Source organism: Stutzerimonas kunmingensis (assembly GCF_014764705.1).
GTDB lineage: Bacteria > Pseudomonadota > Gammaproteobacteria > Pseudomonadales > Pseudomonadaceae > Stutzerimonas.
Window position 1 is genome coordinate 1 of sequence record NZ_JACXXG010000034.1, and the last position, 40,983, is coordinate 40,983.

The 40,983-nt window shown below is 61.3% G+C and carries 32 protein-coding genes and 3 pseudogenes; 11 read left to right on the forward strand and 24 right to left on the reverse strand.

The features are described 5' to 3' along the window. Positions 1-127: 127 nt before the first annotated feature. Together IEG05_RS19250 and IEG05_RS19255 are read right to left on the reverse strand one after the other, a co-directional pair. Positions 128-829: pseudogene (locus tag IEG05_RS19250) on the reverse strand (ISL3 family transposase); the annotation flags it as partial. A 12-nt stretch (positions 830-841) separates the two neighbouring features. Further along, a complete protein-coding gene (locus tag IEG05_RS19255) occupies positions 842-1,876 on the reverse strand; it encodes a permease (RefSeq protein ID WP_000098298.1) in 1,035 nt (344 codons plus the stop codon). 111 nt (positions 1,877-1,987) lie between these two features. On the opposite strand from IEG05_RS19255, the gene IEG05_RS19260 reads away from it, so the two are divergent. Further along, positions 1,988-2,302, forward strand: coding sequence for an ArsR/SmtB family transcription factor (locus tag IEG05_RS19260; RefSeq protein ID WP_000349485.1), 315 nt, complete (start codon positions 1,988-1,990; stop codon positions 2,300-2,302). 222 nt (positions 2,303-2,524) lie between these two features. Here IEG05_RS19260 and IEG05_RS19265 read toward each other — a convergent pair whose 3' ends face one another. From IEG05_RS19265 to qhpR, 5 genes are all read right to left on the reverse strand, one after another. Further along, positions 2,525-3,889, reverse strand: a complete 1,365-nt coding sequence (locus tag IEG05_RS19265; protein WP_224742909.1) for a DUF1329 domain-containing protein — start codon at positions 3,887-3,889, stop codon at positions 2,525-2,527. A gap of 66 nt (positions 3,890-3,955) precedes the next feature. Continuing rightward, positions 3,956-4,339 (reverse strand): hypothetical protein, encoded by a 384-nt coding sequence (locus tag IEG05_RS19270; RefSeq protein ID WP_042909957.1) that lies wholly within the window; start codon positions 4,337-4,339, stop codon positions 3,956-3,958. After that, positions 4,336-4,728, reverse strand: coding sequence for a c-type cytochrome (locus tag IEG05_RS19275; protein WP_042909958.1), 393 nt, complete (start codon positions 4,726-4,728; stop codon positions 4,336-4,338). The genes IEG05_RS19270 and IEG05_RS19275 overlap by 4 nt, the downstream gene beginning before the upstream one ends. Further along, entirely contained in the window at positions 4,725-6,182 is a 1,458-nt protein-coding gene (locus IEG05_RS19280) for a flavin monoamine oxidase family protein (protein WP_042909960.1), read from the reverse strand. Before IEG05_RS19280 ends, IEG05_RS19275 begins: the two co-directional genes overlap by 4 nt. A gap of 188 nt (positions 6,183-6,370) precedes the next feature. Continuing rightward, a complete protein-coding gene (gene qhpR, locus IEG05_RS19285) occupies positions 6,371-7,381 on the reverse strand; it encodes an AraC-like transcriptional regulator QhpR (protein WP_041110805.1) in 1,011 nt (336 codons plus the stop codon). Positions 7,382-7,873: 492 nt separating this feature from the next. On the opposite strand from qhpR, the gene IEG05_RS19290 reads away from it, so the two are divergent. Together IEG05_RS19290 and IEG05_RS19295 are read left to right on the forward strand one after the other, a co-directional pair. Then, positions 7,874-8,689, forward strand: a complete 816-nt coding sequence (locus tag IEG05_RS19290) for an acid phosphatase (RefSeq protein ID WP_242411592.1) — start codon at positions 7,874-7,876, stop codon at positions 8,687-8,689. Positions 8,690-8,736: 47 nt separating this feature from the next. Next, positions 8,737-9,267, forward strand: coding sequence for a hypothetical protein (locus tag IEG05_RS19295; protein WP_191122550.1), 531 nt, complete (start codon positions 8,737-8,739; stop codon positions 9,265-9,267). Between the two features lie 250 nt (positions 9,268-9,517). Here IEG05_RS19295 and IEG05_RS19300 read toward each other — a convergent pair whose 3' ends face one another. The 8 genes and pseudogenes from IEG05_RS19300 to IEG05_RS19335 all read right to left on the reverse strand — a co-directional run bounded on the left by IEG05_RS19300 (position 9,518) and on the right by IEG05_RS19335 (position 20,812). Beyond that, positions 9,518-9,892 (reverse strand): cupin domain-containing protein, encoded by a 375-nt coding sequence (locus IEG05_RS19300; protein ID WP_126052917.1) that lies wholly within the window; start codon positions 9,890-9,892, stop codon positions 9,518-9,520. A 17-nt stretch (positions 9,893-9,909) separates the two neighbouring features. Then, the gene (locus IEG05_RS19305; RefSeq protein ID WP_191122551.1) at positions 9,910-10,398 is read right to left on the reverse strand and encodes a hypothetical protein; all 489 of its coding nucleotides are present in this window, start codon (positions 10,396-10,398) and stop codon (positions 9,910-9,912) included. Between the two features lie 26 nt (positions 10,399-10,424). Next, positions 10,425-12,863, reverse strand: coding sequence for an efflux RND transporter permease subunit (locus IEG05_RS19310; protein ID WP_191122552.1), 2,439 nt, complete (start codon positions 12,861-12,863; stop codon positions 10,425-10,427). A 36-nt stretch (positions 12,864-12,899) separates the two neighbouring features. Further along, entirely contained in the window at positions 12,900-13,958 is a 1,059-nt protein-coding gene (locus IEG05_RS19315; RefSeq protein WP_191122553.1) for a WD40/YVTN/BNR-like repeat-containing protein, read from the reverse strand. 79 nt (positions 13,959-14,037) lie between these two features. Further along, entirely contained in the window at positions 14,038-15,399 is a 1,362-nt protein-coding gene (locus IEG05_RS19320; RefSeq protein ID WP_191122554.1) for a DUF1329 domain-containing protein, read from the reverse strand. 32 nt (positions 15,400-15,431) lie between these two features. Beyond that, positions 15,432-16,952 (reverse strand): annotated as a pseudogene (locus IEG05_RS19325) (DUF1302 domain-containing protein); the annotation flags it as partial. 774 nt (positions 16,953-17,726) lie between these two features. Then, the gene (locus IEG05_RS19330) at positions 17,727-20,315 is read right to left on the reverse strand and encodes a phage tail tape measure protein (protein WP_191122555.1); all 2,589 of its coding nucleotides are present in this window, start codon (positions 20,313-20,315) and stop codon (positions 17,727-17,729) included. Between the two features lie 230 nt (positions 20,316-20,545). Next, positions 20,546-20,812 (reverse strand): phage tail assembly protein, encoded by a 267-nt coding sequence (locus IEG05_RS19335; RefSeq protein ID WP_191122556.1) that lies wholly within the window; start codon positions 20,810-20,812, stop codon positions 20,546-20,548. Between the two features lie 137 nt (positions 20,813-20,949). Between IEG05_RS19335 and IEG05_RS23645 the strand changes: the two genes are divergently transcribed. From IEG05_RS23645 to IEG05_RS19355, 4 genes are all read left to right on the forward strand, one after another. Then, the gene (locus IEG05_RS23645) at positions 20,950-21,306 is read left to right on the forward strand and encodes a phage protein Gp27 family protein (protein WP_191122557.1); all 357 of its coding nucleotides are present in this window, start codon (positions 20,950-20,952) and stop codon (positions 21,304-21,306) included. A 125-nt stretch (positions 21,307-21,431) separates the two neighbouring features. Further along, complete coding sequence (locus IEG05_RS19345; RefSeq protein WP_191122558.1) at positions 21,432-22,553, forward strand: Re/Si-specific NAD(P)(+) transhydrogenase subunit alpha; 1,122 nt, start codon at positions 21,432-21,434, stop codon at positions 22,551-22,553. Positions 22,554-22,565: 12 nt separating this feature from the next. Further along, a complete protein-coding gene (locus IEG05_RS19350) occupies positions 22,566-22,904 on the forward strand; it encodes an NAD(P) transhydrogenase subunit alpha part 2 (protein WP_041110606.1) in 339 nt (112 codons plus the stop codon). Continuing rightward, the gene (locus tag IEG05_RS19355) at positions 22,901-24,355 is read left to right on the forward strand and encodes an NAD(P)(+) transhydrogenase (Re/Si-specific) subunit beta (protein WP_041110604.1); all 1,455 of its coding nucleotides are present in this window, start codon (positions 22,901-22,903) and stop codon (positions 24,353-24,355) included. The genes IEG05_RS19350 and IEG05_RS19355 overlap by 4 nt, the downstream gene beginning before the upstream one ends. A gap of 313 nt (positions 24,356-24,668) precedes the next feature. On the opposite strand, the gene peaD is transcribed toward IEG05_RS19355, so the two are convergent. From peaD to peaA, 4 genes are all read right to left on the reverse strand, one after another. Next, on the reverse strand, positions 24,669-25,790 hold the full coding sequence (gene peaD / locus IEG05_RS19360; protein ID WP_191122559.1) for a quinohemoprotein amine dehydrogenase subunit beta: 1,122 nt from the start codon (positions 25,788-25,790) through the stop codon (positions 24,669-24,671). A 28-nt stretch (positions 25,791-25,818) separates the two neighbouring features. After that, positions 25,819-26,142 carry a quinohemoprotein amine dehydrogenase subunit gamma gene (gene qhpC, locus IEG05_RS19365; RefSeq protein WP_041110600.1) on the reverse strand — a complete coding sequence of 108 codons (324 nt, stop codon included), beginning with the start codon at positions 26,140-26,142 and terminating at the stop codon, positions 25,819-25,821. 1 nt (position 26,143) lies between these two features. Beyond that, positions 26,144-27,574: a quinohemoprotein amine dehydrogenase maturation protein gene (peaB, locus tag IEG05_RS19370; protein ID WP_041110598.1), complete on the reverse strand. Its 1,431-nt coding sequence runs from the start codon at positions 27,572-27,574 to the stop codon at positions 26,144-26,146. 72 nt (positions 27,575-27,646) lie between these two features. After that, positions 27,647-29,218 (reverse strand): quinohemoprotein amine dehydrogenase subunit alpha, encoded by a 1,572-nt coding sequence (gene peaA / locus IEG05_RS19375; protein ID WP_191122560.1) that lies wholly within the window; start codon positions 29,216-29,218, stop codon positions 27,647-27,649. 380 nt (positions 29,219-29,598) lie between these two features. On the opposite strand from peaA, the gene IEG05_RS19380 reads away from it, so the two are divergent. Both IEG05_RS19380 and IEG05_RS19385 read left to right on the forward strand, forming a co-directional pair. Next, complete coding sequence (locus IEG05_RS19380) at positions 29,599-31,092, forward strand: aldehyde dehydrogenase family protein (RefSeq protein WP_041110592.1); 1,494 nt, start codon at positions 29,599-29,601, stop codon at positions 31,090-31,092. A gap of 64 nt (positions 31,093-31,156) precedes the next feature. Further along, positions 31,157-32,497, forward strand: coding sequence for an alginate export family protein (locus IEG05_RS19385; RefSeq protein ID WP_052813574.1), 1,341 nt, complete (start codon positions 31,157-31,159; stop codon positions 32,495-32,497). 35 nt (positions 32,498-32,532) lie between these two features. Here the strand turns inward: IEG05_RS19385 and qhpG are convergent, their stop codons facing one another. From qhpG to IEG05_RS19405, 4 genes are read right to left on the reverse strand one after another with little or no spacing between them, the layout of a single operon-like run. Next, positions 32,533-33,837, reverse strand: a complete 1,305-nt coding sequence (gene qhpG / locus IEG05_RS19390; protein WP_041110591.1) for a flavin-dependent monooxygenase QhpG — start codon at positions 33,835-33,837, stop codon at positions 32,533-32,535. Then, complete coding sequence (qhpE, locus tag IEG05_RS19395; RefSeq protein ID WP_041110589.1) at positions 33,834-34,511, reverse strand: subtilisin-like serine protease QhpE; 678 nt, start codon at positions 34,509-34,511, stop codon at positions 33,834-33,836. The genes qhpG and qhpE overlap by 4 nt, the downstream gene beginning before the upstream one ends. Beyond that, complete coding sequence (locus tag IEG05_RS19400) at positions 34,508-36,235, reverse strand: ABC transporter ATP-binding protein (protein ID WP_041110587.1); 1,728 nt, start codon at positions 36,233-36,235, stop codon at positions 34,508-34,510. The genes qhpE and IEG05_RS19400 overlap by 4 nt, the downstream gene beginning before the upstream one ends. Before the next feature lie 10 nt (positions 36,236-36,245). Continuing rightward, positions 36,246-38,156, reverse strand: a complete 1,911-nt coding sequence (locus IEG05_RS19405) for a sigma-54-dependent Fis family transcriptional regulator (protein ID WP_191122561.1) — start codon at positions 38,154-38,156, stop codon at positions 36,246-36,248. Between the two features lie 522 nt (positions 38,157-38,678). Here IEG05_RS19405 and IEG05_RS19410 point away from each other — a divergent pair. Both IEG05_RS19410 and IEG05_RS23575 read left to right on the forward strand, forming a co-directional pair. Continuing rightward, positions 38,679-39,857, forward strand: coding sequence for an acyl-CoA dehydrogenase (locus IEG05_RS19410; RefSeq protein WP_041110584.1), 1,179 nt, complete (start codon positions 38,679-38,681; stop codon positions 39,855-39,857). 183 nt (positions 39,858-40,040) lie between these two features. Then, positions 40,041-40,259, forward strand: coding sequence for a hypothetical protein (locus tag IEG05_RS23575; RefSeq protein ID WP_041110583.1), 219 nt, complete (start codon positions 40,041-40,043; stop codon positions 40,257-40,259). Between the two features lie 248 nt (positions 40,260-40,507). Here the strand turns inward: IEG05_RS23575 and IEG05_RS19420 are convergent. Beyond that, positions 40,508-40,855, reverse strand: a pseudogene (locus IEG05_RS19420) (transposase); the annotation flags it as partial. Positions 40,856-40,983: the final 128 nt, after the last annotated feature.

The window sequence follows — 40,983 nt, forward strand, 5'->3', positions numbered from 1 at the left end:
CTGACCGAGATCAGCCAGGAAGCCGACATGCGCAACTGCTTCATCGAGGCGGATGCCTGGGAAGAAGGCACCGAGCGCAGGTGGTAGGGCTTACGTTGGTTTTTGGTTCCATTGCTCCCCAAACCCCGGCATCGTTGGCCATGCGCACCACATGGAACTTATCGACCACGATACGGGCCTGGGGCAGCACAGCCTTGACCGCTGCCCGGTAGGGGTTCCACATGTCCATGCTGACGATCTCGACCTTCTGCCGGTCTTTCAGCTTCATCAGGTAGTTGGTCACCACGTCCTGGCGGCGGGTGGCCAGCAGGTCGAGCAGGGTTCGCTCCTCAATGTTGGTCAGAATGCAGCGGTAGCGCTTGTTCAGGTATAGCTCGTCAATGCCCAGGATGCGGGGCGTCTCGAAGCGGTGCCAGCGCCCCAGGAACTCGGCGCGGGCGTTGAAGATGTCGCGCACCGTCTTCTCGTCCAGGCCGGTCTGTGCCGCCACAAAGGTGTAGGGGTGGTTGAAGGATTCCTTCTCCACGTACTCATGCAGCCGCAGTGTCATACGGAATCCGTCCACCATCTCCGGTAGCTGGGGCCTGAATGTTGTCTTGCAGGCCCGGCAGGTGTATCGGCGGCGGACCACCCAGAGAGTGACCCGCTTGCCGTGGATGGGCAGATCACGATAGGGAACGTCACGCTTGCCGAACCGCACGAACTCACCCTGCACGCCGCACCCCTCGCAGGCTACTGGTGTAGGTGCTTCAAGCCGAAAATGTATGTCTTCATTCTGCTCATCAGAATCCACCAACTGGTACCCAGGAAGGCTTAACGAATTAATCATCTCCCGCCTTGATCAGAAAAACAGGTAGGTGGCGTAACCGGCAATCATCGCCATAGCAAAAATGACTGCTAAAAACGCCGCTAAAAGCTTCAGCGTGAACAAAGAGCGCAACAGAATGAGCTCAGTCAGGCTGGCTCCGGCACTGCCGATGATCAACGCTAGCACCGTCCCGGCACCCACGCCTTTGGCCATCAGAGCCGCTGCCAGAGGTATGACGGCTTCAGCGCGAATATACAACGGCACGCCGATGACAGCGGCAACTGGAATGGCAAAGGGATTATCTGGGCCTGCATACTGCTCCAATAAGTCAGTGGGCATGAAACCATAGATCACGCTGCCAATCGCAATACCGATGAGCAGGTAAGGCAACACATCGATAAAGTCCGACCAAGCTTCCCGCCACACACCACTGTACTTCCCTTCTTTCTTAACCGTGACAGTGGGTTGACTGTCACAGCATTCGCTAGACGTAGAGACTGTTGTCTTCCTATCAGCCCCGCAAGAAGCCGTCTTCGGAGTGGTGTCGCAGCTGTTGGTGCCGCAACTCGATGCGGTCGATGTAGCACTGCACGGGCTTGCTGATGAACTACATCCACTGCTCTCTTGTGTCGCCGTCCGGCGCACATAACGCTCGAAGCCAAGCGTGTGAAGCAGCCATCCGGCACCTACCGCGACCACCAAAGCGGCGAGCACATAGATAGCAGTAAGTGTCCATCCAAACGTGGCAACCAGCAGGCCGACGACGATAGGATTCAGCAACGGAGATGAGAAAAGAAACACCATCATCGGCCCAAAACCGGCCCGTGCCCGAATCAACCCTTTCAACATGGGGATAGTCGAGCAACTACAGAAGGGCGTTATAGCTCCTAAACCAGCAGCAAGAAAATAGCCTCGCTTCCCACTGGAAGTCAGTAACGCTTCCACCTTGGATGGTGGGATGTGACGTTGAAGAACTCCGACCAGCAAGCTAATGCCAATGAATAAAACCGATAGCTCGATAGCGAGAAAGGCGAACATGCCTAGAGCGTCTTGGAGTTGAGATGACATTCAATATTACTCCTATATTTCTAGTATTGTCGAAATGATGTACGCAGCCTACTTGCGTTTATCCGACCTGTCAACTATAATTCTAGAAACATCGAATTATTGGGGCGTGCTATGGATCACGAAAAGGTTGCAGCCAGCTTAGCTGAGCTAGGGAATAGTCACCGACTGTCCGTGTTCCGCTTTCTGGTCAAAGCTGGCCATGATGGGGCTTCGGTCGGAGATATCCAGAAGGGGCTGGGTATTCCTGCTTCGACGCTATCACATCACCTTGCGCGCATGGCCAAGGTAGGGCTGATCCGGCAGGAGAAACATAGCCGCACGATTGTCTGTATACCCGAGTATGGGCACCTAGAGAATTTGATCGGTTTCTTACAAGAGGAATGTTGTGCAGGTGTCCGGATTGCGCATGAACCAGAACCGCTTTGACGCTTGCCCAGCTCTCGCTGTCCTCCCTAGTCAGCATCGCTATGAAGACTCAGGCGAAGGTGGAAACAGAAAATTGGCAGTAGAGTAGGCTGAAGAGGATCAATCAGATAATCCGCTGAGAAAGATTTTCTTCTTTACATCTTTGGCATTTTATCAACCAGAAATTCCGGATACCCTTTTATTGTTGTGCATAGCTCTACCTTTACGCGGAGTTATTGCTGCTTAACGTTCGCCGCTGCGGCGCAGTTCGTTGGAGTTGAACAGTTTGTCGCTGACCCGGCCTTCAAGGCCCGCGGTCAGGTCGAGCACCTCGCCCTCCTGGGTGAAACCATCAGCGATGTAGCGCCGTGCGACGAGGTCGTAGCTCACGTACTCGAAGCCGGTGCAGGACTGGGTCTGCGGGTTGGCCCAGAGGCTCCCTTCCTGCACGCGCCAGAGATTGCCCTTGGCGTCGTACATGTCCACGTGCAACAGCGCCCAGCTGTCTTCGTCGACGAAGAACACGCGCTTCGCAAATGAGTGACGCTTATCGGCCTTCACTGTGGCTTCCACCACCCAGACCCGGTGCTGCTCATAACGTTGAGCATCGCGATTGAGGTAGTCCTGGCCCATCAGGTTCTCGTACTTGTTGCTCTTGTCGATCAACTTGTAGGAGTTGTAAGGCACCATCATTTCCTTCTTGCCGATCAGCTTGAAGTCATAACGGTCCATCGCCCCGGTAAACATGTTGATCTGGTCGACGAAGTACAGGCTGTCGGTGCCGGCAATCGGGTTGTCGTAAGCGAAGGACGGGGCACGGCGTACGCGGCGTTGGCCGGGGAAGTAGATCCAGGAGTCCTGCGGCTTGTCGAGGTAGCCGTGGACCAGATACATCTCGCCTGCCCGCGATGGCGGTGTCAGCACGTCGTAAAGCATCTTGGCTTCGTAGTCGCCGGCATCGACCGGGCTTTTCACCGCCGCATCGTTGTAGGGGTAATACTCGCTGGCCCACTGCTTGAGCTCGGACAGTTCACCGCTCTTCTCGCGAAGCAGCATTGACACCTGGGCGCGACGTCCCTTGGCCATGTAGCGCAGCTTGTAGTTCCACATCACCTCGATGCCACTCTGCGGCACTGGGAACGGAATCGCAGCGCCGGCCGCTTGCTCCAGGTTCCAGCCGTCGCTGCCGATCTTGCTCTGCGCAGCGAACGCTTTGGTGCGTTGGGCAATCTCCGTCGGGAAGGAACAGCTACGGTGCGTCGGGTAGACGTCCAGGCGGTAGCCCGGATAGGCCTTGATCAGCTCCACCTGACCGGGGGGCAACTGTGCCTGATACTGCGCGAGGTTCTTGCCATTGATGGAGTACAGCGGCTTGTCGGCGCCGTAAGGGTCGCCGTGGCCAGGTTTCCAGCCCGCCGGCGCCTGGGTGAGTCCGCCGTTCCAGGCCGGAATGCTGCCGCTGGCATTACCGGCTTTTTCTGCTCCGAACGGTGTCAGATCGTTGCCTAACCTGGCCAGATCCGCCGAGGTTGCCGCCTGGGCGCCGCCAGTACTGAACAGTGCCAACAAGGCGCTGCACAGCAGGGATTTCTTGAATTTCATACTCATGATCACTCTCCCATTGTAATTATTGTGCAGGAGCGCCCGGCGCCTGACGCCGGGGCGAAACGTGGATCAGACGCAGACTGGCTTTGCGGTAACCTGGCTGGCGCACCAGCCGAAGCCCAGGGCTGAACCCAGGTAGACCGCTGCCAGCCCCCAGCCAAGAGGATTCATCGAGCCCGCCATCACCGCGTGAACGATGATGCCGGCGCACACGAGATCGGAGCCGATCAGCAACAGCGCGTCGCGCCGTGGCAGGTCTTCGAGACTGCGGATAAACCAGAAGCCCAGACCGACAGCCAGATACGTAGCGCCGAGGAGTCGGCCAAGGAGCATGCCGTCAGCCCCCAGTGGCAGGCCCACCCAGCGGAAAATCAGGCTTGGGTCGACCAGCAGCAGCGTAGCGACAGCTACGGTCAGCAGGCACTTGGGTTTGGTGTAGATCGTGATGCTCATGAGTGGGGTCCTTGTTGACTGAGGAAACAAGTAAGGGCCTGACGATCCTCTGCCTGGCGCAGGCCACCGAAGGCCATGACGGTGCCGGGCAGGAACGTCATGGGGCCACTGAGGAAGGCGTCGAGTTTTTCCGTATTCCAAATGAAGCCGGCCTGCTCCAGCGTCGGCGTATAGGTGAAACCCGGGGCTGAACCTGCCCTGCGACCGAACACATCACCGAGACTTGGCCCGACCTTGTGTTCGGCGAGTGAATGGCAGGTTGTGCAACGGGTTTCGAAGAGCTTCTGGCCGGCAGCCGGATCGCACGCTTCAGCGGCCTGCGCGGGCAGATTGATCAACCCCTGCAGCCCGAGTGCGGCGAACAGCTGAAAGGCATAGCGGCCATTCATCCCAGCAACTCCTTGGTTCTCTGGGCCGCCTTGCCGCCGGCAGCGATGGCTCCGTCGATGCAGCCTCGCCAGCCCTCGCCGTGGTCTCCCTGGCCGAAGAAGATGCGGCCACTGTCCTTCTGGAAGTGCGCGTAATACTTCTCGAACCACTCCGGTTTGTAGCTGGCGTAGGTGCCGAGGCTGTAAGGGTCGAGGGTCCATTCGTAGCCATGGGTACTCTCGACCTGGATGCCTGGGAAGAGCGGTTCCAGAATCGACTGGACGGCTTTGATGTCAAAGATATCGATTTTGCCTGGATCGTTGCCGAAGGCGACGAAGAGTGTGTAGTCGTCGCTCACGTAGTGCGCCATCACCAGGTTGACCGGGTAGTTGGAGTCGGCCATGGCGGTGACCTTCGCCAGCTTGGTAAATCCGCCCCTGGCCTTGATGTAGAACTTGATCCCTTTGCCGCTGTGCTTCTGCTTTCCTGCCTCGATCAACACCGGGTCCAGCGCAGGGGAGAACTCCAGGTTGGGCAGTACGTTCATAGGCAGCGCGATGATGACACTGGCAGCGACGATCTTTTCGCCTTTTTGGGTGGTCACCACCGTGTGGTCACCCTTGTCTTCGATTTTTTTGACCGGAGTCGACAGGCGCACTTGCGGCTTGCCGTCTTCGATCATCTTGTTGATCAGGCCGACGGTGCCGTCCTTTAGCTTGTAACGCACGACAGCGTCGTTGAAACCCTGCAGGTTCCAGCCAGAAAGCGCCCAGTAACGCAGCATGTCGACGTAGGACGTCTGGTCCAGTGGGGCATGCGCTGTCGCGCCGACGAAGCTGTCGATCGCCACCCGCTGCACCGGGTTGAGCTTGAGCTCATCCAGTCGTTGCTGGCCAGTTCGCTTGTCACGGCGAATGATTTCGTTCCAAGTGTATTGAGCGTCGTAGGGACGATCCCAGACCTGACGCGCCTCGACGTAGAAGGCATCCAGTGCTTCGTACAGCGGCAGCAATTGCTCGCCGCTCAACGTGTGGGTCGTGTCGCCGACCTTGACCACATACTCTTCTTTGTCCAGCGCGACGCCACTGACCGGAGTTTCCAGCACCTCCAGGCCGTAACGCTCTTTCTCGGCCCAGACGAAGGGCTGCGCCTGGTGAATCCAGGTGCCACCCATTTCGACTTTGTGACCGTCAAACTCGGAGGTAAAGGTGCGCCCGCCCAGGCGGTTACGCGCTTCCAGCAACAGTGTCTTGTAGCCGTTCTTGCGACTGTCGCGAGCCGCCGTGACACCGGCGAAACCGCCGCCGATCACCACCACGTCATAGTCACAACCCGCTGTCTTGCAGTTATCGCCGGATGCCGCCGTGGCACGGGTCATAACACCTGCCCCCGCGACAGCCACCGCGCCCACTCCGGCGCCGTGCAAAAACTTGCGACGGCTGACGCCCTGGGCGCCGTTCTCATGCTCTGCCATGCCCTCACCTCTTTTTTTGTTATGAGTGGCGGGCATGCTGTGCAGCTAAAAAGCCCCCGGCCGAACCAGACGACGCTAGCCGGGACAGGTCCTGCCCACCTCAGGGACAGAAGCTAACAGTGGAGATGCGCAGGGGCTTGCCAGCGTGCGTCAGAGCCGTTGACATCTGACGTCAACTGCAAAAAAAATTACGCGAGGTTGGCCTTGGCTTGCAGGCGATATTGCTGAGGAGAGACTTGAGTCCAGCGACGAAAAGCTCGGCTGAATGAACTGCATTCGGCGTAACCAAGCAGCAAGGCGACTTCAGTCAGGCTGTAATGGTTCTGCGCCACATAGGCTTCGGCCAGTGACCGGCGCACGTCTTCGACCAGCAGCCTGAATTCCACCTGGTGCTCAGCCAGACGCCGTTGCAGTGTGCGCGGTCCCAGGCCCATGCTCTGCGCCACCATTTCCAGGCTGGCCCCGCCGCTGCTCAGGCTGCTGGCGATATGACGCCCCAGTTCGGCGAGCAGATCGCCAACGGGTGCCCTGATCTGCCGCTGCTGTTCGAGGAAGGGTTCCAGTGCCTGGAACAGGCGTGGATCGGCGGTGCGTACCGGCATCTCCAACAATTCAATCGGGAAATAAAGGCGGTTGTCCGACTGCTTGAAATGCAGCGGGCACGCAAGCACGTCTCGATGTAACGACCAATCGGTCGGCCTTTCATGCTCGAAATCGGCCCGCTGCGGCGTCAATCGCGGATTCTCGGTGATCTCCCGCAGAAGGCTGAGGAAGAAGCCAATGGTGAATTCGGAGTCCTGGCGGCGCCGCGTGATGGTCGGATCGGTGCACTGGTAAGACAGGATGACCTGCCCCCCGTCGATTTCGAAATCCACCCGAATAGCATGAGCAAACACCACGGCGAAATGACTCATGCACCGCAGCGCCAGGAGCATGGTCGGCGCACTGCGTATCGTTTGACCATAGGCGCCAAGGGCGGTGCTGACAGTCTGGATGCCGATGCGCAGGCCGATCGACGCATCCACTCTGCGCCCGAGGATCTCCCAGAGCTCGACATAATTCGCGGCGGGAATCTCCACATCGGGGGTATGCAAAATGCGCTCGTCCAGGCCGGCCTCGGCCAGGAACGGGGCGAACAGTTGTGCATTCACGCGAAAGAAGCTCTCGGCGAAGATGGTCTGGGCACTGGGTCTGGACATGCTGGACAACGCCGAATGAAGCCCTGTTCCGGGCAGGTAGTTCTTATAGGACTCACGGTCCCTGTCTCGATGACATGGCCGAACCTGAAGTCATCCTAAAGGCCATGAAACATTTTGCAAAGACTCTTCGGCCGGGCAATTACCACGGATTCTTAGTCTCATCATCCCCCCCGCCGAAGGGGGGGACGTGCTTTTCAGCTCCGATAAATTCAAGACACAACAGTACGTCCCATCACTCAACGCTTTCGAGCGGGTGAACCGATGAAAACAATAATAATGCTGTGTGTCATTGCCTCACTGATAGCGATGGTGGCTGTCGTCACCACACGATTTGACGACGTCTCGCTGGAGTCGCTGCACCAGGCCCGGAATGAATGCCAGACGGTGAATCCCTACGCCTGCCTCAGACCATCGGTGAATTTTGCCTCGCTGCATTGATCGTGCTCCGAGCGCCGAATTCCAGGTTGTCGCCCCCGATAAATGAGGTACTCCGTGAATCACCGATCCTTTTGGCTGGGAACCAGTCTCGCACTCTGTGTCGCTGCTGCGCATGCCGATGCACCTGCCCAACCGGCTGCCGTCCCTGAGTTTCGTCCCGGTCTGTTGACCGGTTATCTGTCGCCTAAATCCTTACCCGACAGTCGCGCATTGCTTCCTGCCCCTCCTGAACAGAATTCTGCAGACATGGCGCGTGATGAGGCGATTTCTCACGCTACCCTCGCCTTACGGGATACGCCGCGATGGGCTCTGGCAACCGCCGATAATGATTTGCGATTTCCGCGGGCCGCCGAGACGTTTAGCTGTGCATTGAATGCCCCGGTCAGCAGCGAAGACACGCCCTACTTGTATCAACTCTTGCGTCGCTCGCTGACGGATGCCGGACTGGCGACCTATGCAGCCAAGAATTTTTACGTCCGCACACGGCCTTTGGTGGTGAATCAGGCACCCATCTGTGCCCCGGACGCGGAACCCTTGAAAAAAGACGGCTCCTATCCCTCCGGACACAGCGCCGTCGGCTGGGCATGGGCACTGATCCTGTCCGAGATGGCACCTGAGCGTACCGATGCCCTTCTGGCACGGGGTATTGCCTATGGACAAAGCCGGGTGATTTGCAATGTGCACTGGCAGAGCGATGTCGACGCCGGACGACTTATCGGCGCCGCCGCAGTCGCTCGTCTGCACGCAGACCCTCTATTCCTCGCCGACCTGGATATCGCCAAGCGGGAACTCGCTGCGGTACGTGCGAAAGGTCTGAAACCGTTACGTGACTGCCAGACAGAGACACAGACACTCGCCACTCACCCTTAGTGGCGCCCCTCCACACAACAGGAAACTTTCCTATGAGCAACGCAACAATGGCCATCGTCGGTGACGAAGCAAACGTTACACCCGCCGAACTGGGCTGGACATTCATCCGCTGGGGCCTTGGCCTGTTCATCACCGGATTTGCAGTCGGTTTCATTCCGATCCTGCACTACATGGTCGGCGCTCAACAGGGAGATGTCGGCCCGGTGTTCCTCAAGAACGTCACGCTGTGGTGGGGCTGCCCCGCCGTCCTGGCCGAGATGACGCTCAAAACCGGTAGCCTCGGCATGATCGCTATCGGGTTGTGCTATCTGGCGGCGATCCGCCAAGGCGCGGTGCACAGCGTTTGCGGCCTTGAACGCATTGCGGCCAAACTTTGCGCCTACGGACTGATCGCCGAACTGGTGACTGCCGGCGTGGGTTTTTACGTCGGCAACAAGATCTGGCCAAACTTCTATTTCGAACCCGTGCAGGTCGGAAAGAACCTGTGGCTCGCTGCGCAGGGACTCAGCATCCTCGTCTTTTTCGTCGGCATTTGTTATGCGATCGCTGGCGTGCGCAGAGCGGCGGCGCAACGGTGATGACACATTATCTGCGCAAGTGGTTCTGGCAAAACGGACGTTGGCAGGTCATTGCTTGGGTCTGCGGCATCACAGCCACGGCATACTGGGTCTATTCAGGCATGCCGATGATTTGCCACTGAGTGCGAGTCAACCAAGCCAGAACCAAAAAGCCCGGCAGCGTATCGCATGCCGGGCTTCTTTTTTGCTGCATGTAGAGTTACGCGATAAAGCAGGAAATACGTCAGCTCATCAAAGCATCCATGTGCACCTAAATATCCGTAGTGGCAGAAAAAAAGCTCTTGCGCGCTTTTTCTGATTTCACATCCCAGATCACCGTTGCTCCCTTGCGAATAAACCAGCTACGTCCATCGCCACCCTCATAGGTGACGCTATTGCCTGATTCATCGGTTATCTCGATTTCACCCTCAATTAACGTTGCCAGCTCGCTAAAGGGATACGTGAAACGGAAACGGCCCTTCGTGACTTCAAACAGACCTGTAGTGAGTGGAGCCTCTCCCCCGCCAAGATCCAAGCGGGCATACAGTTTTATTTCCGTTTCAGACAATGTCGTTGCGCCCAGGCTCTCAGGTGAGCCGATGTAAACGAGTTCATCATCTTTGTTTGCGGATGAATAGGTGATCATGGTTGCTCCTTCTCTGGCTAAACTTCAATTGTCGGCAAGGGGTAGCGCAACTCTCCGATCATGTCATCCAGAGAGCCGCGCGGATGGCACGTGCTTTCCATGGTCAGCCATTTGAGGATGGCTGACTCGTGACGAACCATTGACTGGGCGATGTCGCGATCCTCTTCCGGGCAAATGCGCGCGATCTCTTCAAAGCGCGACAGGAAGTTCTCAACAACAGGTTTAATGCCGCCGGCAAATTCCTGGAGGTTAGCGGCTGACTGATAGGCGCTGACAATGGCTCCAGCATCACTCAGGTCGATGTTCTCGCTCAGAGGTACGCCGTACTTGAACAAGAAGGGCCGCAAGCGCGCTTTTGTTTCGGTTTCAAGTTGCAGCAAAGTGCCAAAGTGGTATTGATCGCGTTCGCTTTTCGCCACCTCGATCAGCGCGAGTGCAAGGGCTTCACCAAATATCTCGCTCTCATGCAGTTCGCGAATCCACGCAGGATATTCCACAGCCGTCATACAGTTACTCCACTGTTTGTCTTGTTTTAATGTGCGCGTCGGAGCAGGAAATGTGACAAGGCAGGAATCAACACCAACGCCCCGATCATGTTCCAGATGAACATGAACGTGAGCAGGATGCCCATGTCGGCCTGGAACTTGATCGGCGACCAGGCCCAGGTAATCACACCCGCGGCCAGCGTGATGCCCACCAGCGCCACCACTTTGCCGGTGAACGCGACGGAGTTTTTGTAGGCTTCGGTCAAGGACAGGCCGGCACGTTGTTGAGCCAGTTGAACGCTGAGCAGGTACAGCGCGTAGTCAACACCGATCCCGACACCCAAGGCGATGACCGGCAAGGTCGCGACCTTGACGCCCATACCCAGCCACACCATCAGCGCCTCGCAGAGAATCGACGTCAGCATCAACGGCACCACAGCCACCACCACCGCGCGCCAGCTGCGGAAGGTGATGAAGCACAGCACGATCACCGCGCCGTACACGTAAAACAGCATGGTGTGGTTGGCCTCGCGCACGACGATGTTGGTCGCGGCTTCGATCCCGGCGCTGCCTGCGGCGAGCATGAACTGGCGATCGTCGTTGCTGTGTTCGCGGGCGAACTGGTCAGCGACTTTCACCACGTGATCGAGGGTTTCCGCCTTGTGGTCCGAGAGGTAGGCAATCACCGGCATCATCGAGCAGTCGCTGTTGAACAGTTCCGGGTTGTTCACCGAGGCTTGCTGCGCGCCGTAGTTCAGCACGTTCTGATTACGGGCGACGGTCAGCATTTTCGGGTTGCCTTCATAGGAACCCGCCGTGATCTGCCGCACCGCGTTGACCAGCGATACGGTGGTCTGCACGCCCGGTTGTTGTTGCAACAGCCAGCCGAGGCGATCGGCTTCCACCAGGGTTTCGTACTTCAGGCAGCCTTCGCTGGCGGTTTTGACCATGACTGCAAACTGGTCGCTGGACAGCGAGTAGTTGGCGGTGATGTAGGCGTTGTCGCGGTTGTAGCGCGAATCGGCGCGCAGCTCCGGTGCGCCCGGATCGAGGTCACCGATCTTCAGGTGCGTGCTGACCATGAAGCCAGCGACCGCTAACAGCCCGCCCACCACCACCGCCACCGTCGCCCATTTGCGCTCGGTAAAGCGGTCAAGCAGTCTCCACAGACTGCCCAGCCCCTTGCCTTTGAGCTCCTTGTTTTCCTGACGCAAACTGCGCGCCGCCGCCTTCGGGCTCACGCCCCAGTACGACAGCAGCACCGGCAACAACACCAGGTTGGTGAAGATCAATACCGCCACACCAATGCTCGCGGTGACGGCCAGGTCCTGAATCACCGGGATGTCGATCAGCATCAGCACTGCAAAGCCCACGGCGTCGGCCAGCAACGCGGTCAGGCCGGCGAGGAACAGGCGACGGAAGGTGTAGCGCGCGGCGACCAGTTGATGGGTGCCGCGTCCGACGTCCTGCATGATCCCGTTCATCTTCTGCGCGCCGTGGGACACGCCGATGGCAAACACCAGGAACGGCACCAGAATCGAAAACGGGTCGAGCGCGTAGCCGAACAAGGTGATCAACCCGAGTTGCCAAACCACGGCCACCACCGAGCACAGAATCACCAGCGCGGTGCTGCGTACGCAACGGGTGAAGGCAAAGATGATCGCGGTGGCGATCAGCGCGGCGGCGCCGAAATACAGCATGATCAGCAGCAGGCCATCGATCAGGTCGCCCACCAGTTTGGCGAAGCCAATGACACGGATTTTGATCGGGCCTTTGCCCTCCTCGCCCGCCTTGTGTTTCGCGCTGGAGCCTTCAAATTCAAATTTGTCGCGCAGCTGCTCTTCGAGCATCCGCGAAAACTGGTGATAGTCGATGTCAGCGCCGGTGACCGGATCCTTATCCAGTAACGGCACGACAATCATGCTCGACTTGAAGTTATTGCCAACCAGGCTGCCGATGATTCCGGAACGGGCAATGTTCAAGCGCAGTTGCTCAACGCCGTTCTCTGAACCGTCGTAGGAGTCCGGCATCACCGGGCCGCCACGGAAGCCCTCCTCCGTGACTTCGGTCCAGCGCACGGCCGGTGTCCACAACGATTTCATCCACGCCCGGTCCACACCTGGTGTCAGGAACAAGGCGTCGTTGACCTGCTTCAGCACCTCCAGGTATTTCGGGTCGTAGATGTTGCCTTCAGTGTTTTCCACCACCACCCGAACGGTGTTACCGAGGCCGCGTAAGGACTGACGATTTTCTAGGTAGTTTTTGATGTATGGCTGACTCTGCGGAATCATCTTTTCGAAGCTGGCATTGAGCGTCAGCCGCGTGACGGCGAAGTAGCTCAGCAGCACCGTCACGATCAGGCAGGTCAGTACCACCAGCAGACGGTTGTTGAAAATCAGGCGTTCAAGGAAGTTGCCCGAGCGTGCATCGAAGCCCTTGAGCTCGCGGATCACCGGCATCGTATCGAGGTTGTAGTTATTACCCATGACGTGGCTCGTCTCTTTTTATTCTGTGAAGTGCGCTCATTCGAAAGGCAACTGGCGCAAGCCCTGCGCGCCCGCGACGACCACGGAGCCTGACCCGGTGGCTTGCGCTGCCGCAGCTGGGCCCAAGCGTTCTTGTGGCTTTTGCGTAAAGGTCACGCCGTCGTCAGAGCTGATCAGCACGTGGCCGGCCTGGCTGACCAGGATGATTCGACCGTCTGCCGTGACCGTGCTCGCGGTGATGCTCGAGGACAATCCGAGTTCCACTTTTTCCCAGTTCGATCCGTGATCGACACTGCGGTAAACATTGCCGCGCAGGCCATAAACCAGCACTGCACCCGGCGTGCCGGTGACCCCGAAGTAACTGCCGCTATAGGGGGTGGGAACGCCGACGAATCGTTGGCTCGTCGGGTCCAGTTTCAGCACCAGGCCTTGCTCACCGACGATGAACAGGTCGCTGCCGATGGCGCGCATCCCATAGAAGTTAAGTGCGCCCGGGTTGTCGGTGCGGTCCATCAACGGAACCCAGGTCCGCCCGCCATCGTCGGTGCGGAAAATCAGGTTGAACGCGCCGACGACGTAGCCGGTTTTCTCATTGGCGAACCACACATCCAGAAAGGGTTTATCCGCCCCTTCATCGATCATGCGTTGAGCATCAGCCAATAACGCGTCATCCGGTGCCGCTTGCTGCTGATAGTGTTCAAGCATGATCTGCCCGACCTGACGGCCATCGAGCTGGCGCGTCCAGGTTTCCCCCTTGTTATCGCTGTGCAACACAACACCGTCGTGCCCGACCGCCCAGCCCTGTGTCGGGCTCGGGAACTGCACGGCCACTAAGTCTGAGCTCACTGGAACTTCTCCCTGCTTCCAACGGGTGCCGTTGTCATCGGAGTAAAAAATATGACCGCGCTGGCCTACGGCAACCAGACGCTGACCCGCACTGGCCAACCCGGTGAACATTCCGTTAACAGCTTTTTCACTCTGAATCGCCGGACTTGACAGCGGATCGACAAACTCCGCGGCGACCACCGCTCGGGTAAAGGGCACGGCCACTGCCACGCCCAGCGCAGCCAGCGTTATCCATCTAAATGCATTCATGAGGTTTACTCGGCAAAAAAAGCCGCCGAACAGTGAAAGGCACACTGTCGGCGACCAAAAAAACACCTGCGTTTATGGCTTAGCGAATACCCGTGCCAGCCAATGACTCAGGTGCCCACAGCGCTTTCGAAAGCGGGTCGATGTACTTGACGCCGCCATACGGGCCGTAGATGCCGGTGATGTTGTAGCTCCCGGAAACGAAGTCATAAATCATGTGGTTGTCGGAGTTCGGCGCCTGCACGTCGTAGCTGTAAGCCAGGTGCGCAAAGGAGCCGCGGTACAACTTGCCGCTGGCGTCGTATTCATCCGAGGCCACGGCGATCCAGCTGTCTTCGTCGAGGTAGAAGGTGCGTTTGCTGTAGATGTGGCGTTTGCCCGGTTTCAGCGTGGCTTCGACCACCCACACGCGGTGCAGCTCCCAGCGCGTCAGGTCCGGATTGACGAAGTGCGGCGTGGTGATGTCCGCCGCTTCCTTGTGATAGTTCAACTTGTAGGTGTTGTAAGGAATGATCATTTCCTTCTTGCCCACCAGCTTGAAGTCGTAACGGTCCATCGCACCGTTGAACACCCAGGCGTCGTCATAGGTCGAGGCGCCGGCCGAACCAGGGTTCGGCGTGTCGTAGGCGATGTCCGGCGCGAGTTTTACCCGACGTTGGCCCGGCAGGTATTGCCATCCACGACGCTCCATTTTCAGCGGGTTGACCGCGTCCTGAACCAGGATGGCTTCGCCTGCGCGGCGGGCCGGGGCCTGGTAATAGAGCTTGGTCTTGAAGAACAGGTCGGTCTCTTTCGCCGGCTCCGTGCGCTTCGGATCGTAGAGCGGGTATTCGAGGTAAGCGTTACCGGACGTCGCCAGAATCGCCGTCCCGGAACCGTCGACGTTCCAGGAGTCGTATTTGAAATTGGTGGCGTAACCCTGATAACGCAACAGGTGGTTCCACATGGCCTCATAGCCATCTTTCGGAATCGGGAACGGCACGCCCGGCAGCGCGTTTTCCAGGGCGACACCGCCCTCGAGGGTTTTGGTGCCGACGGCGTTTTTCGCGGTGTTATCCAGCAGGCGCTGCGGCAATGCCACGCTGCGATGGGTCGGTAACACGTCGACCCGGAACGTTGGGTAACGCTTAAGCAACTCTTGCGTGGTCGCGGTCAGTTTGCCGGCGAATTGACCGACGTTTTTGCCGTCGATCACCGCACGGGGTTTGTCAGCCTCGTAAGGGTCCGGACGGAAGGAGCTGCCCGGCTGGAAACTGGCCGGCGGCGTGGTGATACCACCGGTGTAGGCCGGAATGGTGTTGTCGGCGTTGCCGGCCTTTTCCGCGCCGACCGCAGTCAGGCTGGTGCCCAGTTTTGCCGCTTCATCGGGGGAAACGGCTGCGTGTACCGCGCCTGCGATGGCCACGGTCAAGGCAGTAAACAAAAGCGTGTTGACGAACTTCATGGGGTGTCTCCTGTTGCTGGGCAACGGTTCGATCAGATAGTCGTTTTGAAGGTCAAAGTGACCATGCCGCGATCCTTGAGCTGGGACGGGGTTCCGCCGAAGGCGGTGGTTTGACCGGGTACGCAGTTGTACTGGCCATTGGCACCCGGTGCCGCACCGTCTCCCTGACGGCCAGCGTTGCCTGGCGAACTGCAGGTGTCGAATGGACCGAAGTTGTCCACGTATTTCAGGTCGAAGCGGTACTGGTTGTGGACGTCCATGCCGACACCCACCGAATAACTGCCGGCGTCTTCGTTACCGCCCAACTGGACGGCAGAGTTGCCATTGAGGCCGACGTTGTAAGTCATCGGCATGAACATATCGATGCCGGGGAATACCTGATACCAGGTCGGGGTAAAGTTGACGCCGACGATGTAGTTGTCCTTCGTGACCTTGTCGGTGCCGTGGTACCAGTCCTCGCCCTTGAACAGTTGTTTGTTCTCGGTCACGTCCAGCCAACGGCTGTAAGCGAGCTCGACCAGCAGCGAAGAACTGTCCCAGACCGGCGTGTCGCCAAAGGTGGTCAGACCGTTGAGCACCGCGTGCACGGTGTTGCCGCGGGCGACGCCGTTTTCGCCATTGAAACTGCCAATGAAGCCGGGGACGTTGGCGGCGGCCGCAGCCGGGCTGACACTGCCCGGCACACTGGCCAGGGGCATGTTCTCGCGGTAGTTCAAGTCGAAACCGACACTCACCCCGGCGATGCTTTTCGACAGGCTCAGACCATAGATATCGATGTCATCGACGTAGAACTGGTTGTAGCTGCCGACGTTGCCGGAGATCAGTTGCGCAGGGCCGACAGCCGTGGGCTGCAAGGCCAGGTTTGGCAGGATGTCGGAGGTTTTGCGGTAGTAGACACCCAGCGTGCCTTGCAGCCACTCCGGGCTCCACTTGGCCATCAGGCCAAAGTCACCATGGTTGTCCGGGGTGAAGGTGTGGCCGTTGTTAAGCCGCAAAAACTGATTGGTACCCAGCGGGCCAGGCGTACCAAAGCGAGGGTTTTGTGCAGCAATCAACGACAGGTTGTGCCCACCATTTTGAATGCCATCGTTGAACCCCAGGTAAGTGCCCGATTCCGGCAGTCGCGCGGCATCCCAATCCAGGAAGTATTGCGCCGCGAGGGTCAGTTCCGGGTTGACCGTAAAGCTGGCGGACAACTGGTTGCGCGGAATGAACAGCTCTTTGGCTTCGGTTCCGGGTACTGCCAACGCCTTGGATATGTCGAGGCCGGACTGGCCGTAACTGTTGCCGTGAGCAAAGGCCAGCAGACTCTCGCCCCAGTAAAGGGTGTGCTTGCCGGCCTTACCGCTGAGCAGCGATTCCTCGCCGACTTCCGTACTGCCGAACACAAAGGCGTCGAGAATTTCCGAAGACGGCCCGTTGTAATAGCGATCGGCGTAACCACTCTGGTGACGGGAATCCGGCCGGCCGTTGTTGAGCTGGTTGGTCGAGGCGTTATCGCTGCCGATATCGTCGTAAGCGTGGTCATACCAGGAGTTGGCGCTGACACGGAAACCGACTTTCTTAAGTTCAGGCCGCTGACGGTCAGCACTTTTTACCCTAAAAACTCGTAACCGTTAAGGATTCCGAGTGGCCGATGGTCGGCTACTACCTACGGCCATGCCCTTAATATTCAATGAGTTACGACGCGCCTGATGACCGACAGTCGGCTTAAAAAACTCGTAACCGTTAAGGATTTTCTGCAATTTAAAACCGCTGACGGTCAGCGGTGAAGACGGTCTTCAGTTGTGCTGCGCCGCAGGACTGGAAAACTCGTGACCGTCACGGTTTTTTTAGGATGCTCCTAGCCCTGCAAGTCTTGATTTTACTGGGCTGTAGCTTCTTGGCCTATTCCCGCTTTTCCGTAACCGTCACGAGTTTTCCTGCACCAACGGCTGAAGACAGTCTTCATTTTTCCGGTCACAGTGACCAGTTCGCCACTCCGCACGGGTGCGGAGTTTCCGACCCAGTGAAGACGTTCATCTCACGAACGGCTCGCGGTTTTTCTGGTGACCGTCACCAGTTAAAAAACTCGTGCAGCCCAGTAAACTCAGCGCTTCCAGCTAATTTGACTGGTGACGGTCACCAGTTTTCCGCGAGCCGTTCGCGGGTTTCCCGCCATCGCAACCGCCCCGCACGGTGCGGAATTTTCTAGTCACCGTGACCGGAACCCCAAACGGTTTGGCCCCAAACCACCTCGCAAGCCGAGCAAAATCAGGCCCCAGAAAGCAGAAAACCCCAAGCGACTTGGGGTTTTCTGTGAGTGCAGCATGCGGTGCTGGTATAGCTCAGTACGCTCGACGCTTTCGGTCGCGATCCACTCGATCAAGCAGGCGAACAAACTCGTCGTAGCTGATTTGCCCCATCTGCCTGGCTTGGCCTTCAAGGTTGCCCGCAGCGCCGTTGATGGTGAAGTTCTGGGTCAGGTGGACGGTTACCGTGCCTGCGCTGCCTGCATGGCCTCCAGCGGCGAGCGCAGGGCCTTGGGTTGCAGCCGCAAGCTGAGGTGTCGCCATGGTCACAGCCGTGGCGGCGGCCATGCCCAGGGCGGCCTTGCGTACCAGCCCCGTATGACCGGCGATGCCGATGGCGGCGCCCTCTGATACGTTGGCGCCGTAGCCCATAAATACGCGGCTTGGGCTGTTGATGCCCAACGTGGACTTGAACCATCCAGATACATTGGAGCCCAGGCCCACCACGGAATCCTTGGCGGCGCTGGCCATGCTTTGTATGCCGTTAACGAGGCCGGTAACCAGCATGCTGCCGAAGTCGGTGAACTTGGCTGGTAGCTCAACGCCAAAGTAGTTCATCACCCCGGAGAAGGCTCTGTAGAACAGACCCAGCGGGGAAAAGTTGACGATCAGTGCCGCCACGCTTCCAAGCCCGCCACTGAAGGCCTTGGGTATCTCGCCGATGCCTTCCAGCACCCAGCGCAAGGGTGTCAGCAGCGCAGACAGTGCCGCCCCCACCTTTTCTCCGAACGAAACCCCGGCCACCATAGTGCCGAAGAATGCGCCTCCTCCCATTTCCACGGGGGTAAGCAGCTCGCCGAACCATTGGATGATCGGACGCACAAGCGCGCCGATGCTTGCCAGCAGCGGCGCGACGGGGGCAAAGGCTGCGGTGAAGGCTTTCTTGATGGGGCTCAAGCCCGTCGTCAATCCTAAGAAAAAACCTTTCGCAAACGCTCGGATCGGCTCCCAGTATTTATAAATCAGGAGGCCAGCGACTGCGACTCCAGCGACTCCCGCAATAAGCCAGCCAATGGGGGTGGCGGCGATCACCCCGCCCAGCGTACCCATCACGCCGGTAAGGCCCGGCAGCATGGCAGTGAGATTGCCGACACCTGTAATCAGCGGGGCGAGGCGTGTACCGATCAGCGCCTGGTTGAGAAGGGTTGTCTTGCCGGACACGATGGACATGGCCATGCCCGCAGCATTGAGGCCGGAAGCCCCCAGACTGACGCCGTAAGCGAGCCCGATAAAGCTGAGCTTGAGCGCGGCGGCACCAGCGATCAGCTTTACGGCGCCACTGACCAGGCTGGCGTTCTCCTTGGCCCAGCCGGCGAACTGGGTAAGCAATGGCCGGATTGTGCCGATCAGGCTATTAAGGCCCGGCAGCACGGCGGAGCCTATGTTGATGCCGATCTCCGATAGGCCGTTTTTGAGCAGTTGGAGGCTTGCGGCTGTGGTGGCTGCGCGGGCTTGGAATTCTTTCTCCATGGAGCCGCTGTAGCTGCTGGCATCCTTCACCAGCTTGAGCGATTCAGCATAGGTTTTGGTTGAGCCGGCCAGCACCGCTACATCGTCCGCATACTCCAGGCCGAACAGGTCTACCAGCATGCCCATGCGGTCGGCTTCAGGCACTTTGGCGACTGCGTCAAGAAAGCCAGTTAGCGCACCTTGGGCGTCCCGGCCAATGGCTTCCTTAAGGCTGGATGCATTCATGCCCATTGCGGCTAGCGCTTCCTGGAAGGCGCCGCCTTGCTTGTCAGCGGTTTGCAGCTTGATCAGCATTCCATTGATGGCTGTGCCTGCGACCTCGGGCGATTTGCCCAGGCTGATGAACGTGTTGCTGAGCGCTGCTGCTTGGGTTTCGGTAAGCCCGAAGGACTTGGCTACACCGCCAATGCGCCCCAGTGCATTTACGATGTCACTGGCTTTTGCTGGCGAGCTGTTGGATAGCTCATTGATGGCGTCGCCCAGGCGACCGATTTGACTGATGGGGATGCGGTATACGTTGGCCAGTTTGGCCATCGAGTCACCGGCATCCGCAGCAGACATATCGAACGCAGTGGCCATTTTTGCCACGGTGGTGGTGAACTGCTTGAGGTCGGTCTCGGCCACCCCCAGTTGCCCACCGCTGGCAGTGATTGCGGCCAGTTCGTTACCGGTCAGGGGAAGAGTACGGGTCAGTTCTAGGATGTCGCGGCTGAGGTTGTTGAAGCCATCCGGGGTCTTGAAGTCTACGACTTTCTTGACGTCCGCCATGGCGGATTCAAAGTCGATAGCCAGCTTGACCGGAAGCACTGCGGAGGCGCCAATGGCGACCGTTTCGAGCACGCCGGAGCGCAGATCGGCGCGCTGGCTGCGCAACTGGTCGCGGCGGGCCAGCCCTCTCTGAAGCCGCTCTTGTTTTAGCCGCACCTGGTCAATGCTTTGGCCTAGGCGAATATATTCATTGTTCAGCGCGGCCATGGCTTCTGGCGCGAGTGTTCCCATGCTGCGCTTGATAGAAGCGCCCAGTGCATCTTGCTTGATTCGCAGCTTTTGGGACGCACTCTCAAGTCCCAAGATGGTTTTACGGGTACTCCCAAAGACGCCCATGCCTGTGGCTGAGGCGGCAATGCGAAGGCCGGCGATGATTGTGCTTGCCATGATGATTCCCTGTACGAAGCCTGCTGGTTGTCGCTGGCTTTAGGTCAGGGAGATACATGCGGGGGGACTGCCGTCGAGCGACGGCAGTTACGGGGCTCGTTGGGGGCGCCTATTCTTCGGTTCGCGCTTTCTGAACCCGATAGGCGAATTCCGTCCAACGCATGTATTCCTCTTCCTCCAGCTGTTCTATCTCGGACGGCTGCATGCGCAGCCAGTAAAGCAGGGCTTCATCAAAGACCGGCAGACTCGCCCTTTCCGTCCACCATGTCCCGAAAGGATTCGACCAGGAATTTCGCGTCAGCGATGTCGAACTGATCCAGGTCTTCAACTACCAGCCCCGTCATGCTGGCCAGCATGAAGTTCTCCTGGTCGAACTCGTCTTTACTGAATTGAGATGCTTTGCGAACGTCACCTCGGGTAAGGCGGCGAATTTCGATATGCTCCAGGCGAGCACCTGCGGCGGTAGTAAACGGGTATTTCAGCGTGTATTTGTTCATGGCTCTCTCCGTGGTTGATGTGTGCTTCAAGCACGGAGCTAGTGTCGGGCGCGGCGTCGTTTTCCTTTATTAAACAGGTTTAAAGAAGTATTTAGCCTGCTTTGCAGATGATGGGTCGACTAGCCTAGGAGACAGCCATGAAACCCGAGCAGACTTGCCGAGCCAGAGGCGCCAGCCTCGCAGCGGATGCGCTTCCGCCAGAACTGAAAGCGCAGCTACACAGCCGCCTGATGACCTCCGGGTTTGCTGGGTACGTTGAGCATTCAGAATGGTTGGCAGGTCAGGGCTGGAAAATATCGAAGTCAGCTCTACACAGGTACGGTAAGAGGAACCGGGCTGCAATCACCGAGGAGATAAAGCAGGAGGCAGACGCTCAAGTTATTCACCAGGAGATCCGTCTGCGTTGCTTGGAGCTGGCTAGTAAATATTCTTCCCGAAGCGAGCTGTTGCCCAACGCGGAAGAGCTACTAGAATGGGTTCGCGACTGCGTTTGATCTAGTTGCAGATGTTGCAACGGGATTCCAAACGATATCCCAGTTCGTGCCGGTCGATTCCGGTAAATCCCACATTTATCGCACGTTTCCCTGTGTACTTATCTGGTTCTAGCTCATCAAACGACATGCATATAGGTGTTCCCCTCGAAACCCGGCCCGGCGAGACGCGCGTCGCGGCCACGCCGGAGACGGTCAAGAAGCTGGTCGGCCAGGGCCATCAGGTCACGATGCAGCGCGGCGCCGGGCTTGCGGCCAGCATCCCCGATGCCGCCTACGAGGCTGCCGGCGCGAAACTGGGCGAAGCAGCTGATGCACTGGGCGCCGACATTGTGCTGAAGGTCGACGCGGCGGATGCGGGCGAGCTGGCGCAGCTACGGCCCGGCGCTGTGCTGATCGGCATGCTCAACCCCTTCGATGCCGACAACAATGCGCGCATGGCCGAGCGCGGGATCACCGCCTTCGCCCTCGAAGCGGCGCCGCGTACCTCGCGCGCGCAGAGCCTGGATGTGCTCTCGTCGCAGGCCAACATCGCCGGCTACAAGGCGGTGTTGCTGGCCGCGCACTTCTACCCGCGCTTCATGCCGATGCTGATGACCGCCGCCGGCACGGTAAAGGCTGCCCGCGTGCTGGTGCTCGGCGCAGGCGTGGCCGGGCTGCAGGCGATCGCCACCGCCAGGCGCCTGGGAGCCGTAATCGAAGCCTCGGATGTGCGCCCCGCAGTAAAGGAGCAGATCGAGTCGCTCGGCGCCAAGTTCGTTGACGTACCGCTGGAGACCGATGAGGAGCGTGAATGCGCCGAGGGCGTCGGCGGCTATGCGCGGCCGATGCCGGCCTCCTGGATGGCGCGCCAGGCGCAGGCGGTGCATGAACGCGCCAAGCAGGCCGACATCATCATCACCACTGCGCTGATTCCCGGGCGCAAGGCGCCGGTGCTGTTGCGCGAGGAAACCGTGCAGCAGATGAAGCCGGGCTCGGTGGTGATCGATCTGGCGGCGGCCCAGGGCGGCAACTGTCCGTTGACGGTGGCCGATCAGGTGGTGGTGCGCCATGGCGTGACCCTGGTCGGCTACAGCAACCTGGCCGCGCAGGTTCCGGCGGATGCCTCGGCGCTGTATGCGCGCAACCTGCTGGATTTCCTCAAGCTGGTCATCGACAAGGACGGCCAGTTTCATCTCAACCTCGAAGACGACATCGTCGCCGCCTGCCTGATGTGTGCAGACGGCCGCGTTGTGCGCAACAACGGCTAAGGGAGCCCGGTAATGGACCTGATTTCAGATGGCATCTACAACCTGATCATCTTCGTGCTGGCGATCTATGTCGGCTACCACGTGGTCTGGAACGTCACCCCTGCACTGCACACCCCGCTGATGGCGGTCACCAATGCGATTTCGGCGATCGTCACCGTCGGCGCCATGCTCGCCGCCGCGCTGACCGTGACGCCGATGGGCAAGCTGATGGGCACCCTCGCCGTGGCGCTGGCGGCGGTCAACGTGTTCGGCGGTTTCCTGGTCACCCGGCGCATGCTGGAAATGTTCAAGAAGAAGGAAAAGGCGCGCGCACCCGCTCCCGTCGGCGCCCGCGCGGAGGTCACGCCATGAGCATGAACGCCATCACCCTGCTCTATCTCATCGCCTCGGTGAGCTTCATCCAGGCGCTCAAGGGCCTGTCGCACCCCACCACCTCGCGCCGCGGCAACCTGTTCGGCATGCTCGGCATGGGCATCGCCGTGGTCACCACGGTGTTTCTGGTGTTCAAGCTCGGCGCGCAGATGGCCGAAGGCTCCAACGCGGCCGGCGGTATCGGGTTCATCCTGCTCGGCCTGCTGGTCGGTGGCAGCATCGGCACGCTGATGGCCAAGCGCGTGGAGATGACCAAGATGCCGGAGCTGGTCGCCTTCATGCACAGCATGATCGGCCTGGCGGCGGTGTTCATCGCCATCGCCGCGGTGCTCGAGCCGCAGTCGCTGGGAATCGTCCAGGCCATGGGCCAGCCGATTCCGACCGGCAACCGCCTGGAGCTGTTCCTTGGCGCGGCCATCGGCGCGATCACCTTCTCCGGTTCGGTGATCGCCTTCGGCAAGCTTTCGGGCAAGTACAAATTCCGCCTGTTTCAGGGTGCGCCGGTGAGCTTCCCCAACCAGCACAAGATCAATCTGGCCGTGGGTCTGGCGATCCTGTTGCTCGGGCTCGTCTACACCTTCACCGGCAGTTTCGCGGCCTTCATGCTGCTGCTGGTGCTGGCGTTCGTGATCGGTGTGCTGATCATCATCCCCATCGGTGGCGCCGACATGCCGGTGGTGGTGTCGATGCTCAACAGCTACTCGGGCTGGGCGGCGGCCGGTATCGGCTTTTCCCTGAACAACTCGATGCTGATCATCGCCGGTTCGCTAGTCGGCTCCTCCGGCGCAATCCTCTCCTACATCATGTGCAAGGCGATGAACCGCTCGTTCTTCAATGTCATCCTCGGCGGCTTCGGCGGCGCGAGCGATACGTCCGCACCGACCGGCAGCCAGGAGGCGCGGTCGGTGAAGTCCGGTTCGTCGGATGATGCGGCGTTCCTGCTTTCCAACGCCGACACCGTGATCATCGTCCCCGGCTACGGCCTCGCCGTGGCCCGCGCGCAGCATGCACTGATGGAGCTGGCCGAGAAGCTGACGCACATGGGCGTGACGGTGAAGTACGCGATCCACCCCGTCGCCGGCCGCATGCCCGGGCACATGAACGTGCTGCTGGCCGAAGCCGAGGTGCCTTACGAGCAGGTGTTCGAAATGGACGACATCAACTCCGAGTTCGCCCAGGCCGACGTGGTGCTGATTCTCGGCGCCAACGACGTGGTCAACCCGGCGGCGAAGAACGACCCGAAGTCGCCGATTGCCGGCATGCCGATCCTCGAGGCCTACAAGGCGAAAACCGTGATCGTCAACAAGCGCTCAATGGCCAGCGGCTATGCCGGCCTCGACAACGAGCTGTTCTACATGGACAAGACCATGATGGTCTTTGGTGATGCCAAGAAGGTCGTCGAGGATATGGCCAAGGCAATCGAGCATTGACCAGCTGTGCACCGAAAGCCCGTGAGCAGGCGGTTCGAATGGTGCTGGAGTAGCAAAGGAGCGCGGCCCGGAGCAGCAGTTCGCTCTGCTGGCCGGGCCACCTCCTGCCCTTCCGGACACGCCCAAGGCCCCTCACACAAGAGCAGAGCTCTGAACCCTGTGTGAGGCGCCTTAGCGGCGACAACGGTGTGGGATAACAGCCTGGCGAAACACCGAGCCGCATATTCGCCAGGCACTGCATGGCCTGAGGCGAATACGCACTACTCATCGAAACAGCAACCGGTCGCGCACCGCGCAATGCGCGGGGCTTTGATCAGCGTGTGAATATCTGCGTGGTGGCAATCGCCATGTCGCCGCCCGGCAGCTTGATCGTGCCGACCTGTTCCAGGCTGTCCGCGTCGAATACGGCCACATCGTTATAGGTGCCGCCCAGGTAGATCTTGCTGCCTGCCTTGTTGAAGGCAATGCAGTAGTAGGAGTGCTCCAGGGTGGCCGCCTTGAGCAACTTCTTCTCGCGGATATCGTACTTGGCCAGGCGATTGAGCACGCCGAACATCAGGTTGGGGTCCGTGGGCGAGCGCATGCCGGTGAAATAGATTTCGGTCAGCTCGCCGAAATCCATCGTTTCGCTTTTGCCGGTGACCAGATCCACGCTGAAGTAGCCATAGACATACTCGGCGCTGGCCATGTCCTGGCTTTCATCCTTGAACTTCGCAGCGGTGTAGAGCAGCGAGAAGTCGCGGCGATAAGTCTGCTGATTCCAGGCGTAGAGCACATCCGGCGGGCTGTAGAGCGGCCGCTGCCAGTTGCGGCTCGCCACCGCCACTTCATATTCGCCGGTGTTCACGTCCAACTTGTATATGTCAGCGCCCGCCATGTAGAGGCTGCCATCGTCGCCGGCCTGCATGATGGAAATCTGCCGCGGCACCTCGAAGGTGCGCAGCGGCTTGGCGTCCAGCCCGGCGTCGGTAGCGTAGACCTGCAAGCGCGGAGGCTGCACCACGTAGTGGTCGTTCATCAGCAGGGTCGGGTTGGCGACGCTGTAGATTTCCTTGCCGTCCGGACTGAGCGCGATGGAAAACAGCGCGCGCGCCTTCTCCCCCGAATGTTGCGCCAGACGGGCGTGGAACACCGTGCGGCAGCTGTCCAGATCGATACCGTAGAGGTCGCCATAACGGTTGCTGAGCACATAGGCAGTCTTGCGATCCGGGCCGATCTGGGTCGTACCGGGACCGTAGGCGTCCGGTATTACGCAGGTCTTGTAGACGCTGTCGCTCGCCAGATCGAGCACATGCAGGTTGTTCGGATAGTTGGTGGCGATCATGTACTCGTGGCCGGGCTTGAGCGCAGGCCCGATATCGCCAGTGGCCACTGCCGGGTTGGCCAGCAGCGCGCCGGCCAGAGCGGCAGTGCCGCCAAGGATGGATAGTTTCATCAGGATTCCCCTTTCTTGTTCTAGGCGCTCATTTGTCTTTCGGGAACACGGTGCCGAGGTTGCGCCAGTCTTCCTGCGAGTTCTGCGCCTGGCTGTTCCAGTCCGGGTAGGTGCTCATCATGTCGGGCACCTGGGCCGGCCACCAGCAGGGGTCGGCGCAGCCATAGAGGTCCGATTCCATGGGCTGGCACAGCGAGGCGACCCCGCCGAAGGCATCGATTTCCCAGCCCGGGTCCGTGGTGGCGGTGCATCCTGCGATAGCGCTCATCGCGACGACTTCCTCGACGCGATCCTCGGCAGCAGCCTGGTCGAGCAGTTGGGCTTTGTTGTTCAACGGCTTGAGATGCTTCATATCAGTGCGCCTTCCGCGGAGAGATGTAGCTGCTGATGAAAGCCGGATTGACGGCCATGATGCGGCTGTAGACTTCGATGCCGAAGTCCACCCAGTCGCGCATCAGCTCGCAGTAGTGGTAGGTCGGGTGAGCCGGATCGCCATAGCGGGCGTAGCTTTCGTGGTAGCAGCCGCCCGAGCACAGGTTGCGGATATGGCAGCTGTCGCAGCCGGTGTCGGTACGATCGAGGCGTTGCGAGAGAAAGTCGTTCAGCTCGGCCTGCTTCACGCCGCTCTGCACGTTGCCGAAGGTGGGCAGGCTCGAGCCGGTGAAACGGTGGCAGAGGTTCAGCTCACCCTTGTGGTCCACCGCCAGCATCTTCAGGCCGGCGCCGCAGGGCAGCGCTTTCTTGTGCCCTTCATGGATGTCGGTGATCAGCTGGTGCAGGTTGGAGAAACCGATGTTGCGATGCGCGAGCGCCGCCTCCAGGTAGCGCCGGCCGAGCGCCTTCATGTTGGCGAAAACCTCGATCAGCTCCTCGCTACTGAGGTTGAAACCACTGATGTCTCCCGAGGTGACGGGCGCGAAGCCCACTTCGGCGAAGCCGAGCTCGTTGAACAGGTGGTTCCAGATGGTCTCGACATCGGTCACGCCGCGGGTCAGGGTGACGCGCGCGCCGACCGGCCGGCTGCGATAGCGCGACAGCAGCATGTCCGCCTTACGGCGGACGACGTCGTAGGTGCCCTGCCCGCCCACGGTGATGCGGTTGCGGTCATGCACCGTCTTCGGCCCGTCGATGCTGACCGAGAGGCCGAAACGGTGAGCGTCGAGATAATCGACGATCTCCTCGGTAAGCAGCGTGGCATTGGTGGTCATGACGAACTCCACCTGCTTGCCCGCCGCACTGAAACGCCGCTCGCAGTAATCCACCATGTGTTCGATCAGCGGCCGGTTGGACAGCGGCTCGCCACCGAAGAACACCACGGTGAAGCGCGTCTCGTCGGGTGACTCGCGCAGCAGCATCTCGACGGACGCCTCGGCGGTGTCGGTGGACATCTTCTTGCCCGCCGAAGGCTTGTCCAGGTCTTCCTTGTAGCAATAGGTGCAGCTGAGGTTGCAGCCGGTATTGACGTTGAGTACCACGGTGTTGATCGCGGTGCGCTCGACCCGCCGGACGCCGATCTCCGGCGTCAGCGCGGAACCGTCACTGACGACTTCGAGGGCCATCAGCTCGCGCAGGGTCTCGTTGATTTCCTCGCCGCTGAAGCGACCCTGCAAGCGCTGTGGCAGTTCGTCGGAAGTACAGCCTCGCTCGCGCAGCGTATCGATGATGCCGCCGGTCAACTCGTCGGTGGCGAACAGCGAGCTGCTGGGTATGTGGAACAGCAGTCGCTCGGCGTCGACACGCACCTCATGCAGGTTGCGTTCGACCAGATTCAAGATGGCGCCCATGGTGATCTCCCGGAATTCTTCCCAATCACGTTTCGAAACCGCACGGCCACTGGCCGTCCGGGCCGCCTCACATCAAGGCAGCGGTGGGTTGTTCCAGCGTTGTACCGTGACGATCAGTTGCCCCTCGCCCTTGAGCGTCTGGTCGCCCTGCTCCATTTCAGCGATCACCTTGAGATTGCCGGCGTTGTTGGTGGACATCCGGCGGGCAGGGTTGGGGCCGGCGTCGCCGGGCACGAACACGCCATCGTCCTGCATCACGCCTGCGTACTTGACGTCTTCGTCCTCGGCGGCACGCTCGTCGAAGGGCGCCACCGACCATTTCGCGGGCAGAAAGCCGATGCGATAGGGCTTGCCATCGGCGCCCAGGCCCCAGGCCTCGGCCTCGAAGCGGCCTTGCACCTTGGGCGTCGAAGCACCGTTGTCGCCCACCCGGGCCACGGAGAACGCCGGCACCACCTTGATCTCGCTGATGCTGTCGTAGACGGCCAGTTGCGCGCCGTTCAGCTTGCCGAGCCGCACGTCGCGTAGCCCTGCCACGGCATCCGGCGCCGCCCTGACTCTGAGACGGGTCTGTTGCGGGTCCTGCGCCAGCACTTCGAGCACCTCGATGCCGGCCCCCAGATCCGGCGCACCGCTCAGGCCGCTGCCGACCAGGGTCAGTTCGGCCTCGCTGCCGGCCTTGATGTGCCCCGGTTGCACCGAGAGCAGCTGGGCGTTGCCCTGTTGCGCCGCAACGAAATCGAGCCCGCGCTCGTCGTGCTCGGCTTCGAACATGCGGCCACTCATCTGGCCATCACGCGCGCTCAATACCTGGCGCATCGGGGTATCGCCGACCTGCACCTGTGCGCGCCATTCATAGCCGTTGTAGAGGACCGCCGAGCCGCTGCCCTTGAACGGGCTGCCATCGGCATACTGGCCATCGATGCTCAGCTGGAAAGTATCGCCAGGCTCGACACTGACGCTCATCACACCGCGCACATCGCCCTTGGCCAGCATGTTGCCGCTGAAGCTCCACTGCCCCGCCAGTGTCTCGGCAGCGGGCCGTTGCTTCTGCCAGGCGCTCCAGTCGGCACTGGCCAACGGGAAGCGCTCGCTCAGCTGCGGCACCACCTCTTCTAGGGCGATGTTCAACCAGTCGCGGTCGCGCGACAGGGCCTGGTATTCCAGCGACGGCCACTGGCCGAGGTGGAAATGCACTAGGTGCTCCCACTCCTTGGCCGGGCGCCGCTGCAGCGCGACCCGAGCGCCGGAGTGACACCGTGCGCACATCTGGTTCAACGGTTCGTCGAACTGCTCCATGGTGTTCAGGCGGCGTTCCATGGCGTAGCGCACCCCTTCGGTCTCGCTCGGCGCGAGGCCCTGCTTGTCGGCCAGGTACTTGACCAGGGTGCGACGCTCGTCATCGCTGATCTCGAGCCCATGCATGATCTGCATGCGCGCAATGCTCATCAGCCAGCCTTCGGGCGTCTTGCGCTGCTGGCTGATGCGGCTCAGCGCACCCTCTCCCTGTGGCGTGTGGCATTGCGCGCACTTGGCGGCAAGGATCGTTTCAGCCTCCTCCGCGGCCTGAGCTTGCGCAAACAGCGTGGTGGCGGCGACCAGCGTCAAGGTCCCTGCGTGGTGCCGGAGTCGAGTCGTCTTCAAGATCAAACCTCCTGGATATTGTTCTTCTGGCGTGCACCTTGGTGCGACTGTCACGGCAAATACACAATGCGTGCCAGCAGTGACAAAGGCTGTTCAGACAAGGACTTAGAGCAAGTAATCGACCGTTTCGCTGTTTCGGAGGCGAGCCTCGGCGTTTTATTTCGCGACAAACTGTTCCAGCTTGAGACAGTTTGTCGCATGCCGCCTCGTGTCTGTCATCAGGGCGTCTCAGCCCGTCTCAAAGTGCAACAGGCCGAACCGCCAAGACCGTTTCCCCCAAAAATAAAATGCTTTTGAATCAATGACCTGTATCAGGTCTATGGATTGGCATGGCAGTTGCGAAAAGGGTCAACACCCTTCAAGAACAAGAGGTTTCACCCATGCATGCCGACCTGCCGATCCTCCCGCAAACCCGCAGCTTCCTGACCCGCCAGCAGAAGATGCTGATCGGCGGCCAGTGGCTGGACGCTGCCAGCGGCCAAACCATGAGCTTCCGAAACCCCGCTACCGGTGAGGTACTGGGCGAGGTGCCCTCCGCTTCGGCCGAGGATGTCGACCGTGCCGTGCGTGCTGCCCGCCAGGCCTTCGACGACTCGACCTGGAGCCGGATGCGTCCGCGCGAGCGGCAGAACCTGTTGTGGCGCCTCGCCGATCTGATGGAGCGCGATGCGCAGCAGCTGGCGGAACTGGAATGCCTGAACAACGGCAAGAGCGCCGCCGTCGCGCAGGTCATGGATGTGCAGTTGGCCATCGATTCGCTGCGCTACATGGCCGGCTGGGCCACCAAGATCGAGGGAGCCAGCGTCGACGTCTCGCTGCCGCTGATGCCTAACGACCAGTTCCACGGCTACATCCGCCGCGAGCCGATCGGCGTGGTCGGTGCCATCGTCGCCTGGAATTTCCCGCTGCTGCTGGCCTGCTGGAAGCTCGGCCCCGCCCTTGCCACCGGTTGCGCACTGGTTCTCAAGCCGGCCGACGAGACGCCGCTGACGGCACTCAAGCTCGCCGAACTGGTCATGGAAGCCGGCTACCCCGACGGCGTGTTCAACGTAGTCACCGGCACCGGACTGAACGCAGGTGCGGCGCTGACTCGCCACCCCGGCGTGAACAAGCTGACCTTCACCGGCTCCACCGAGGTCGGCAAGCAGATCGGCAAGGCGGCCATGGACAACATGACCCGGGTGACGCTGGAGCTTGGCGGCAAGTCGCCGACCATCGTCATGGGCGACGCGGATCTGCAGCAGGCCGCCGCCGGTGCCGCCAGCGCGATCTTCTTCAACCAGGGCCAGGTCTGCTGCGCCGGCTCGCGCCTGTATGTGCAGCGCAAGCACTTCGACAATGTGATCGCCGACATTGCCGGTATCGCCAATGGCATGAAGCTGGGCAACGGGCTGGACCCGAGCGTGGCGATGGGCCCGCTGATTTCCGCCCGCCAGCAGGAGCGCGTGTCCAGCTACATCGAGATGGGTCGCGAGCTGGGCGCCACCATCGCCTGTGGCGGCGAGTCGTTCGGGCCAGGCTACTTCGTCAAGCCGACCGTGATCGTCGATGTCGACCAGCAGCATCGCCTGGTGCAGGAGGAAATCTTCGGCCCGGTGCTGGTAGCCATTCCCTTCGACGACATCGACGAGGCCGTGAGCCTGGCCAACGATAATCCCTACGGCCTCGGGGCGAGCATCTGGTCCAACGACCTCGGCGCCGTGCACCGCATGATCCCGCGCATCCGCTCAGGCTCGGTGTGGGTCAACTGCCACAGCGCGCTCGATCCGGCCCTGCCGTTCGGTGGCTACAAGCTCTCCGGCGTCGGCCGCGAGATGGGCGCGGCAGCGATCGACCATTACACCGAACTCAAGTCGGTCCTGATCAAGCTCTGATCGCACGGGCGAGTGCGGCCGCCGCCGCCTCGCCCACCGCTTACAAGAAAAACAAGGAAAGGCTATGAAACCGACCATTCGTGAACGACTGCGCCTGCCCGTAACCCTGGCGCTGGTCATCGGCTGCGCCCTGGAAGGCGCGCCATTGCAGGCATATGAACTGTACAACCAGGACGGCAGCGTCCTGAATGCGGACGTCGAAGCGCTGTTCGCAGCGATGCGCAGCAGCGAGAGCTACGACCTGGTGGGCAACCGGGACAAGGGAGATTCCAGTTGGCGCGAGGGCTACGTCAAGTACGGCCTGAGCGGCAGCCAGGCCCTGCCAGCCGGCACCTTTTATGGCGCCTTCAACCTGCTCAGCTCGGCCAGTTGGGGTGACGGCGATGCCGCCGGCCTGAGCGATGGCAGCGAACGGCGCACTGCAGTCGAAGATTCCTACCTTGGCTGGCGCTCGGGCAGCTCGCTGGCGTGGCTTGGCGAAGACGGCCTGGATATCTCCGCCGGGCGCCAGGTGGTCACCCTGGGTGACGGCTTTCTGATCCAGGGCGACCCGGTGAACTTCGGCAACGTGGATCTGGGCGCTGACTTCAATCGCGGCGGCGCCTACTACCTTGCCGCACGCAAGGCCTACGACAAGACCGCGGTGCTGCGCCTGGGCGGCGTGCAGGGCTGGCGTGGCGATCTGATGTGGCTGAAATCGGACAACCCCGCCCAAGCGGAAGCCGAACTGGCGGTGCTCAACCTGGAGCATGTCGCCGAAGCCGGCACGCTGGGCGTCAGCTGGATTCGCGGCCTGGATGTCGAGCAGCGTTACGCCGAGATCCTCGGCCTTGAGCAGCGCGACGGCATGGATACGCTGAGCCTGCGTGGCCGTGGCAACCTCGGTGTGGAGAACCTGCAGCTGGCTGCCGAATACGTCACCCAGGACAAGTCCGAAGGCCGCGAAAACGCCTGGTATCTGGAAGGCAGCTGGTCCTTCGCCGAGGTTCCCTGGACACCTACCGCGACCTACCGCTACAGCCGCTTCTCGGAGGCCTTCGATCCCCTGTTCTATGGCATGAGCCGTGGCTACGGCACCTGGTTCCAGGGCGAGGTCGCGGCGAACTACGCAGGCCCCTTCAACAGCAACAGCCGGGTCCACCACGTCGGGCTGAAAGTCGCGCCGCGCGAAAACCTCACGCTCGGCGCGCTGTACTTCGATTTTGACCCGTTGGACAAGGCTCGCGGCAATCTGGGCGGGCGCGAGCTGGACCTGTACGCAGAGTGGATGCTCAACGACAACCTCTTCGTCAGCCCCTTGCTCGGCTTCTACAAGCCGGACCGCAGCAGCGAGCGAGGCGGCTTGCAGGTCGGCACCGACAACACCAGCACCTACCTGCAGCTGGTGGTCGGCAGTTTCTTCTGAAACGTGCGTAACGGCGCGTAGCGGTGGCGACCGCCCTACGCTGCCGGTCTGAAATGAGCGGCGAGCCAGGCATGCAGCATGGCTCGCCGCTCCACCGGAATGCGGCTCAGCACCCCGGCCATACCCTCTCCCGCCTGCAGCGCGCGCACCAGCGGTGCCAGCTCGACGCCCTGTAGATGCCAGATGCCCAGCGGCTGGTCGTCGGTGATCACCACATCGACTTCCTCGATCCGGTCGCCGTTCAGCACCGGCGACCGCTCGACCTGCACGCTACCCCTGCCGGTCGGGACGTGTACCGGCTCGGCATCCGGCCAGCCGCTGCGCGCCTGCCAGAAGGGTTCAGCCGCCCAGCGTCGCTCCATCGCATAGAAATCACGGCCAATGCGGGCGAAACGCAGGAACAGCTGCCGCACCCGCTGCCGATGGAAGCGGCGCGCCAGTTCTGCCTGAGCGGGATATCTCAGCAGCGTATTGATCACTGCCGGCGCCTGCAGCGCGGACGACAGTGACTGGAAGATGCCGTTGCCGGACAGCGGGTCTACCGCCATCGCCGCATCCCCCACCCGCAGCCAATTGGCGCCACAGACCTCGTCGGCCAGGATCGCCGTGCTGCTACGTGCATGGAGGGCAGCTGGCTGCACGGCCGTCTCGCTGAACAGCTTGTGCACCAGTATCGATTCGCTGCGGCGCTGCGCGCACCAGCCCGGCAACTTAGGCTTGCCCGGCAAGCATGCGGCCGAGGCATCGATAGTGATCTGCCAGTAACAGCGTCCGTCAGCCAGGCGCGCCATCCAGGCCCAGCCGTCGGCCAGGCTTTCCACGGCCGAAGCGGGCCGCCCCGGCGCCTCCTGCCATTGATTGAGCAGACTGAGCGTTTCCGGACCACGCTGTCGCTTGCCAGCCAGCGGCGCCTGTCGGCCGCGTGCCTCGACCAGAAAATCCGCGCACAGCGTCTCGCCCGATTCCAGCCGCACCGTCGCGCCGTCGACGGTTTCGACATCGTGCACGCGCGCCGCGATCAGCTCGATGCCCGCGGCGTGCAGATCCTCGCGAAGAGCGGCATCGAAGGTGGCGCGGTCGAGCAGGAATTCCTGATTGACGCGCTGCTCGTCGCCATTCCAGTGAACCCTGCGTGGTGAAGCCAGATTGGCGCAGGCCAGCGCACGTGTGAGGCCGGCCTGGCGCAGGCCATTGAGTACCCGCTGCGACACGCCTTCCAGCGCTTCGAAGCGGCGCCACTCGCTGATGACGCAGACCGGATAGCCCAGCCGCCGCAAGCCCAGGGCCGCAGCAGCGCCGGCAGGCCCCGCGCCGAGAACCAGAATGCGCGGCGCGCTCATGCCTTGCGCCCAAGCCGTTCAGGGCCGATGAAGGACGCATTGCGGCGAAGATGCTCCAGCACCGCCTCACGCCCCGCGCCGGGATGCTCATGCAGGAAGGCCGTGACCTGCCCGCTGAGCGCCGCACAGGCCAGGCTGGCGCCAGCCGTGCCGTTCAGCGCATGCGGCGCTGCGCCGAAATCGGCCTGGGCGCTGTCCAGCCAGGACCATTGCCCAAGCGAACAGCGTGCATCTCCGGTGACGCGCACCACCTGCGGATAGCTGGCCGGGAACACCGGCTCACCCCTGGCCGGGCTCGAGGCGCACAGCAAGATGCCGGCTTCGGCCGCGGCAGCACAGGCAAGGCGCAATGAGGATCGGTCCTGGCGTAACCCCAGACTGAGGTTGATCAGCGACACCTGCTGCTCGACAAGCCAGTAGATGGCGGCGGCCACCTGCAGCGCACTGGTCTGTCCACGGGCGCCGAACACTTGAGCGAGGCAAAGCGTTACCGGCACTGCGGGTTGCAACAGGCGATCCACAACGGCCGCTCCGTGACCGAGGCTGTCGGGCGCAAGTGGTCCCTCGCATAGCAGCTCATCTTCCAGCCAGAAGCGTCGCGCCGCGTGAACGAACGAGGCCTGGGCGGGAGCGTGACCGCTGTCCACCACGCCGATGCGTAACGTGCCATTCATGGATTCACCGCCTCACCGGCCAGCGGACGCAGCAGCCCGTCTGCGAGGTGCACATGTATATCGGCCTGCGCCAATGTCGAGGCGCGGTGGCTGATCAGGATGCGGGTACGACCGGCGAACAGCTCGTCGATGGCGGCGATCACTTCTCGCTCAGTAGCCTCGTCCACCGCCGAGGTGGCTTCGTCGAGCACCAGGATCAGCGGGTCCTGCAGCAGCGCGCGGGCGATGGCGATGCGCTGCTTCTGCCCACCGGAGAGCTGCTGCCCACGCTCGCCGAGCTGGCTGTCCAGTCCATGCGGCAGGCTGGCAACCAGGTCGTCCAGGCGAGCCAGGCGCACCACCTGCTCGATGGCCTCGCGATCGGCCTGCGGCGCTGCGTACGCCAGGTTGTAGGCGAGGCTGCCGCGAAACAGGATGATGTCCTGGCTCACCACGGCGATACGCCGACGCAGTTCGGCCAACGCCAACGCCTTGAGGTCACAGCCGTCCAGCAGAATACGGCCTTGGTCTGGATCGTAGAAACGTTGCAGCAGATCGATCAGCGTTGACTTGCCAACCCCGGAGGCACCGCTGATAGCGACCTTCAGCCCGCCCGGGATGCGCATGTCGATGCCCCGCAGCACCGCCTCGGCGCGCTGCTCATGGCTGAACCAGACATTGTCGAAGCGGAGCTCACCGCATCCCTCCGGCACCGCCTGTGGCTGCGCCGCCTCGACAACCTGCGCCGGCTCGCGCTTGAGCTCCATCACTCGCCCCAGGCTGACGGTCATCCGCTGCATGGCGACGTACAGGCCCAGCAGGCTCTGCACCGGACCGACCGCCATGCCGAGGTAAGTCGAGAAGGCGATCAGCGCGCCCAGCTGCCAGGTGCCCTGCACTACCCAATAGCCACCGATGATGAAGGCGCATGCGCGAGACAGCGAGGTCAGGGTGCCCGGCACCGCGTGAGTGAAGAACTCGGTCACCTGCAGCCTGAGCAGTTGCTGCATGTAGCCCTGCCCCAGGCCCTGCAACCGCTGCGCCTCCCGCTGCTGCTGACCTGCCGCCTGGATGAACTTCATCGACGGCAGTGTTTCCACCAGGAACGACGACAGATCCGCCGAGCGCTCGCGCAGCCCGCGTGCGTCGCGCTCGACCTTCTTGCGCATCCATCGCAGCCAGAGCACTTCGATGGGAATCAGCAGCGTCATGATCAACGACAGCTGCCAGGACAGCGCCAGCATCAGCGCAATGGCACCGATGAGGCCGATGACTGCGGATACCGCAGCAAACAGCGAATCCACCGCGAAACGCTGGATCTCGGCGACATCGCCGTCCAGCCGCGAAAGCAGATCGCCGATCCGTCTGCGCCCGTAGAAGCCTGGCGAGAGTCTCTGCAGGTGGCCGTAAAGATCGTCGCGTAGCGCAAAGAGAATCCGCCCGGACAGCTGCGTATGCAGGTAGCGGTTGATGCCGCCGAGCAGCGTACTGAAGATCCCGGCGGCAATCATGGCCAGCGCCACCTGCACCAGCACGGGGAAGTCTTTCGCCAGCAGGCCGTCATCGATCAGCATCTTGGTCAGCCAGGGCTGCGCTAGGACGAGTATCGACGCACAGAGCGAAAGCCCGAGCAGCAACGCCACGGCACGCAGGTGTGGCCGCACGAAGCTGAACAGCCACTCCAGCGCCTGGTGCAGTAAAGGACGGTCGACAGTGTCGACCAGGCGGGCGAGCAGACCGATCATTGCGTGCGCGTCAGCTACGCAGCTGCTTGAGCTTGCGATAGAGCGTGGCGCGGCTGATGCCGAGCGCATCGGCGGCGGCCGACACATTGCCCTGATGCCGTTCCAGCGCACCGCGGATCAGCTCCAGCTCGCTTTCACGGATGCTGCCGGGCTGGCGGCAACTGGCAGTAAGCTCGTCCAGCAGGCTGTCGGTCAGATGGTCAAGACCGAGCACCGTCTCGCCCGGTTCACGCATCGCCAGCGCCGAGCGCAGCACCATTTCCAACTGGCGGATGTTGCCGGGCCAGTCATAACCGGCAAGCAGCTCGGCAAGGTCCGTGTCCAGCGTCACCTGACCGGCGCCGAGTTTCTCCAGAACCTGGGTGATCATTCCGGCCAGTTCGCCTCGTTCGCGCAAGGCGGGCAAGCGCAAGCTGACGCCATTGACGCGATAGTAGAGGTCCTCGCGGAACACCTTCTCCTGCACCAGCCGCTTGAGGTCGCGGTGCGTGGCACAGATGACCGCGATATCGATGTCCTGCTCCTCGCCCGCCCCCAATGGCGCGACCTTGCGCTCTTGCAGAACCCGCAGCAGGCGAGCCTGGAGGGTGAGTGGCATGTCGCCGATTTCGTCGAGAAACAGCGTGCCGCCGTGCGCCTGCATCAGGCGCCCGATCATCCCGCCCTTGCGTGACCCGGTAAATGCGCCCTCGCGGTAGCCGAACAGCTCCGATTCGATCAGCCCCTCGGGAATGGCGGCACAGTTGACCGCCACGAAGGGTTTCTCGGCACGCGCACTGGCCTGGTGCAGCGCACGCGCAACCACCTCCTTGCCGGTGCCGGTCTCGCCCAGCAACAGCACCGGTAGATCTCCGGCCAGCCCCCTGCTCGCCATGCGCAAGGCACGGGCAAAGCGACTGTCACCGGCGGCCAGATCTTCGAGCAGCAGCGCGGGCTTGGCTTGCCCGCTTCGTGCTGGCTGTACCGGCAGCCTTGCCAGGCTGGAACAGCGCGGGACCTGCAACGCACGGAAGAAGAACTCACCCTTGGCAGTCTGCACACTGCCGACGCCGCCCTGGATCAGGCGCGCGATGAGCTGCGGCGCGCGGCTGCCGAGCAGATCCGCGCTCTGCCTGCCGACCAGCGCCTCGCGGCTGAGCTGAAGCAGTTCACACGCTTGCCGGTTGGCTGCCAGGACCTCGCCGTCCAGGCTCAAGGCCAGCAGGCCGTGCCAGGCGGAACCCAGGTACTGGGGACGAGCATGGAAGGCCAGCACCAGATGCTCTGGGTAGTAGCTACCGAATAGCCGGCTCTCGATGTTGCCGGCGGCCAGGATCAGGGTCGACATGTTGTCCTGCGGCTGGCTCATCGCGCCGTCGCGGGTAAGATCCAGCACACCGATCACGCGCCCCTCCGGGTCCGTGATCGGCACCGATGTGCAGGAGAAGCGACTCAGCCGGTCGAGGTAGTGTTCGCCACAATTGATGACCGTAGGGCGAGCTTCAAGCACCGCGACGCCCAACGCGTTGGTGCCACGCTGTGATTCGCTCCAGCAGCTTCCCAGCCGAAGGTCCTGCAGACCGAAATCCTTGAGCAGGTGCGTCTGCCCCTCTAGCGCAATGATGTTGGCTTGCGCGTCCCCGAGGATCACCAGACCGGCCTTGCCCTGTTGGCTGGCCAGGTATTCAAGTTCAGGGGTAGCGGCATCCAGCAACGGGCGGTTGCTATCCAGAAGGAGCTGAAGATCGCTCTGCTGTTGCAAACACGGAGCCTCGCGCGCGAAGCAATCGAGGCCGTGCTCTAGGCTGCGTCGCCAGGAGGCATGGATCTCATCACGCAACACGCCTTTGGGCAGATCGCCTTGGTGTAGCAATGTGAGACGCGCCTGTCTCGCTTCTGATAACGGATCGGCAGCTGTTGTTATTTGAAATTGCTGGGCCATTTTCGCTCCGTTTGAATCCCGTGCTTAACCGCCAGACCCTGGCGGTGACACCAATGACCATGCCCCTGGCCTTCTTGCTTGTCCAGCCTCGCAAGCAAGGCAAACGACCGGTCTCGATTCATCAAAGCAAGATGCGCGCCGGGCTGCCAGAGTGCGCGGATTGTTGTAATCGGGCCGTATGCAGCACTCAGGTGTAGCTGTCATGCCGCGCCGAAGGCGGTGGATTGCGAACTCTCTCGCTTTTGCACATCCACGATACTGACAGGCCCGCCGCAAGCTGGAGACCCGGTGGCAGCCGACGCGGTGATCACCAGCGCTTGCGTGCATCCCGATGCGGATCCTCTTCAATCCCCGTGACGCTGATGAAGATCATCGAGGTTGTGCCCCGGCTTCATCGCCCAGCGAATGCTGGCAGTATTGGTCAATCTGTATTGCGAAAAGCCCAGCGCCGCATTGCCCAACAGCGGTAGTGGATCGCTATCGCCGGCCACATCGAGCCCCAAACACCTCGGAGCACTCCCTATGAGCAAAGCAAGTTTCAACTGGATCGACCCGCTGCTGCTGGACCAGCAACTCACCGAAGAGGAGCGCATGGTCCGCGATACCGCCGCGCAGTACTGCGAAGCCAAGCTGGCGACGCGGGTACTGGAAGCCTTCCGCCACGAGCAGACCGACCCTGCGATCTTTCGCGAGATGGGCGAGCTGGGCCTGCTCGGCGCGACCATTCCCGAAGCTTACGGCGGCAGCGGCCTCAACTACGTCTGCTACGGCCTGATCGCCCGTGAAGTGGAGCGCGTCGACTCCGGCTACCGCTCGATGATGAGCGTGCAGTCATCCCTCGTGATGGTGCCGATCAACGAATTCGGCCACGAAGCGACCAAACAGAAATATCTGCCCAAGCTGGCCAGTGGCGAGTGGATCGGCTGCTTCGGCCTGACCGAGCCGAACTCGGGCTCCGATCCGGCCTCAATGGCGACGCGGGCGAAGAAGGTCGACGGCGGCTACCGCCTGACCGGCAGCAAGATGTGGATCACCAATAGCCCGATCGCCGATGTCTTCGTGGTCTGGGCCAAGGACGACGAGGGCCAGATTCGCGGCTTCGTGCTGGAAAAGGGCTGGCAGGGCCTGTCCGCCCCGGCGATCCACGGCAAGGTCGGTCTGCGCGCGTCGATCACCGGCGAAATCGTCATGGACAACGTGTTCTGCCCGGAAGAAAACGCCTTCCCGGACGTGCGCGGCCTGAAAGGCCCGTTCACCTGCCTGAACTCCGCCCGCTACGGCATCGCCTGGGGCGCGCTGGGCGCCGCCGAGTTCTGCTGGCACACCGCGCGCCAGTACACCCTGGACCGCCAGCAGTTCGGTCGCCCGCTGGCCGCCAACCAGCTGATCCAGAAGAAGCTCGCCGACATGCAGACCGAGATCACCCTGGCGCTGCAAGGCTGCCTGCGCCTCGGCCGGATGAAGGACGAAGGCACCGCGGCAGTGGAGATCACCTCCATGATGAAGCGCAACAGCTGCGGCAAGGCGCTGGATGTGGCCCGTCTGGCACGCGACATGCTCGGCGGCAACGGCATCAGCGACGAGTTCGGCGTGGCGCGTCACCTGGTCAACCTGGAAGTGGTGAATACCTATGAAGGCACCCACGACATCCATGCGCTGATCCTCGGCCGCGCCCAGACCGGCCTGCAGGCGTTCTGCTGATCGGCAGGCGGGACGCTCCAAGCTTCCCGCCATCGACCTGCCTGCCGGAGCATCAGTCCAGGCGACCTTCCGGCCTGGGCTGATCGACCCAGCAGCACTTCTCTTTTCCACGACATGGCAGGGGCGCGTTCGCCGCCCCGGGCCTCGTCACGCCTGCTTACCGACTTGCAGTAGAGGTTCGCCATGCATTCCCTGATCGATTACTCCACCACCGACCCACTGGCGCTGATCGGCCTGGGCCGTGCGCTGGCCACGCACTGCGCCGGGGGCACCCAGCGTCTGCCCCGCCTGCTCAGTGCCGAAACAGCGCTGGAGATGATCATCAGGGGCCAGCCGATCGGCGGCGAGCGCGCCCTTGAACTGGGGCTGGTGGACCGCCTGGCGGCCTCGACGTTTCACTGAACCCAAGCTTTCCGCGGCGGGCCTTGTTACGCCGAATGCCCGGCTCTCGATGTAAACTTGCCCGCCATGTCACTGGATGCATGTCCGTGCGGAAGCTCGCCGCTCCGTCAGCACCTTTGTGCAGCCCGAACGCAGCCATAGCGGTACATCCTGTCAGTTGCTGGCACATGCGTTACGAGAGTGGGGTGAGAGTGGGGTAGATCGTTCCCACCTGACTTCCGAAAACCCCGGCAGCCCTGAAAAAAGGTTCATCGCGCTTTCCCGGGGAAGGCGGCCTTGATTTTCAGAAAGAAGTATTCCGAGTCCCGAAATCCATAGGCCATGCGCTTGATCACCTTGATGCGGTTGTTAACACCCTCAAGGACGCTGGTATGCATGTGGAAGTGAGCACTGGCAAGGATGCCTCGGGCGTATTTGCGCAGGTTGCGAGCGAAGCGTTGCAGCGGCGCGAGGCCGCTCTCGCGAGCATGCCGCAGCCAGGTTCGCCAGCGCCGCCAGCCCTCTCGTACGCTGGGGGCGTACCAGACGTCCTTCAGCGCATCCTTGAGTACATAGACCGTAGCCAGCGGCTGGTTCGCCGCGAGCAGTTCCTGTAACGTAAGCGTTCATTCCAAGACATCCTGCCATCCCGCTGACTTCCGCCCTAGAGTGACCTCGCATTCAACAACGCGAGGTTATTTCCATGAGAAAACACCGCACCGCAGAACAGTGGCAAGTCCTAATC

Excerpts from the sequence above, each read along its gene's own strand:
- qhpC (WP_041110600.1), bottom strand. The coding sequence starts at position 26,142 with ATGAAGCATCTCAAGCCGTTGAACAACAAAGCCCAACTGCTCGACCAG.
- qhpG (WP_041110591.1), bottom strand. The coding sequence starts at position 33,837 with ATGAGCGCGCCGCGCATTCTGGTTCTCGGCGCGGGGCCTGCCGGCGCT.
- IEG05_RS19405 (WP_191122561.1), bottom strand. The coding sequence starts at position 38,156 with ATGGCCCAGCAATTTCAAATAACAACAGCTGCCGATCCGTTATCAGAA.
- qhpR (WP_041110805.1), bottom strand. The coding sequence starts at position 7,381 with ATGTCCAGACCCAGTGCCCAGACCATCTTCGCCGAGAGCTTCTTTCGC.
- IEG05_RS19350 (WP_041110606.1), top strand. The coding sequence starts at position 22,566 with ATGGACCTGATTTCAGATGGCATCTACAACCTGATCATCTTCGTGCTG.
- peaB (WP_041110598.1), bottom strand. The coding sequence starts at position 27,574 with ATGGGCGCCATCTTGAATCTGGTCGAACGCAACCTGCATGAGGTGCGT.
- IEG05_RS19295 (WP_191122550.1), top strand. The coding sequence starts at position 8,737 with ATGGCCATCGTCGGTGACGAAGCAAACGTTACACCCGCCGAACTGGGC.
- IEG05_RS19260 (WP_000349485.1), top strand. The coding sequence starts at position 1,988 with ATGGATCACGAAAAGGTTGCAGCCAGCTTAGCTGAGCTAGGGAATAGT.
- qhpE (WP_041110589.1), bottom strand. The coding sequence starts at position 34,511 with ATGAATGGCACGTTACGCATCGGCGTGGTGGACAGCGGTCACGCTCCC.
- IEG05_RS19410 (WP_041110584.1), top strand. The coding sequence starts at position 38,679 with ATGAGCAAAGCAAGTTTCAACTGGATCGACCCGCTGCTGCTGGACCAG.
- IEG05_RS19300 (WP_126052917.1), bottom strand. The coding sequence starts at position 9,892 with ATGATCACCTATTCATCCGCAAACAAAGATGATGAACTCGTTTACATC.
- IEG05_RS19335 (WP_191122556.1), bottom strand. The coding sequence starts at position 20,812 with ATGAACAAATACACGCTGAAATACCCGTTTACTACCGCCGCAGGTGCT.
- IEG05_RS23575 (WP_041110583.1), top strand. The coding sequence starts at position 40,041 with ATGCATTCCCTGATCGATTACTCCACCACCGACCCACTGGCGCTGATC.
- IEG05_RS19310 (WP_191122552.1), bottom strand. The coding sequence starts at position 12,863 with ATGGGTAATAACTACAACCTCGATACGATGCCGGTGATCCGCGAGCTC.
- IEG05_RS19385 (WP_052813574.1), top strand. The coding sequence starts at position 31,157 with ATGAAACCGACCATTCGTGAACGACTGCGCCTGCCCGTAACCCTGGCG.
- IEG05_RS19270 (WP_042909957.1), bottom strand. The coding sequence starts at position 4,339 with ATGAGCATCACGATCTACACCAAACCCAAGTGCCTGCTGACCGTAGCT.
- IEG05_RS23645 (WP_191122557.1), top strand. The coding sequence starts at position 20,950 with ATGAAACCCGAGCAGACTTGCCGAGCCAGAGGCGCCAGCCTCGCAGCG.
- IEG05_RS19305 (WP_191122551.1), bottom strand. The coding sequence starts at position 10,398 with ATGACGGCTGTGGAATATCCTGCGTGGATTCGCGAACTGCATGAGAGC.
- IEG05_RS19255 (WP_000098298.1), bottom strand. The coding sequence starts at position 1,876 with ATGTCATCTCAACTCCAAGACGCTCTAGGCATGTTCGCCTTTCTCGCT.
- IEG05_RS19320 (WP_191122554.1), bottom strand. The coding sequence starts at position 15,399 with ATGAAGTTCGTCAACACGCTTTTGTTTACTGCCTTGACCGTGGCCATC.
- IEG05_RS19330 (WP_191122555.1), bottom strand. The coding sequence starts at position 20,315 with ATGGCAAGCACAATCATCGCCGGCCTTCGCATTGCCGCCTCAGCCACA.
- IEG05_RS19280 (WP_042909960.1), bottom strand. The coding sequence starts at position 6,182 with ATGGCAGAGCATGAGAACGGCGCCCAGGGCGTCAGCCGTCGCAAGTTT.
- IEG05_RS19345 (WP_191122558.1), top strand. The coding sequence starts at position 21,432 with ATGCATATAGGTGTTCCCCTCGAAACCCGGCCCGGCGAGACGCGCGTC.
- IEG05_RS19355 (WP_041110604.1), top strand. The coding sequence starts at position 22,901 with ATGAGCATGAACGCCATCACCCTGCTCTATCTCATCGCCTCGGTGAGC.
- peaD (WP_191122559.1), bottom strand. The coding sequence starts at position 25,790 with ATGAAACTATCCATCCTTGGCGGCACTGCCGCTCTGGCCGGCGCGCTG.
- IEG05_RS19400 (WP_041110587.1), bottom strand. The coding sequence starts at position 36,235 with ATGATCGGTCTGCTCGCCCGCCTGGTCGACACTGTCGACCGTCCTTTA.
- IEG05_RS19380 (WP_041110592.1), top strand. The coding sequence starts at position 29,599 with ATGCATGCCGACCTGCCGATCCTCCCGCAAACCCGCAGCTTCCTGACC.
- IEG05_RS19275 (WP_042909958.1), bottom strand. The coding sequence starts at position 4,728 with ATGAATGGCCGCTATGCCTTTCAGCTGTTCGCCGCACTCGGGCTGCAG.
- IEG05_RS19265 (WP_224742909.1), bottom strand. The coding sequence starts at position 3,889 with ATGAGTATGAAATTCAAGAAATCCCTGCTGTGCAGCGCCTTGTTGGCA.
- IEG05_RS19315 (WP_191122553.1), bottom strand. The coding sequence starts at position 13,958 with ATGAATGCATTTAGATGGATAACGCTGGCTGCGCTGGGCGTGGCAGTG.